This window comes from Streptomyces sp. NPDC046876 (assembly GCF_040645035.1).
Lineage (GTDB): Bacteria > Actinomycetota > Actinomycetes > Streptomycetales > Streptomycetaceae > Streptomyces.
Window position 1 is genome coordinate 1 of record NZ_JBEYXK010000062.1, and the last position, 42,904, is coordinate 42,904.

Annotated in this window: 41 protein-coding genes and 1 riboswitch; of the genes, 20 read left to right on the forward strand and 21 right to left on the reverse strand. The window is 72.4% G+C overall.

From position 1 onward, the window contains the following. Positions 1-192: 192 nt before the first annotated feature. The gene (locus ABZ924_RS26295; protein WP_361914543.1) at positions 193-609 is read right to left on the reverse strand and encodes a Fur family transcriptional regulator; all 417 of its coding nucleotides are present in this window, start codon (positions 607-609) and stop codon (positions 193-195) included. A gap of 160 nt (positions 610-769) precedes the next feature. Between ABZ924_RS26295 and ABZ924_RS26300 the strand changes: the two genes are divergently transcribed. Beyond that, entirely contained in the window at positions 770-2,221 is a 1,452-nt protein-coding gene (locus ABZ924_RS26300) for a catalase (RefSeq protein WP_361914546.1), read from the forward strand. Between the two features lie 57 nt (positions 2,222-2,278). Here ABZ924_RS26300 and ABZ924_RS26305 read toward each other — a convergent pair whose 3' ends face one another. Both ABZ924_RS26305 and hisN read right to left on the reverse strand, forming a co-directional pair. Next, on the reverse strand, positions 2,279-2,674 hold the full coding sequence (locus ABZ924_RS26305; protein ID WP_361914549.1) for a CBS domain-containing protein: 396 nt from the start codon (positions 2,672-2,674) through the stop codon (positions 2,279-2,281). Between the two features lie 206 nt (positions 2,675-2,880). Continuing rightward, positions 2,881-3,684, reverse strand: a complete 804-nt coding sequence (gene hisN / locus ABZ924_RS26310; RefSeq protein WP_361914552.1) for a histidinol-phosphatase — start codon at positions 3,682-3,684, stop codon at positions 2,881-2,883. Between the two features lie 124 nt (positions 3,685-3,808). Between hisN and ABZ924_RS26315 the strand changes: the two genes are divergently transcribed. Continuing rightward, positions 3,809-4,381 (forward strand): TetR/AcrR family transcriptional regulator, encoded by a 573-nt coding sequence (locus tag ABZ924_RS26315; RefSeq protein WP_361914555.1) that lies wholly within the window; start codon positions 3,809-3,811, stop codon positions 4,379-4,381. Here the strand turns inward: ABZ924_RS26315 and ABZ924_RS26320 are convergent. The 4 genes from ABZ924_RS26320 to ABZ924_RS26335 form a co-directional block, all read right to left on the reverse strand. Continuing rightward, the gene (locus ABZ924_RS26320) at positions 4,347-4,670 is read right to left on the reverse strand and encodes a multidrug efflux SMR transporter (RefSeq protein ID WP_361914558.1); all 324 of its coding nucleotides are present in this window, start codon (positions 4,668-4,670) and stop codon (positions 4,347-4,349) included. The two genes, ABZ924_RS26315 and ABZ924_RS26320, sit on opposite strands and share 35 nt — an antisense overlap. Positions 4,671-4,773: 103 nt before the next feature. Then, a complete protein-coding gene (rsgA, locus tag ABZ924_RS26325; protein ID WP_361914561.1) occupies positions 4,774-5,784 on the reverse strand; it encodes a ribosome small subunit-dependent GTPase A in 1,011 nt (336 codons plus the stop codon). A 9-nt stretch (positions 5,785-5,793) separates the two neighbouring features. Further along, positions 5,794-7,131 carry a 3-phosphoshikimate 1-carboxyvinyltransferase gene (gene aroA, locus ABZ924_RS26330; RefSeq protein WP_361914564.1) on the reverse strand — a complete coding sequence of 446 codons (1,338 nt, stop codon included), beginning with the start codon at positions 7,129-7,131 and terminating at the stop codon, positions 5,794-5,796. A gap of 64 nt (positions 7,132-7,195) precedes the next feature. Next, positions 7,196-7,909 (reverse strand): M50 family metallopeptidase, encoded by a 714-nt coding sequence (locus tag ABZ924_RS26335; protein ID WP_361914566.1) that lies wholly within the window; start codon positions 7,907-7,909, stop codon positions 7,196-7,198. A 53-nt stretch (positions 7,910-7,962) separates the two neighbouring features. Between ABZ924_RS26335 and ABZ924_RS26340 the strand changes: the two genes are divergently transcribed. From ABZ924_RS26340 to def, 8 genes are all read left to right on the forward strand, one after another. Continuing rightward, the gene (locus ABZ924_RS26340) at positions 7,963-8,781 is read left to right on the forward strand and encodes an SOS response-associated peptidase (RefSeq protein ID WP_361914568.1); all 819 of its coding nucleotides are present in this window, start codon (positions 7,963-7,965) and stop codon (positions 8,779-8,781) included. A gap of 56 nt (positions 8,782-8,837) precedes the next feature. Beyond that, a complete protein-coding gene (locus ABZ924_RS26345) occupies positions 8,838-9,488 on the forward strand; it encodes an alpha/beta family hydrolase (protein WP_361914571.1) in 651 nt (216 codons plus the stop codon). Between the two features lie 298 nt (positions 9,489-9,786). Next, the gene (locus ABZ924_RS26350; protein WP_361914643.1) at positions 9,787-10,431 is read left to right on the forward strand and encodes a sigma-70 family RNA polymerase sigma factor; all 645 of its coding nucleotides are present in this window, start codon (positions 9,787-9,789) and stop codon (positions 10,429-10,431) included. Then, a complete protein-coding gene (gene rsrA, locus ABZ924_RS26355; RefSeq protein WP_179172862.1) occupies positions 10,428-10,730 on the forward strand; it encodes a mycothiol system anti-sigma-R factor in 303 nt (100 codons plus the stop codon). The genes ABZ924_RS26350 and rsrA overlap by 4 nt, the downstream gene beginning before the upstream one ends. 186 nt (positions 10,731-10,916) lie before the next feature. Further along, on the forward strand, positions 10,917-12,422 hold the full coding sequence (locus ABZ924_RS26360; RefSeq protein WP_361914574.1) for an HD-GYP domain-containing protein: 1,506 nt from the start codon (positions 10,917-10,919) through the stop codon (positions 12,420-12,422). Continuing rightward, positions 12,419-13,723, forward strand: a complete 1,305-nt coding sequence (locus ABZ924_RS26365) for an HD domain-containing protein (protein WP_361914577.1) — start codon at positions 12,419-12,421, stop codon at positions 13,721-13,723. The genes ABZ924_RS26360 and ABZ924_RS26365 overlap by 4 nt, the downstream gene beginning before the upstream one ends. 105 nt (positions 13,724-13,828) lie before the next feature. Beyond that, positions 13,829-14,818, forward strand: a complete 990-nt coding sequence (locus ABZ924_RS26370) for a hypothetical protein (RefSeq protein ID WP_361914580.1) — start codon at positions 13,829-13,831, stop codon at positions 14,816-14,818. Between the two features lie 66 nt (positions 14,819-14,884). Continuing rightward, positions 14,885-15,520, forward strand: a complete 636-nt coding sequence (def, locus tag ABZ924_RS26375; RefSeq protein WP_361914582.1) for a peptide deformylase — start codon at positions 14,885-14,887, stop codon at positions 15,518-15,520. Positions 15,521-15,634: 114 nt separating this feature from the next. On the opposite strand, the gene ABZ924_RS26380 is transcribed toward def, so the two are convergent. The 3 genes from ABZ924_RS26380 to ABZ924_RS26390 all read right to left on the reverse strand — a co-directional run bounded on the left by ABZ924_RS26380 (position 15,635) and on the right by ABZ924_RS26390 (position 19,897). Next, on the reverse strand, positions 15,635-16,648 hold the full coding sequence (locus tag ABZ924_RS26380; RefSeq protein ID WP_361914585.1) for a ribonucleotide-diphosphate reductase subunit beta: 1,014 nt from the start codon (positions 16,646-16,648) through the stop codon (positions 15,635-15,637). After that, positions 16,648-19,062, reverse strand: a complete 2,415-nt coding sequence (locus ABZ924_RS26385) for a ribonucleoside-diphosphate reductase subunit alpha (protein ID WP_361914588.1) — start codon at positions 19,060-19,062, stop codon at positions 16,648-16,650. The genes ABZ924_RS26380 and ABZ924_RS26385 overlap by 1 nt, the downstream gene beginning before the upstream one ends. Positions 19,063-19,230: 168 nt before the next feature. Continuing rightward, a riboswitch (cobalamin riboswitch) is annotated at positions 19,231-19,309 on the reverse strand. Positions 19,310-19,399: 90 nt separating this feature from the next. Further along, the gene (locus ABZ924_RS26390; protein WP_361914591.1) at positions 19,400-19,897 is read right to left on the reverse strand and encodes a GNAT family N-acetyltransferase; all 498 of its coding nucleotides are present in this window, start codon (positions 19,895-19,897) and stop codon (positions 19,400-19,402) included. A gap of 78 nt (positions 19,898-19,975) precedes the next feature. Here ABZ924_RS26390 and ABZ924_RS26395 point away from each other — a divergent pair, with 78 nt between their 5' ends. Further along, positions 19,976-20,563, forward strand: coding sequence for a Uma2 family endonuclease (locus tag ABZ924_RS26395; RefSeq protein WP_361914594.1), 588 nt, complete (start codon positions 19,976-19,978; stop codon positions 20,561-20,563). 60 nt (positions 20,564-20,623) lie between these two features. On the opposite strand, the gene ABZ924_RS26400 is transcribed toward ABZ924_RS26395, so the two are convergent. The 3 genes from ABZ924_RS26400 to ABZ924_RS26410 all read right to left on the reverse strand — a co-directional run bounded on the left by ABZ924_RS26400 (position 20,624) and on the right by ABZ924_RS26410 (position 23,937). Then, entirely contained in the window at positions 20,624-20,830 is a 207-nt protein-coding gene (locus ABZ924_RS26400; RefSeq protein WP_361914597.1) for a YbdD/YjiX family protein, read from the reverse strand. Then, positions 20,827-22,980, reverse strand: a complete 2,154-nt coding sequence (locus tag ABZ924_RS26405; RefSeq protein ID WP_361914600.1) for a carbon starvation CstA family protein — start codon at positions 22,978-22,980, stop codon at positions 20,827-20,829. The genes ABZ924_RS26400 and ABZ924_RS26405 overlap by 4 nt, the downstream gene beginning before the upstream one ends. A 192-nt stretch (positions 22,981-23,172) precedes the next feature. Further along, a complete protein-coding gene (locus ABZ924_RS26410) occupies positions 23,173-23,937 on the reverse strand; it encodes a GntR family transcriptional regulator (protein WP_179172853.1) in 765 nt (254 codons plus the stop codon). Between the two features lie 294 nt (positions 23,938-24,231). Here ABZ924_RS26410 and ABZ924_RS26415 point away from each other — a divergent pair, with 294 nt between their 5' ends. From ABZ924_RS26415 to ABZ924_RS26430, 4 genes are all read left to right on the forward strand, one after another. Then, positions 24,232-25,515 carry an extracellular solute-binding protein gene (locus tag ABZ924_RS26415; protein ID WP_361914603.1) on the forward strand — a complete coding sequence of 428 codons (1,284 nt, stop codon included), beginning with the start codon at positions 24,232-24,234 and terminating at the stop codon, positions 25,513-25,515. Between the two features lie 169 nt (positions 25,516-25,684). Continuing rightward, on the forward strand, positions 25,685-26,638 hold the full coding sequence (locus ABZ924_RS26420) for a sugar ABC transporter permease (protein ID WP_361914606.1): 954 nt from the start codon (positions 25,685-25,687) through the stop codon (positions 26,636-26,638). Positions 26,639-26,721: 83 nt separating this feature from the next. Then, positions 26,722-27,558, forward strand: a complete 837-nt coding sequence (locus tag ABZ924_RS26425) for a carbohydrate ABC transporter permease (protein ID WP_361914646.1) — start codon at positions 26,722-26,724, stop codon at positions 27,556-27,558. Positions 27,559-27,564: 6 nt separating this feature from the next. Then, entirely contained in the window at positions 27,565-29,055 is a 1,491-nt protein-coding gene (locus ABZ924_RS26430; protein ID WP_361914609.1) for a glycoside hydrolase family 3 protein, read from the forward strand. A gap of 64 nt (positions 29,056-29,119) precedes the next feature. Here the strand turns inward: ABZ924_RS26430 and ABZ924_RS26435 are convergent, their stop codons facing one another. Next, on the reverse strand, positions 29,120-31,072 hold the full coding sequence (locus ABZ924_RS26435; RefSeq protein WP_361914612.1) for a serine/threonine-protein kinase: 1,953 nt from the start codon (positions 31,070-31,072) through the stop codon (positions 29,120-29,122). 79 nt (positions 31,073-31,151) lie between these two features. Between ABZ924_RS26435 and ABZ924_RS26440 the strand changes: the two genes are divergently transcribed. Then, a complete protein-coding gene (locus tag ABZ924_RS26440) occupies positions 31,152-32,381 on the forward strand; it encodes an FHA domain-containing protein (protein WP_361914615.1) in 1,230 nt (409 codons plus the stop codon). Positions 32,382-32,429: 48 nt separating this feature from the next. Here the strand turns inward: ABZ924_RS26440 and nagB are convergent, their stop codons facing one another. Then, positions 32,430-33,215, reverse strand: a complete 786-nt coding sequence (nagB, locus tag ABZ924_RS26445) for a glucosamine-6-phosphate deaminase (RefSeq protein ID WP_361914618.1) — start codon at positions 33,213-33,215, stop codon at positions 32,430-32,432. A gap of 179 nt (positions 33,216-33,394) precedes the next feature. Continuing rightward, entirely contained in the window at positions 33,395-34,156 is a 762-nt protein-coding gene (locus tag ABZ924_RS26450; RefSeq protein ID WP_361914621.1) for an SDR family oxidoreductase, read from the reverse strand. Between the two features lie 94 nt (positions 34,157-34,250). Between ABZ924_RS26450 and ABZ924_RS26455 the strand changes: the two genes are divergently transcribed. Further along, a complete protein-coding gene (locus ABZ924_RS26455; RefSeq protein WP_361914624.1) occupies positions 34,251-34,844 on the forward strand; it encodes a TetR/AcrR family transcriptional regulator in 594 nt (197 codons plus the stop codon). Positions 34,845-35,255: 411 nt separating this feature from the next. After that, complete coding sequence (locus ABZ924_RS26460) at positions 35,256-36,725, forward strand: PAS domain-containing sensor histidine kinase (protein ID WP_361914649.1); 1,470 nt, start codon at positions 35,256-35,258, stop codon at positions 36,723-36,725. Between the two features lie 207 nt (positions 36,726-36,932). On the opposite strand, the gene ABZ924_RS26465 is transcribed toward ABZ924_RS26460, so the two are convergent. Together ABZ924_RS26465 and ABZ924_RS26470 are read right to left on the reverse strand one after the other, a co-directional pair. Beyond that, positions 36,933-37,190, reverse strand: coding sequence for a WhiB family transcriptional regulator (locus tag ABZ924_RS26465; protein ID WP_003953983.1), 258 nt, complete (start codon positions 37,188-37,190; stop codon positions 36,933-36,935). A gap of 320 nt (positions 37,191-37,510) precedes the next feature. Then, on the reverse strand, positions 37,511-38,476 hold the full coding sequence (locus ABZ924_RS26470) for a diacylglycerol kinase family protein (RefSeq protein WP_361914626.1): 966 nt from the start codon (positions 38,474-38,476) through the stop codon (positions 37,511-37,513). An 84-nt stretch (positions 38,477-38,560) separates the two neighbouring features. On the opposite strand from ABZ924_RS26470, the gene ABZ924_RS26475 reads away from it, so the two are divergent. Continuing rightward, positions 38,561-38,995, forward strand: a complete 435-nt coding sequence (locus ABZ924_RS26475) for a hypothetical protein (RefSeq protein WP_361914629.1) — start codon at positions 38,561-38,563, stop codon at positions 38,993-38,995. A gap of 80 nt (positions 38,996-39,075) precedes the next feature. On the opposite strand, the gene ABZ924_RS26480 is transcribed toward ABZ924_RS26475, so the two are convergent. The 3 genes from ABZ924_RS26480 to ABZ924_RS26490 all read right to left on the reverse strand — a co-directional run bounded on the left by ABZ924_RS26480 (position 39,076) and on the right by ABZ924_RS26490 (position 41,036). Next, on the reverse strand, positions 39,076-40,161 hold the full coding sequence (locus ABZ924_RS26480) for an RNA polymerase sigma factor SigF (RefSeq protein WP_361914632.1): 1,086 nt from the start codon (positions 40,159-40,161) through the stop codon (positions 39,076-39,078). Next, positions 40,158-40,571 (reverse strand): anti-sigma regulatory factor, encoded by a 414-nt coding sequence (locus ABZ924_RS26485; RefSeq protein WP_361914635.1) that lies wholly within the window; start codon positions 40,569-40,571, stop codon positions 40,158-40,160. The genes ABZ924_RS26480 and ABZ924_RS26485 overlap by 4 nt, the downstream gene beginning before the upstream one ends. Positions 40,572-40,775: 204 nt before the next feature. After that, positions 40,776-41,036: a UBP-type zinc finger domain-containing protein gene (locus ABZ924_RS26490; RefSeq protein WP_361914637.1), complete on the reverse strand. Its 261-nt coding sequence runs from the start codon at positions 41,034-41,036 to the stop codon at positions 40,776-40,778. A 75-nt stretch (positions 41,037-41,111) separates the two neighbouring features. Here ABZ924_RS26490 and ABZ924_RS26495 point away from each other — a divergent pair, with 75 nt between their 5' ends. After that, positions 41,112-42,692, forward strand: a complete 1,581-nt coding sequence (locus ABZ924_RS26495) for a Na+/H+ antiporter (protein ID WP_361914640.1) — start codon at positions 41,112-41,114, stop codon at positions 42,690-42,692. Positions 42,693-42,904: the final 212 nt, after the last annotated feature.

The following is a 42,904-nucleotide window of genomic DNA, read 5'->3' on the forward strand; positions in this document are numbered from 1 at the left end:
GCTGGGCTCATAACCCAGAGGTCGCAGGTTCAAATCCTGTCCCCGCTACTGAAGACCGAAGGCCCGGATCCTCTGGATCCGGGCCTTCGGCGTTTCCCCGGGACCGGGGCCGGTGGCGACCGGCCGGCCGGGCCCGCGCATGCGGCAAGGGCCGGATCCAGCGGATCCGGCCCTTGCCGTTCGTTTTCGTTCCTACGCGCCCGCGCACTCCGGGCACACGCCGCGGTAGGTGACCTCGACCGCCGAGACCACGAAGCCGAACCGTTCGCCGTCCGGCAGGTCGGCCAGCGGGTTGCCCGCCGGGTGCACGTCGCGGATCGCGCCGCACTGGGCGCACACCAGGTGCTGGTGGGGCCGGTGGGCGTTCGGGTCGTACCGCTTGGCCCGTCGGTCCGTGGAGACCTCCAGGACCTCGCCGAGGGACACGAGCTCGCCCAGGGTGTTGTAGACGGTCGCCCGGGAGATCTCGGGCAGCTTGTCCACCGCGCGCGCGTGGACCTCGTCCGCCGTCAGGTGCACGTGGTCACCGTCGAGCACCTCCGCCACCACGCGCCGCTGTGCGGTCATGCGCCATCCGCGTTCGCGAAGTCGTTCCAGCAGGTCACTCATGGCACCAGCCTAACAGTGAGGGACCGGGTGTAACTCCCGATCACGTGTGGACTTGGATGCTTGCTTGACTTAGACAAAGTCCATCGTAGGATCGAGTACGGCAAAGGCCAAGGACAGGACAGACATGCACGGCATGGCACCAAAGACGCAGGAGGCGCACGTGACGCAGGGACCGCTCACCACGGAGGCCGGGGCTCCGGTCGCCGACAACCAGAACAGCGAGACCGCCGGCGTCGGAGGCCCCGTCCTCGTCCAGGACCAGCTGCTGCTCGAGAAGCTCGCCCACTTCAACCGCGAGCGCATCCCGGAGCGCGTCGTGCACGCCCGCGGCGCCGGCGCGTACGGCACCTTCACGGTGACCGCGGACGTCACGCAGTACACCCGCGCCGCGTTCCTCTCCGAGGTCGGCAAGCAGACCGAAACGTTCCTGCGCTTCTCCACCGTCGCGGGCAACCTCGGTGCCGCCGACGCCGTGCGCGACCCCCGCGGCTGGGCGCTGAAGTTCTACACCGAAGAGGGCAACTACGACCTCGTCGGCAACAACACCCCGGTGTTCTTCATCAAGGACGCCATCAAGTTCCCCGACTTCATCCACACCCAGAAGCGCGACCCGTACACCGGCTCGACCGAGGCGGACAACGTCTGGGACTTCTGGAGCCTGTCGCCCGAGTCCACCCACCAGGTGACCTGGCTGTTCGGCGACCGCGGCATCCCCGCCTCGTACCGCCACATGAACGGCTACGGCTCGCACACGTTCCAGTGGAACAACGAGGCCGGCGAGGTCTTCTGGGTCAAGTACCACTTCAAGACCGACCAGGGCATCAAGAACCTCACCCAGGCCGAGGCCAACCGGCTCGCCGGCGAGGACCCCGACAGCCACCAGCGCGACCTGCGCGAGGCCATCGAGCGCGGCGAGTTCCCGACCTGGACCGTCCAGGTCCAGATCATGCCGGCGGCCGACGCGGCGACCTACCGCTTCAACCCGTTCGACCTCACCAAGGTGTGGCCGCACGAGGACTACCCGCCGATCGAGATCGGCAAGCTGGAGCTCAACCGCAACCCGGAGAACATATTCGCCGAGGTCGAGCAGTCGATCTTCAGCCCGGCGCACTTCGTGCCCGGCATCGGCCCGTCCCCGGACAAGATGCTCCAGGGCCGCCTCTTCGCCTACGGCGACGCCCACCGCTACCGCGTCGGCATCAACGCCGACCACCTGCCGGTGAACCGCCCGCACGCCACCGAGGCGCGCACCAACTCCCGCGACGGCTTCCTCTACGACGGCCGCCACAAGGGCGCGAAGAACTACGAGCCGAACAGCTTCGGCGGCCCGCACCAGATCGACCGCCCGCTGTGGCAGCCGACCCCGGTCTCCGGCGCCACCGGCGACCACGCGGCGCCCGTCCACTCCGAGGACGACGACTTCGTCCAGGCGGGCAACCTCTACCGCCTGATGTCCGAGGACGAGAAGGGCCGTCTGATCGAGAACCTGGCCGGGTTCATCGCCCAGGTCTCCCGTGAGGACATCGCCGAGCGCGCCATCGACAACTTCCGCCAGGCGGACGGCGACTTCGGCAAGCGGCTCCAGGTCGCGGTCCAGGCCCTCCGCGGCTGACCGCTGCTCGCCGAGAGCTGAAGGGCCGGACCCCCGTCGGGGGTCCGGCCCTTCCGGCTATGCCGCCACGGTGCTGCGCCGGGCCGGCACCCAGCAGCGGATGATGTCGCGGACGGACACGATGCCCACGGGTCCGCCGTGCTCCAGCACGATCAGATGCCGGAAGCCGCCGTGGGCCATGGCCTCGGCGGCCTCCTGGAGGGTGGCCTGCGGGGTGCAGAACACGACGTTGTTGGTGGTGTGCGCGCCCACGGACTCCCGGTCGGGGTCGTGTCCCGCGCCGAGGGAGTTGAGGATGTCCCGTTCGGTCAGGATGCCGATGCCGCTGTGGTCGGGGTCGAGGACGACGGCTGCGCCGACCCGGCGGCCGGACATCAGGCAGGCCGCCTGGCGGAGGGTGTGTGCGGGGCCGAGGGTGAGGATCACGGTGCTCATGGCGTCACGGACGATCATGAAGAGAGCCACCTCCTGGGGTGTCCCTCCGCCCGGGTGGGGTGCACGGCGTGCAGGCCGTCCCGGCAGGTCCGGAAGGACCGGAGGGCCGGGACTTAGAGAAGGCCTTCACAAGCGCACAAGCGGAGGATTCTCAGATTCCCACGGCCACGGAGGGTCATCAAGAGGGCGCACCCGGTTGTCCGGGCGCAGGCCCGGCGGCCGTCTCAGGCGCGGGGGCGCAGGTAGCCCAGCATCTCGTCGTGCAGCAATCCGTTCGAGGCCGCCGCGTTCCCGCCGTGGACGCCGTCCACCCCGTCCAGGCTGGTGAACCGGCCGCCCGCCTCCTGCACCACGGCCGCGATCGCCGCCATGTCCCACAGGTTCAACTCCGGCTCCGCACACAGGTCGAGCGAGCCCTCCGCGACCATCATGTACGGCCAGAAGTCCCCGTAGCCGCGCGTGCGCCAGCACTGCCGCGTCAGGTCCAGGAAGCCCTCCAGCCGGCCCTGCTCCTCCCAGCCGCTCAGCGAGGAGTACGCGAACGAGGCGTCCCCCAGCGAACCCACCTGCGACACGCCGATCCGCGTCGGCTCGCCCAGCGCACCCCCGGCGTACGCGCCGGAGCCCTGCGCCGCCCACCAGCGGCGGCCCAGCGCCGGAGCCGAGACCACGCCCACCACCGGCCGGAAGACCCCGTCCGTGCCCTCCTCCATCAGGGAGATCAGCGTCGCCCAGACCGGGACGCCGCGCACGTAGTTCTTCGTGCCGTCGATCGGGTCCACCACCCAGCGGCGCGGGCCGCTGCCCTTCAGGCCGTACTCCTCGCCGAGGATGGCGTCGGCCGGCCGCGCGGCCTCGATCCCCGCCCGCACGGCCTCCTCGGCCGCCCGGTCCGCCTCGCTCACCGGGGTCATGTCCGGCTTCGTCTCGACCTTCAGGTCCAGGGCGCGGAAGCGCTGCATGGTGACGTCGTCCGCCGCGTCGGCGAGTTCGAGGGCGAGGCGCAGGTCATCGTCATAGTCGGGCATGGCCGAACAGTATCGGGACGGCGCAGGGCGGGCGAACGCCGTCCACAGTGCGACCCCGAGGCGCCCTTGACAGGATCTGGCGGTCCGTCAAATCCTGGCGGGGGAGTCGAGCGGGGAGGCACAGATGCCGGCAGCCCGGGAGTCCTTGCTGGAAGCGGCGGGAGTGGCGCTCTTGGCGCGCCCCTGGCCGTCCGTGCGGATGGTCGACGTCGCGGCCGCCGCCGGCGTGTCCCGGCAGACCCTCTACAACGAGTTCGGCGGCAAGGCGGGGCTGGGCCGCGCCCTGGTGCGCCGCGAGGCCGACTGGTACCTCGACGGCGTGGACCGGGTCCTGCGCTCCCCGGCCGGCAGCGGCGAGCGCCTCGCCTCGGTCGCGGAGTGGACCGTGCGGGCCGCCCGCGCCCGTCCGCTCGTACGGGCCCTGCTGACGGGCAGCTGGGACGGGAACCTGCCCGTGCCGCCCGGCCGGGGTGCCCGGCCCGGGGTGCCCGCGCCGGGGCCCGGGGACCTGGCCCGGGCCGTGCGCGACCGGGCCGCGGCCGCGCTCGCCGCGGCGGAGGGGGCGCAGCGCTGCGAGCTCGCCGTGCGCCTCGCGCTGTCGTACGTGATAGCCCCGGCCGAGGAGCAGGGGCTCGCGGAGCTGATGGGGCTGCTGCGGCTGGTCAGTGAGCCGAGCCGGACAGCTGGAGGCCGATGACGCCCAGGATGACCAGCGAGATCGAGACGAGCTTGAGGGTGGAGACCAGGTCGCCGAGGAAGACCATGCCGTAGATGGCCGTGCCGGCGGCCCCGATGCCCGTCCACACCGCGTACGCCGGCCCGACGTCCAGCTTCTTCAGGGCCAGGGTCAGCAGGCCGAAGCTGCCGAGGGCGAAGGCGGCGAAGGCGATCGTCGGCCACAGGCGGGTGAACCCGTGGGACAGCTTGAGGCAGACCGCGAAACCGGTCTCCAGCAGTCCGGCGGCGACGACCAGCAGCCACGCCATGGCGAATGCCTCCCCGCGTCAGGTGACATCGCGTCACACGGTGCGATTAAGCATTTAGCCCGACGATGCGCTCGGCAAACCCGCTCGAACCGGTGCCGGAGGGTCAGTCCCCCTCGCGGCGCTCCCGCGTCCCCAGCAGCCGCCGCAGCGAGAACAGCCGGGCGGGATCCGCATGGCCGTCCGCCACCCACGCGTCGAGCGCGCAGTCCGGCTCGTCGTGGCTGCACGCGCGCGGACAGTCCTCCGTACCGGGGACCAGGTCCGGGAAGGCCAGGATCACCCGGGAGGGGTCCACGTGGTGCAGGCCGAACGAGCGCACGCCCGGGGTGTCGATGACCCAGCCGTCCCCGGAGGGCAGCGGCAGCGCCAGCGCCGAGGTCGTGGTGTGCCGGCCGCGGCCCGTCACCGCGTTGACGTGGCCGGTGGCGCGCTGGCGGCCCTCGCCGACCAGCGAGTTCACCAACGTGGTCTTGCCGACGCCCGAATGGCCGACGAACGCGGTGATCCGGCCGGTCAGCCGCTCGCGCACCCGCTCCGCCGCGTCCCCGGCGGCGAGCTCCTCGCGGTTGGTCACCACGTAGTTCACGCCCAGCGTCGCGTAGATCTCCAGGATCTTGTCCGGGGAGGTCAGGTCCGACTTGGTCAGCACCAGCAGCGGCTCCAGCCCCGCGTCGTACGCGGCCACCAGACAGCGGTCGATCATCCGGGGCCGCGGCTCCGGGTCGGCCAGCGCCGTGACGATCGCCAGCTGGTCGGCGTTGGCGACGACCACCCGCTCGTACGGGTCGTCGTCGTCGGCGGTGCGCCGCAGGACCGACTTGCGCTCCTCGATCCGCACGATCCGCGCCAGGGTGTCCTTGTTGCCGGACAGGTCGCCGACGAGCCAGACCCGGTCGCCGACCACGGCCGCCTTGCGGCCCAGCTCGCGGGCCTTCATGGCGACGACCGTGCGGTCCTCCACCAGACAGGTCAGCCGACCCCGGTCGACCGTCAGGACGAACCCCTCTGCGGCGTCCTCGTGCTTGGGCCGCTTGCTGGTCCGCGGCCGGTTGCCCTTGGGGTTGGGGCGGGAGCGGATGTCGTCCTCGTCGGTGTGCTTGCCGTACCTGCGCATGACGCTGCCCTACGCTCCCGAGCCCGCGAGCATGTCCGTCCACATCCTCGGGAAGTCCGGCAGGGTCTTCGCGGTGGTCGCCACGTTCTCGATCTGCACGCCCTCCACGGCCAAGCCGATCACCGCGCCCGCGGTGGCCATCCGGTGGTCGTCGTAGGTGTGGAAGACGCCGCCGTGCAGCGGGCGCGGCCGGATGTGCAGGCCGTCCTCGGTCTCGGTGACGTCGCCGCCGAGCCCGTTGATCTCCGCGGTCAGCGCCGCCAGCCGGTCCGTCTCGTGCAGGCGCAGGTGCGCCACGCCGCGCAGGGTGGACGGGGAGTCGGCCAGCGCCGCGACGGCCGCGATGCCGGGGGTCAGCTCGCCGACCTCGCGCAGGTCCACGTCGATGCCGTGGATCTTGCCGCTGCCGGTGAAAACCAGCCCCGAGTCCGTCAACTCGCAGGAGCCGCCCATCTCCGTGAAGATCCGCCGCAGCTCGTCGCCGGGCTGCGTGGTGCGGCGCGGCCAGTCCGGAACGGTGACCGTGCCGCCGGTGATCAGGGCCGCGGCCATGAACGGCTGCGCGTTGGACAGGTCCGGCTCGACCACCATGTCGCGGCCCAGCAGCGCGCTCGGCGCGACCCGCCACACGTTCGGCTCGCCGCCCGCCTCGGGGGTGTCGACCTGGGCGCCCGCCGCCCGCAGCATCTCCACCGTCATCCGGATGTGCGGCATCGACGGCAGGGTCGCGCCCACGTGGCGGACCTCCACGCCCTGGTTGAAGCGCGGGGCCGAGAGCAGCAGCGCCGAGACGAACTGCGAGGAGTTGCTCGCGTCGAGCTCCACCGAGCCGCCCTCCAGCGCCCCGCCGCCCTGGACGGTCAGGGGCAGCGCGCCCCGGCCCTCGTCGTCGATGCGGGCGCCCAGGCCCCGCAGGGCCTGGATGACCTGGCCGAGCGGGCGCTCGTAGGAGCGCGGGTCGCCGTCGAAGCGGATGTCGCCGGAGGCGAGGGTGGCGACCGGGGGCAGGAAGCGCATGACCGTGCCGGCGTTGCCGACGTCCACGGTGGCCGGGCCGTGCAGGGCCGCCGGGATGATCCGCCAGGCCTCGCCGCCGTCGCCGCCGCGCGAGCTGGAGGACGCGGTCTCCTCGATGCCGACGCCCATCGCGCGCAGCGCGTCCGACATCAGCTGGGAGTCGCGCGAGCGCAGCGGGCGGCGCACCCAGCCCGGCTCGGCGGCCAGCGCGGCGAGCACGAGGGCGCGGTTGGTGACCGACTTCGACCCGGGCACGGTGACGGTGGCGTGGACGGTTCCGTCGGCGTGCGGGGCAGGCCAGAGGGAAGGGAGCGCGGGGGTCTCGGTCATGGCCACCACTTTAGTGGCTCCGTTGCAGCCCCCATCGTGTTCGAGCCGCGCCCGCGGCACGGTCTCAGAGGGTGAGAAGCCAGCGCCCGCCGCCGATGAGCGAGCACAGCGAGACCACGTGGAACAGCAGCAGCCACACCACCGGGTGGGTGTGGGTCAGCCGCCCCAGCTGATCCGCGTCCGACTCCGGGGCCGCGCCGTGCCGGCGCTGCGCGCCCAGCTCGAAGACCGGCCGGACCCCGCCCAGCAGCAGGAACCACACCACCGCGTACGCGAAGACCGCCTGGACCTCGGCGGAGGCGAGCCAGGACGCCGCCACGAAGGTGCCGCCCGTCAGCACCACCGTCAGCAGGCCCCACGCGTTGCGGACCATCACCAGCAGCGCGAGCAGCAGCGCGGTCGCCGCCCACAGCAGCACCGTGATCCGGTGCGCCGACAGCAGCGCGGCCCCGCCGAGCCCGAGCAGCGGCGGCGCCATGTAGCCGGCGGCGAGCATCAGCACCATCCCCGGGCCGGTCGCCCTGCCGTGGGTGAGGGTGACGCCGCTGGTGTCCGAGTGCAGCCGGATCCCCTGCAGGCGCCGGCCAGTGAGCAGGGCCAGCAGACCGTGGCCGCCCTCGTGGGCGATGGTGATCGCGTTGCGGGAGACCCGCCAGACCGGGTGCGGCGCGACGACGGCCAGCGCGGCCAGGCCCGTCGCGACCACGAGCCACAGGGCCGGCGGGGTCTGTATGCCGGTGAGCCGGTCCCACAGGCCGGCCGGGGTGGTGCTGTCCATAGGGTGGCGGACTCCTTGCGGTGGAGACGGGGGGACATGGCAGTGTGGCAGCCATGTGCGGACGGTATGCAGCCAGTCGCGGCCCCGAGGACCTGGCCGAGGCCTTCGGCGTCGAGCGGTGGGAGCCGGAGGAGTGCCTGGCCCCCGATTTCAACGTGGCGCCGACCAAGCAGGTCCACGTCGTCCTGGACCGCCCCCTCAAAGACGCCGCGAGCCCGCGTCCGGTTCGCCAGCTGCGCGTCCTGAGGTGGGGCCTGGTGCCTTCCTGGGCCCAGAACCCCGACGGTGCAGCCCGGATGATCAACGCCCGGTCCGAGACCCTGGCCGAGAAGCCGTCCTTCCGCCGCCCCTTCGCGCAGCGCCGCTGCATCATCCCCGCCGACGGCTACTACGAGTGGGTCACCGCACACGACGAGCGGCGCCTGGAGGTCGAGGGCAGGAAGAAGCGGGCGCGCAAACAGCCCTACTTCGTCCTGCCCGCCGACGGGTCCGTCTTCGCCATGGCCGGCATATACGAGTTCTGGCGCGACCGGACCCTGCCGGACCAGCACCCGCAGGCCTGGTGGGCGACCTGCTCGGTGATCACCGCCGAGGCCGAGACCGGACCGCTCGCCGCCGCCCCCGCCGACGGGCCGCGCTCCCTGTCCGAGATCCACCCCCGGATGCCGCTCATGCTCACCCCGGACCGCTGGGACGCCTGGCTGGACCCGGCGAACACCGACACCGAGGGCTCCCTGCAGCAGCTGCTCGCGCCCCCGCCGGGCGGGCTGATGCGCGCCTTCCCGGTCTCCACCGCCGTGAGCAACGTACGCAACAACGGCCCCGAGCTGCTCCAGGAACTGGCCGCGCCGGAAGAGGGCACCCTCTTCTAGCTCCTTCCGGCTTCCGGCTTCCGGCTTCCGACTTCCGGCCCCGGCAGGATGGGGCCATGACCACGCGCACCCAGAGCCTCGACACCCCCGCGGGCCCGGCCCGCATCACCTGGCACACCGCCCGCGGCGCCCGGCTCGTCCTCGCCCTCGGCCACGGCGCAGGCGGCGGCATCGAGGCCCGCGACCTGCAGGCGCTGGCCGCCGCCCTGCCGCCCCGCGGCATCACGGTGGCCCTGGTCGAGCAGCCGTGGCGGGTCGCCGGCAAGAAGGTGGCCGCCGCGCCCAAGGTGCTGGACGACGGCTGGCGGGGCCTGTGGCCCGCGCTGGCGAAGCCGGGCCTGCCGGTCGTGGCCGGCGGGCGCAGCGCCGGGGCCCGGGTGGCCTGCCGGACCGCCGCCGAGCTCGACGCGGCCGCCGTGCTCGCGCTCTCCTTCCCGCTGCACCCGCCGGGCAAGCCCGAGAAGTCCCGGGCCGAGGAGCTCACCGGGGCCGGGCGGCCCGCTCTCGTCGTCCAGGGCGGGCGCGACCCCTTCGGCCGGCCCGCGGAGTTCCCGCCGCCGACCGCGCAGACCCCGTACGAGCTCGTCGAGGTGCCGGAGGCCGACCACGGCTTCGCGGTCCCGAAGAAGGCCGGGGTGACCCCGGAGCAGACCCTCACCGTGATCACGGACGCGGTCGCCGCCTGGCTGGACCGGCTGTCCCCGTGATCCGGCCGGCCCGGTCCCGCCCGATGTGACGGACTGCGCACCGCCCCGGCCCCGCCCGGGAATGCCGGGGCCGACTCCCGGTGTTGTGCCGGATGTCGGAACGCAGGGATCGCGTCGGAGGAGTGGGAAGCGCATGACCCAGGTCATCAGCCAGAACCGTCCGCAGGCCGAGGGGCTGGAGTGGACGGTCCTGCCCGGGCCGCGGCGCAGCACGCTCCGGGCGGCGGAGGGCCGGGAAGGTCGACTATTCTCCGATTCGAGCGGGTCCGCTTTCGGAGCCGTCACGCAGTCGGAGGAGGTGGGTCCTGTCGCTGGGACCGACGAAGGCCACGCGGAGGAGACGTCCGCCGAGCGCAACGCGCGCTTCGAGCGGGACGCCCTCGGCTACCTCGACCAGATGTACTCGGCCGCGCTGCGCATGACGCGCAATCCGGCCGACGCCGAGGACCTGGTCCAGGAGACGTATGCCAAGGCGTACGCGTCCTTCCACCAGTTCCGCGAGGGCACCAACCTCAAGGCGTGGCTGTACCGCATTCTGACCAACACGTTCATCAACTCCTACCGCAAGAAGCAGCGCGAGCCGCAGCGCAGCGCCGCGGAGGAGATCGAGGACTGGCAGCTGGCGCGCGCCGAGTCGCACATGTCGACGGGACTGCGTTCCGCCGAGTCGCAGGCGCTCGACCACCTGCCCGATTCGGATGTGAAGGAAGCGCTGCAGGCCATTCCGGAGGAGTTCCGCATCGCGGTCTATCTTGCCGACGTAGAAGGGTTTGCGTACAAGGAGATCGCGGACATCATGGGTACACCCATCGGTACGGTCATGTCGCGACTGCACCGTGGCCGCCGTCAACTCCGCGGAATGCTGGAGGACTATGCCCGCGAGCGCGGGCTGGTCCCCGCCGGCGCGGGAGAGTCGAACGACCTGAAAGGCTCGGGCTCATGAGCTGCGGAGAGCCGCACGAGACGGAGTGCTCGGAGGTACTTGACCACCTCTACGAGTTCCTGGACCACGAGATGCCGGACAGCGACTGCACGAAGTTCGAGACGCACTTCGGCGAGTGCAACCCCTGTCTGGAGAAGTACGGCCTGGAGCAGGCCGTGAAGAAGCTGGTGAAGCGTTGCTGCGGCTCGGACGACGTGCCGAGCGATCTTCGCTCCAAGGTGATGGGGCGGATCGAGCTGATCCGTTCCGGGCAGGCCGTGCCCGACCACGACGTCACCGCGGACCCCGCAGCGGGCTGATCCCGGCCGATCGAACAACCACCCCCGGAAGTGCCCTTCGTTCACCCGAAGGTGCTAATCCGGGGGTGCCCGTATGGCCCCGTACGAAAATGTGCCCCACTTCACGGGAGGGGCCCACCTATTCTCCCCCTTCGGTACCGGTGCGTTGCCGGTAGCGGCTTCCACCGCCCAGGGGAGGAGAGCGCCATGCGGGAACTGCCCCCGGCAGCGCGCGGCCTCGTGCTGTGCACCGTCCTCGCGGCCCTCGCCTGCGCCGCCCCGGTCCTCCTCGACCCCGCCACGGCCGCCGCCACCGCTGCCACCTCCGCCCCCGCCGCCTTCCGGCCGTCCGCCGCGGTGCTCGCGCTGCTCTGCCTCGGCTGCGAGCTGGCCCGTGCCCGCCCCCTGCCGGGCCGCCGCGCCGGGGGTGCCCCCGAGGGCACCGGCCCCTTCTTCCCCGTGCTGCTCGCCGCCGTCTTCCTGCTGCCCCCGGCCGCCGCCGCGCTCACCGCACTGCCCGGCGGGCTCGCGGGGCCGGCGGGCCGGCCCGCCGCCGCGGTGCGCCGGATCTGGCACGCAGCCCAGCAGGCCGTCGCCGCCTGGGCGGCGGGATGGACCTTCGCGCTGCTCGGCGGACCGGCCGCGCTGCCCGGCGGCACGGATCCGGCCGCCCCGGTGACCGCCGACTTCCCGTACGCCCTGCTTCCGGCGGCGGCCGCGGCCGCCGCCTTCTGCCTCGTCCTGACCGCCCTCGACGGGGCCGTCCTCGCCGCCGCGGAGCGCCGGCCCGCGCGGAGCGCCTGGCGCGGGCTGCTCTCCCGGTCCCTGGGCCCGTACTGCGTGCAGGGCGTCGCCGGGCTGATGATGGCCGTCCTGTGGCGCAGCCCCTACGGGCTCCCCGCCGCTCTGCTCGTCCTGCTGCCCCTGTACGTCTCCGCCCGGGTCCTCGGCCGGTACCACCGCGAGCGGGCGGCCCACCAGGCCACGGTCCGGGCACTGGTCCAGGCCGTCGACATCAAGGACCGCTACACGCGCGGCCACGGCGAGCGCGTCGGCCAGGCCTCCGCGATGATCGCCCGCGAACTGGGCATGACGGGGGACCGGCTGGAGACCGTCCGCATCGCCGGGATCCTGCACGACATCGGCAAACTCGGCGTCCCCACCCGGCTGCTGCGCAAGGCCGGGCCGCTGACGCCGCAGGAGCGCCGCGTCATCGAACTGCACCCCGAGTACGGGCACGAGATGGTCCGCGGCATCGGCTTCCTCGGCGAGGCCCGCGCGGCGATCCTGCACCACCACGAGCGGGTCGACGGATCCGGCTACCCCTACGGGCTGACCGGCGAGCAGATCCCGGTGGCGGCCCGGGTGGTGGCGGTCGCCGACGCCTTCGACGCGATGACCTCGACCCGCTCCTACAGCCGGGCCCGGCCGGTGCCGGCCGCGCTGGCCGAGCTGGAGCGGTGTGCGGGGGCCCAGTTCGACCCGGCCATGGTGCGGGCGCTGGTCGACGCAGTGGGCCGGTACGGCTGGCATCCGGTGGTCACCGCCGACGCCGACCTCCCGCCGGCCGCGCCCGGCACCTCCGCCCTGCCCGGGATACCCGCGCAGCCCCGGGAGGCCGCGCAGCCCCGGGAGGCCGCGCAGCCCCGGGAGGCCGCGCAGGGCCGGAAGGCCGCCCCGGCCGCCGCGGCCGAGGGCGGCGACGGCCCGTGAGCGGCGCGGGCGCCACGGGCGCCGCCCCCCGGGCCGTGCGCGCGGCCGCCGCGGTGCTGGCCGCGGCGGGGCTCGGGCACACCCTGTGGCACGGCCTGGTCGAGCCCGGCACCGCGACGGCCTTCGGCGCCCTGATCGCCCTCGGCGAGCTCGCCCGCCGTGACACCCCGGCCGTCCGCGGCCCCGGACCCGGGCAGCCGGCGGCCGAGGACCGCCGGCCCGCGCCGCTCGGCGCCGCCGCGGCCCTCGCGTACGCCCTGCTCGGCCGGGACGCGGCGCAGCCCGCCCACCACGGGGTGCTCCAGACCGTGGCGGTCGTCGTGGCCGCCGCGCTGGTCGGGATCGTCCCGCACATCGCCCGGGGCCGCGGGCCCGCCGCCGACCACCTGGCCCGCCACGTCCTCACCGTCGCCTTCGCCGCCGCCTGCTGCCGGCCGCTGCACAACGCCGGACGCCTCGAGCAGTGGCTCGGCCCAGGCCCCGGGGTGGTCCTCCACCTCGTCCTGGTGCTGCTCCTGACCGCCCTGTGCGACGCCGTGCTCGCCGCCGCCACGGCCCGGGCCCGCCCGGGCCGGCCGTACGGGCCGCTGCTGCGCGACGAGCTGCGCGCCCGGCCGGGCATCGGCTCGGCGATCGGCGCCACCGCCGCCGTGACGGCCCTCGGCGCGGCCGCCGCGGGGCTGTGGGCGCTGCCCGTCTTCTGCGTGCCGCTGCTGCTGGCCCAGCTGTCCTTCCACCGGATCGCCGAGGTCCGCACCGCCTACCGCCAGACCATCACCTCCCTGGCCCGCGCCACCGAGATCGCCGGCTGCACCCGCCCCGGCCACGCCCGCCGGGTCGCCGAGCTGAGCTGCGCCGTCGGCCGGGAGCTGGGGCTGTCGCAGCGGGAGCTCAGGGTGCTGGAGTACGCCGCGCTCATGCACGACATCGGCCAGCTGTCCCTCGTCGACCCGGTCCCGGGCGGCGCCACCGCCCATCTGCCCGCGGCCGAGGCCCGCCGGATCGCCGGGCTCGGCGCGGAGGTGGCCCGGCAGACCGGGGTGCCCGCCGAGGTCGCCGTCGTGGTGGAGCGGCAGGCGGACCCCTACCGGGAGCAGCCCGTCGCCGCACGCATCGTGCGCGCGGTCAACGCGTACGACGACCTGGCCGGCGGGTCCCGTCACCCGGGCGGCTCACTGGCCGCCCTGGAACAGCTCCGGCTCGGTACCGGGCGCGACTACCAACCGGAGGTCGTGGAATGCCTCGCAAGGGTTCTGGCCAGGGGGGGACGTGACAGAGTTGTTCCCGTTCCACCTGGGTAACCCATGGGTAATGAGCGGCCGTCCGAGCGGGCATGGTTGGATGCCAGTAGGAGCGTCCGTGGGTGTCCGCAAGGCTGCACCGTTGTCCCCAAGCAGGCGGGAATCGTGAGGATCTTCGGGAAGGTACGGCATCGGCCCTCCGCCTCGTGGCGGCAGGCCACCGACCGCGCGTTCACGCTGATCGGCGACGGTCGGTACGAGGACGCGGGCGCCCTGCTGACCAGAGCCGCCGACCTGGAGCCCTGGCTGTCGGAGTCCTGGTTCAACCTGGCGCTGCTGCACAAGTTCCGCCACGACTGGGAACAGGCGCGGGCCGCCGGACTGCGCGCCGTGGCCCTGCTCGACCGCGAGGCCGGCGCCCCGGACTGGTGGAACGTCGGCATCGCCGCCACCGCGCTGCAGGACTGGCCGCTGGCCCGGCGCGCCTGGCAGGCGTACGGGCTGAAGGTCCCCGGCGACCCGCACGGCAAGGGCGGCGAACCGGTCGGCATGGAGCTCGGCAGCGCCGCCGTCCGGCTGTCGCCCGAGGGCGAGGCCGAGGTGGTCTGGGGCCGCCGGCTGGACCCGGCCCGCATCGAGGTGCTGTCGATCCCGCTGCCGTCCTCCGGGCGGCGCTGGGGCGAGGTCGTCCTGCACGACGGGGTCCCGCACGGCGAGCGGGTCACCGCGGCCGGGCCCTCGTACCCCGTCTTCGACGAGATCGAGCTGTGGGCGCCGTCCCCGGTACCGACCTGGGTGGTGCTGCTGGAGGCGGCCTCCGAGGCGGACCGCGACGCCCTGGAGCAGCTGGCCTCCGACGCGGGCTTCGCCGCCGAGGACTGGTCCTCCTCCGTGCGGCTGCTGTGCCGGACCTGCTCGGAGAGCGTCATGCCGAGCGGCGAGGGCGACGGCGAGCACCTGGATCCGCACGACCACAGCGAACCGGGCCACCCCGGCCCGCTGGGGCACCGTACGGCCGGCTCCGGTCTGCTGTGGGTCCCGGAGCGCGAATGCGGCATCGCCGCGCCCGCCGGGCTGGTGCGCGGCCTGCTCGACGGCTGGGTCGCCGACAGCCCGGACACCCGGGAGTGGCGGGATCTCGAAGAAGTCTGCTGACGCGGCACCGTAGGCTGTACCGGCACATTGGTGAACGGGTGGATTTACGGAAGGCGTACGTCGGACATGGCGCAGCAGGAGAACGAGGTCGTCGAGGTCGTGAACGACGGGTACGTCGTGGACACCGAGAACTGTGCGGAGCGCGAGCTCGCCCACCGCGAGCGCGGCACCGCCCGCCCGATCACGGTGGTCGGCAACCCGGTGCTGCACCGCGAGTGCAAGGACGTCACCGAGTTCGGCGACGAACTGGCGCAGCTGATCGACGACATGTTCGCCAGCCAGAAGGCCGCCGAGGGCGTGGGCCTGGCCGCCAACCAGATCGGCGTGGACGCCAAGGTCTTCGTCTACGACTGCCCGGACGACGAGGGCGTGCGCCACACCGGTGTCGTGGTCAACCCGAAGCTCGTGGAGCTGCCGGCCGGCTCCCGCGTCCTGGACGACTCCAACGAGGGCTGCCTGTCGGTCCCGACCGCGTACGCCTCCCTGGCCCGTCCGGACTACGCCGAGGTGACCGGCCAGGACGCGCAGGGCAACCCCATCAAGGTCCGCGGCACCGGCTACTTCGCGCGCTGCCTCCAGCACGAGACCGACCACCTGTACGGCTACCTGTACATCGACCGGCTCTCCAAGCGGGACCGCAAGGACGCCCTGCGCCAGATGGCCGAGGGCACCCCGCGCTACGAGACCGTCCCGAACGAGTAGCAGGGAAGTCCACCAAGCGACAGCGGACCGGCCGGGAGCCCGCAGGGCCCCGGCCGGTCCGGTGGTGCGCCGGCGGTCCGCGTGGAAGGACCGCCCGGTCCGGCAGTCCTCGTCCTAGAAGTCCTCGTCCAGGTCGACCGTGCCCTCGACGGCGACCTGGTACGCCGACGGGCGGCGCTCGAAGAAGTTCGTCAGCTCCTGGACACCCTGCAGCTCCATGAAGGAGAACGGGTTCTGCGAGCCGTACACCGGTGCGAAGCCGAGGCGGACCAGGCGCTGGTCGGCGACGCACTCCAGGTACTCGCGCATCGACTCGGTGTTCATGCCCGGCAGGCCGTCACCGCACAGGTCGCGCCCGAACTGCAGCTCCGCCTCGACGGCCTCCTTCAGCATGTCGGTGACCTGCTGGCGGAGCTCGTCGTCGAAGAGGTCCGGCTCCTCCTTGCGGACGGTGTCCACGACCTCGAACGCGAAGTTCATGTGCATGGTCTCGTCGCGGAACACCCAGTTGGTGCCCGTCGCCAGGCCGTGCAGCAGACCGCGCGACCGGAACCAGTACACGTACGCGAAGGCGCCGTAGAAGAAGAGGCCCTCGATGCACGCCGCGAAGCAGATCAGGTTCAGCAGGAAGCGGCGGCGGTCGGCCTTCGTCTCCAGCCGCTCGATCTTCTCTACCGAGTCCATCCACTTGAAGCAGAACTGGGCCTTCTCGCGGATGGAGGGGATGTTCTCCACCGCCGCGAACGCGGCCGCGCGGTCGTCCGGGTCGGGCAGGTAGGTGTCCAGCAGCGTCAGGTAGAACTGGACGTGCACGGCCTCCTCGAACAGCTGGCGCGACAGGTACAGGCGCGCCTCCGGGGAGTTGATGTGCTTGTACAGCGTCAGGACCAGGTTGTTCGCGACGATCGAGTCGCCGGTCGCGAAGAACGCCACGAGGCGGCCGATCATGTGCTGCTCGGCCGGCGTCAGCTTCGCCAGGTCGGCCACGTCCGAGTGGAGGTCGACCTCCTCCACCGTCCACGTGTTCTTGATCGCGTCCCGGTAGCGCTCGTAGAAGTCCGGGTAGCGCATCGGGCGGAGCGTCAGCTCGAAGCCCGGGTCCAGGAGGTTCTTGTCGGTGGAGCTCATTACTGGCAGGCCTCGCAGGACTCGGGGTTCTCAAGGGAGCAGGCCAGCGCCTCGGCGTCGAGGGCCTGCGGCAGCTGGGTGGGGGTGGCCGGGACGGCAGCCGGGACGGCGGTGCCGGAGGCGGCGCGGGCGATCTTCGTCGCCGGGCGCGAGCGCAGGTAGTACGTGGTCTTCAGACCCTGCTTCCAGGCGTACGCGTACATCGACGACAGCTTGCCGATCGTCGGCGTCTCCATGAACAGGTTCAGCGACTGCGACTGGTCCAGGTACGGGGTGCGCGCCGCGGCCATGTCGATCAGGCCGCGCTGCGGGATCTCCCACGCCGTGCGGTACAGCTCGCGGATCTCGGCCGGGATCCAGCCGAAGCCCTGGACCGAGCCGGAGGAGTCGCGCAGCGCCTCGCGGGTCTGCGCGTCCCACACGCCGAGCTTCTTCAGGTCCTCCACCAGGTAGCCGTTGACCTGGAGGAACTCGCCCGACAGCGTCTCGCGCTTGAACAGGTTGGACACCTGCGGCTCGATGCACTCGTACACGCCGGCGATCGAGGCGATCGTCGCGGTCGGCGCGATGGCCAGCAGCAGCGAGTTGCGCATGCCGGTGGCGGCGATCCGGGCGCGCAGCGCGTCCCAGCGCTCCGGCCAGGCGAGCTCGACGTCGTAGTGGTCGGGGTGCAGCACCCCCTGGGCGGTACGGGTCTGCTCCCAGGCCGGGAGGGTGCCGTGCTTCTCGGCGAGGTCGGCGGAGGCTTCGTAGGCCGCCAGCATGATCCGCTCGGCGATCTTCGTGGACAGGGCCTTGGCCTCGGCCGAGTCGAAGGGCAGGCGCAGCTTGAAGAAGACGTCCTGCAGACCCATCGCGCCCAGGCCCACCGGACGCCACTTGGCGTTGGAGCGGCCGGCCTGCTCGGTCGGGTAGAAGTTGATGTCCACGACCCGGTCGAGGAAGGTCACGGCGGTGCGGACCGTCTCGTCCAGGCGCTCCCAGTCCATGCCGCCCGTCTCGGCCAGCACGAAGGCGCCGAGGTTGACCGAGCCGAGGTTGCAGACGGCCGTCTCGCCGTCGTTGGTGACCTCGATGATCTCGGTGCACAGGTTCGAGGAGTGGACGACCGTGCCGGGCAGCGCGGTCTGGTTCGCGGTCCGGTTGGAGGCGTCCTTGAACGTCATCCAGCCCTGGCCGGTCTGCGCGAGGGTGCGCATCATGCGGCCGTACAGGTCGCGGGCCGGCATGGTCTTCTTCGCCAGGCCCGCCGCCTCGGCCTTGACGTACGCGGCGTCGAACTCGGCGCCGTACAGGTCGACCAGCTCGGGCACGTCGGCCGGGGAGAACAGCGACCACTCGCCGTCGGCGTTCACGCGGCGCATGAACTCGTCCGGGATCCAGTGGGCCAGGTTCAGGTTGTGCGTGCGCCGGGCGTCCTCACCGGTGTTGTCGCGCAGCTCCAGGAACTCCTCGATGTCCGCGTGCCAGGTCTCGAGGTAGACGGCGGCGGCGCCCTTGCGGCGGCCGCCCTGGTTCACGGCGGCGACCGAGGCGTCGAGGGTCTTCAGGAACGGGACGATGCCGTTGGAGTGGCCGTTGGTGCCGCGGATCAGCGAGCCGCGGGCGCGGATGCGCGAGTACGACAGGCCGATGCCGCCGGCGTGCTTCGACAGGCGCGCGACCTGGTGGTAGCGGTCGTAGATCGAGTCGAGCTCGTCCAGCGGGGAGTCCAGCAGGTAGCAGGAGGACATCTGCGGGTGCCGGGTACCGGAGTTGAACAGCGTCGGGGAGGACGGCAGGTAGTCCAGGCGGCTCATCAGCCGGTACAGCGAGGCGACTTCCTCGACCGCCTCGACGCTGTCGTTCTCGGCGAGGCCGCACGCCACGCGCAGCATGAAGTGCTGCGGGGTCTCGATGACCTGGCGGGTGATCGGGTGGCGCAGCAGGTAGCGGCTGTGCAGGGTGCGCAGGCCGAAGAAGCCGAAGCGGTCGTCGGCGCCCTCGGCGAGGGTGTGCTCGACCAGCGCGTCGAGGCGGGCCGCGTGCAGGCGGACGAACTCGGCGGTGCGGTCGGCGATCAGGCCCTCGCGGTGGCCGACCTCGACGGAGGCGGAGAAGGAGGTGGCCCCCTGGCCCGCGGCCTCCTCGGCGACGGCGAGCGTCAGCAGCCGGGCGGCCAGACGGGAGTACGCCGGGTCCTCGGAGATCAGGCCCGCGGCGGCCTCCGTGGCCAGCCCGCGCAGCTCCGCCTCGTCGGCGTCGGCGCTGCGGCCGCGCAGCGCGGCGGCTGCGACCCGGCCGGGGTCGGTGTCGGGGAGGTCGGCGGTCAGCTCGGTGAGGGTCCGCAGAAGCGCGGCCCCAGGGCCCCCGCCCTCGGTTCCGTTGTCGGACGGGTCGGACTCGGCGCGCGGTGCGGAAGGCGCGATGGTCACGGGGGGAGCTCTCCCTCGCTCGGCTCCGGGACACCGGCGGCGGGGGAGCGAGCGGGCGCACGCGGGCAGGGGCCCGCCAGGGCAGCACCGCGCGGCGTCCACCGGCCCAACCGCGGGGCCCGGACGTGGTCGGCACCCGGGTCGGTCGATCCGGGCGCACCGTCGGCAGGTCCTCGGACTTCGGTGACACCGATGGAGGCGTACTTCATACCGTTGCGGGACAGTTCCGGATTCGCACCGGATTCCCCTGCGTCGACAGCGAGGATGAGCATACATGTGGGGGGGCCTGTCTGTGCGACCCCCTAGATGTTGTGTCGGGCCCTTGCTGAGCGTGGTGTTACAGCTCCAGTCGGTAGGTGAGCAGCGTGAGCGCGGGGATCGGCGACCAGTCCAGTTCCGGGGTGCGCACGAAGCCCAGGCGGGAGTAGATCCGCTGGGCGCCGCGCATCGCCGGCTGGGTCGACAGGACGATGGCGGTGACCCCTTCGAGGGCCCGCGCCCGCTCGATGCAGGCCCGGACGAGGGCCTCCCCGACGCCCTTCCCGCGGGCCTCGGGGGCCACGGCGAGCATCCGGAACTCGGCCTCGTGCGGCCCGGCGACGTCGGCGAGCGGGCTGCCGGGCGCGGCGAAGGTCACCCCGCCGAGCACCTGCCCGTCCTGCACGGCGACCAGCACCTCCCCGACGCCGACCCGGCCCGCGACGTCGCGCAGCACGTTCAGGTAGGTGTCGTCCTCGTTCTGGTCGAGCAGCCCGTCCCCGGTGTAGGCCTGCCCGGTGATCTCGCCCAACCGCCCGTACTCCGCGGGCTCGGCGGCCCGGATGTCGATGTCCATGGCATCGAGTCTGCCGGACGGGTGTCGGCGCCCGGCGCTATCGTCGGAAGCAGCACCGTCGAGGAAGGCGAGCGAGGCATGAGCATCATGACCGACCGACGTCCCCACATGTTGACTGAGGAGTTCGAGACCCTCGCGCGTATAGCCGCCAGAGAGGTCGAGGGGCTGCGGCTGGAGTTCATCGACGGAAAGCTGGGGGTCAAAGCGGTGCCTGACGGAGATCACGACCGCATCGTTGTGTGGCTCTCGCGCATTTGCATGCAGCACCGGCCCGAGGTGTGGCTTCATGTGGAACGTGGCCTGAAGGTCGAGCAGTACCGCTCCGGTCGGGCACGCCCGGACGCGTCTCTTGCCCCGGACGGGGCATTCGAAGGGCAGGGGGAGTGGGCTGACCCCGCTCCCGTCCTGATGGTTGTCGAGGTCACCTCGTACGACTCCGACACCGACGAACGCGATCGCAAGGAGAAGCCCCGCGCGTACGCGGCGACAGGGATCCCCGTGTATCTCCTCATCGACCGGGACAACTGCCTGGTGCACGTCCACAGCGAGCCCGACGGGCAGCTGTATGAGACGGTCCGCACTGTCCCCTTCGGCAAGGACGTCGAACTGCCCGACCCTCTCGGCTTCACCTTCCCGACCGAGCCCCTCAAGGACTGGGTGCGCTGAGCCGGTGCGCGAGAAGGGCCCCGCCGATGCGGCGGGGCCCTTCGTCGTACGCGGGACGGCTCAGCAGCAGCGGAAGCCCTTGCGGGGGTCCGCCTCGCGAGCGTCGGTGCGGGCGCGTTCGAAGGCGCGGCGGGTCATGACCTCGGCGGCCGGGTCGTGGGAGCGGGCGTGCGCGACGTACCGGTCGTACGCCGCCTCGCCCGAGAACTCCCGTACGTAGTGCCGGGCCTTCGCCAGCGCCCCGCGGACGCCGCGGACCCCGCTCACGCCACCGGCTCCTTGGCGCGGCCACCGCCCGAGTCCAGCCCCGCGGCGGCGAGTTCCGCCCGCTCCTCCGGCGTCGCGATGAGCCCGGCCGGAGCGATGATCTTCGACTCGGTCCACGGGACCTCCGAAAGGCTGACCGCCTCCGGGCTGCGGACGGCCTTCAGGCAGGTCCGGGCCGCGTCCAGCAGCACGATGACGATCAGCGCCGCGAAGAGCGCCGACAGCACCCCGTCGACCGTGGCATTGGTGACGACGGTCTGCATCTCGTCCATGTTCTTCGCGGGCTTGAGCACCTGCCCGGCGTCGATGCCGGCCTGGTACTTGTCGCGCTGGGCGAAGAACCCGACCTTCACGTCGTCCGAGAAGACCTTCTGGTAGCTCGCGGTGAGGGTGACGGCCACGTCCCACGCGAGCGGAACCCCGGTCACCCAGGCCCACTTCAGCCGCCCGGACTTCACCAGCAGCGTCGTACAGACGGCCAGGGCCACGGCCGCGAGCAGCTGGTTCGCGATGCCGAACAGCGGGAAGAGCTGGTTGATGCCGCCCAGCGGGTCCTTCACGCCCACCCACAGGAAGTAGCCCCAGGCGCCCACGACGAGCGCGCTCGTCACCCACACGCCCGGCTTCCAGCTGACGTCCTTGAAGGACTTGTGCACGTTGCCGAGGGTGTCCTGGAGCATGAACCGGCCCACGCGGGTGCCCGCGTCGAGCGTGGTGAGGATGAACAGGGCCTCGAACATGATGGCGAAGTGGTACCAGAACGCCTTCATGCCGGAGCCGCCGAGCACGGAGGAGAAGATCTCCGACATCCCGAGTGCGAACGTCGGCGCGCCGCCCGTGCGGGAGAGCAGGGTGGCCTCCTCCACGTCTTTCGCGGCCTGCGCGAGGAACTCCGGCGAGATGGCGAAGCCGAAGTTGCCGACCGCCTGCGAGGCGGTCTGGACGGTCGCGCCGACGACGCCGGCGGGGGAGTTCACCGCGAAGAACAGCCCGGGCTCGATGATCGTGGCCGCGATCATCGCCATGACGGCGACGAAGGACTCCGTCAGCATGGCCCCGTAGCCGATGACCCGGACCTGGGTCTCCTTCTGGATCATCTTCGGGGTGGTGCCCGAGGAGACCAGGGAGTGGAAGCCCGAGAGCGCGCCGCAGGCGATGGTGATGAAGACGAAGGGGAACATCGACCCGGCGAAGACCGGTCCGTCGCCGCGGGCGGCGAAGTCGGTGATCGAGGGCATCTTCAGGGTGGGCATGGCGATGACCACGCCCAGGGCGAGCAGTGCGATGGTGCCGACCTTCATGAAGGTGGAGAGGTAGTCGCGCGGCGCGAGCAGCATCCAGACCGGCAGCACCGAGGCGACGAAGCCGTACGCCACCATCCAGATGATCAGCGTCTCCTTCTCCAGGGTGAAGGTGGACGCGAGGGAGGACTCCGCCACCCAGCCGCCGGCGACGATGGCGAGCAGCAGCAGGGCGACGCCGATGACCGAGACCTCGGTGACCCGGCCCGGCCGCAGCACGCGCAGGTAGAAGCCCATGAACAGGGCGATCGGGATGGTCATGCCGATGGAGAACACGCCCCACGGCGAGTGCGCCAGCGCATTGACGATGACCAGGGCGAGCACCGCCAGCAGGATGATCATGATGGCGAACACGGCGACCAGGGCGGCGGCTCCGCCCACGGGGCCGATCTCGTCCCGGGCCATCTGGCCGAGCGAGCGCCCGTCGCGCCGGGTGGAGAAGAACAGGGTCACCATGTCCTGGACGGCACCGGCGAAGATCACGCCGGCGACGATCCAGATGGTGCCCGGCAGGTAGCCCATCTGCGCGGCGAGGACGGGACCGACGAGCGGGCCCGCACCGGCGACCGCGGCGAAGTGGTGGCCGAAGAGCACGCGCCGGTCGGTGGGGTGGAAGTCGACACCGTTGTCAAGGCGTTCGGCGGGGGTGGCCCGCGTCTTGTCCACCCTCAGGACCCGGTGGGCGATGAAGCGCGCGTAGAAGCGGTAGCCGATGGCGTACGAGCCCAGCGCCGCGGCGAGCAGCCAGGCGGCGGAGATCTCCTCGCCGCGCGAGAGCGCCAGCACGCCCCAGCCGATGGCCCCGACGAGGGCGACGAGCACCCAGACGGCAACCGACTTCGGCGTCATGCGGCCCGATGCGGAAAGCGAGTCCGGGTCGGTGCCCGAACTCGCTGCGTTCCGTTCTGTACCTGTTGCTTCCGGTTCCGGCATGATCCTCGTCCCCTCGTTGATCATCTGCGAAAGTGCAGGGAATCTACGGGGGCGCGCCCGATGAACGTAAGCCCCCGTCCGTATAGCGGAACGAGAGTCAACTACGGATCAGACGGCGGGGCGCTGGAGACGGGCTACGAATTTGTATCGATCGCCGCGGTAGACCGAGCGGACCCATTCCACCGGCTCGCCGTCGGCGTCCAGGGAGTGGCGGGAGAGCATCAGCATCGGCAGGCCGACGTCCGTGCCGAGCAGGCCGGCCTCGCGCGGGGTGGCGAGCGAGGTCTCGATGGTCTCCTCGGCCTCGGCGAGGCGGACCCCGTACACCTCGGCCAGCGCGGTGTAGAGGGACGTGTACTTGGCCAGTGACCGGCGCAGCGCGGGGAAGCGCTTGGCGGACAGGTGGGTGGTCTCGATGGCCATCGGCTCGCCGCTGGCCAGGCGCAGGCGCTCGATGCGCAGCACCCGCCCGCCGGTGGCGATCTTGAGCAGCCCGGCCAGGGTGTCGTCGGCGGTCACGTAGCCGATGTCGAGGAGCTGGGAGGTGGGCTCCAGGCCCTGGGCCCGCATGTCCTCGGTGTAGGAGGACAGTTGCAGCGGCTGGGAGACCTTCGGCTTGGCCACGAAGGTGCCCTTGCCCTGGATGCGCTCCAGCCGGCCCTCGACGACGAGCTCCTGCAGGGCCTGGCGCACGGTGGTGCGGGAGGTGTCGAACTCGGCGGCGAGGGTGCGCTCGGGCGGTACGGGCGTGCCGGGGGGCAGCGTTTCCGTCATGTCGAGCAAGTGCCGCTTGAGTCGGTAGTACTTGGGTACGCGCGCGGTGCGAGTGGCCGCCCCGCCCTCCGGCTCGGTGGTCGCCCCTTCGGTGGCCATCGCCGCCCGCCTTCCCGACTCCAGTTTCGCTGCCGTCACCGGCTCCTCCGATATGTGCGGTCACATGGTGACACGGGTGGGAGGGCGGGCTTCCGCCCTCCCCCAGGTGTCGGTCCGGTAACGGACCCGGCACCCGATCATTAGACCCTTGACACCCCTAAAGGTCTAGGCCAAGCTCCCGGTTACTGGTCTACACCAATATGGATCAGATCCCGGCCCCACGGGCAGTACTTCGTACAGGTGTCACCGCGGCGGGCGAGGGAAGTTGCAGGCAGCATCCCTGAGGAGGGTGGCGTGAAGCGCAAGCTCATCGCGGCGGTCAGTGTCGCGGGCATCATGGCCGGTGTCGCAGCGTGTGACAACGGTGGCGACGACAAGGGCAAGACCGACGCGGGCGGCGCCAAGGAGATCACCGTCTGGGTGATGGACGGTTCCGCGCCCAAGACCTGGATCGACGAGGTCAACAAGGAGTTCTCGGCCAAGCACCCCGGTGTGACGGTCAAGGTCGAGGTCCAGGCCTGGAAGGGCATCCAGGAGAAGGTCACCACCGCCCTCTCCGAGAACACCCCGCCGGATGTCCTCGAGCTCGGCAACACCCAGACCGCCGGCTACGCGGTCACCGGCGGCCTGGCCGACCTGACCAAGGACAAGGGCAAGCTCGGCGCCGACGCCTGGCAGAAGAGCATGCTCGAGTCGGCCGAGTACGAGGGCAAGCTCTACTCCGCCCCCTGGTACGCGGCCAACCGCGTCGTCGTCTACGACAAGAAGGCCTTCGAGAAGGCCGGCGTCACCCCGCCGAAGACCCGCGACGAGTGGCTCGCCGGCCTGGACAAGCTGAAGGCCTCCGACCCGTCCACGCAGCCCCTCTACCTCCCCGGCCAGAGCTGGTACGTCCTCGCCGGCCTGATCTGGGACGAGGGCGGCGAGCTCGCCGTCAAGGACGGCGGCAAGTGGAAGGGCCGGCTCGGCACCCCGCAGGCAGCCTCCGCCATGGAGTTCTACAAGAAGCTGCAGTCCTACTCCACCGCCCCGAAGGACAAGGACGAGGCCACCCCGCAGCAGTCCACCGACGTGGTCCCCAAGGGCGGCGTGGCGTCCTGGATCGGTCTGGGCTGGGAGGCCGGCGGCGCGGAGAAGGCCCTGAAGGAGGCGGGCAAGGAGGCCGACTTCGGCTACTTCCCGATCCCGGGCAAGACCGCCGACAAGCCCGGCACCGTCTTCCTCGGCGGCTCCAACCTCGCCGTCGCCGAGCGCTCCAAGAACAAGGAGCTCGCCAAGGAGTGGCTGGCCCTGGCCGCCGGCAAGGACCAGATGACGAAGTTCGCCGCCGAGGGCAAGGGCGCGTCGCTGCCGAACCAGGCCGCCGCGAACTTCACCCCGGCCGCGGGCTCCTTCGCCGAGGCGATGGGCAAGGCCGGCGTCAACGGCCGGATCACCCCAGTGACCCCGGGCTGGGCGAACGTCGAGACCGAGCCCAACCCGATCAAGGAGTTCATGACGAAGGTCCTGAAGGGCGAGGACGCCGCCAAGGCGGGCGCGGACGCGGACAAGGAAATCGCGAGCCGCATCAACAAGTAAGCCCCCAGCACCAACCGCAGCATTGCGCGCAGCACCAACCGAAGCACCAACCGCAGCACCACCCGCAGTACCGGCAGTGAACGCACCGGGGGGTGCGGCAGGCGCCCTCGGCGTCCGCCGCGCCCCCGGTCGCGCACGGAGCCACAGTCAACCGCGAGGAAACCAAGACATGACCGTGCACTCCCAGGGGGCGGCGACCGCTCCACAGGACGCACCGCACCAGGCCGGAAAGTCGCTCCCCTCGGGCTGGCTGCCGTACCTGCTGGTCGCCCCGGCCGTGCTCAGCATGGCCGCACTGCTGCTGTACCCGCTGGCCAAGAACGTGATCCTGTCCTTCCAGAAGGTCGACAAGATCGAGTTCATCCAGCGCAAAGCGCCCTTCAACGGGGTGGCGAACTACACCCAGCTGCTGGGCGACTCCCACTTCTGGACCGTCGTCGTCCGCACCTTCGCCTTCACGGCCGCCAACGTCGCGCTGATCATGGTGATCGGCAGCCTGCTCGGCCTCCTGCTGAACCGCCTGGGCACGTGGATGCGCCTGGTGCTGTCCATGGCCCTGGTGATGGCCTGGGCGATGCCGATCGTCGCCTCCGTCACCGTCTTCCAGTGGCTGTTCGACGAGCAGTTCGGCGTCATGAACTGGGTCATGCGCACGCTCGGCTTCTCCGGCTACGAGCAGCACAACTGGTTCGAGACCGGCTGGTCCACCCTGGTGATCGTCACGGTCCTGGTGGTCTGGGGCTCCGTCCCCTTCGTCGCCCTCAACATGTACGCGGGCCTGACCACCGTCGGCGCCGAGCTGTACGAGGCGGCCCGGATGGACGGCGCGAACGGCTGGCAGACCTTCTGGCAGGTGGTCTTCCCGAACCTCAAGCCGTTCTTCCTCGTCACCACCTTCCTCGAGGTGATCTGGGTCTTCAAGGCCTTCACCCAGGTGTACGCGATGAACCGCGGCGGCCCTGACCGCGCCTCCGAGACCCTGCCCGTCTTCGCCTTCGTCGAGGGCCAGAGCCAGGGCCACTACGCCCTCGCGGCAGCGATCTCCGTCCTGACGATCGTGATGCTCGTGGTCGTCATGTCCTTCTACTTCCGCCTGATCCTGAAGCAGGAGGAGGAGCAGTGAGCACCACCACCGCGCCGAAGACCACCCCCGCCGCCTCCGCCGAGCCGACGCAGAAGGCGAAGTCGGGGGCGAAGGCCCGGAAGCTGCGCACCCGCCGGCCCGTCCGCCCCGGAGCCGTCGCGAAGAACCTGGGCGCCCTGGCCGTGGCCCTGGTCTTCGTCTTCCCCGTCTACTGGATGTTCTCCTCGGCCTTCAAGCCGTCGGGTCAGATCCTCGCCAAGGACCCGGTCTTCGTCTTCACCCCGACGCTGGACAACTTCACCAAGGCCACCGGCGTCGAGATGTTCTGGACGTACGTGCAGAACAGCCTGATCGTCACCGTCGGGGCCGTCGTACTGGCCCTGCTCGTGGCCCTCGCCGCGAGCTTCGCGATCGCCCGGATGAAGTTCAAGGGCCGCAAGGGCCTCGTCCTCGGCGTGATGATGGCGCAGATGGCCCCGTGGGAGGTCATGGTCATCGCCATGTACATGATCGCCCGGGACGCGGAGATGCTGAACAGCCTAGCCCTGCTGACCGCGATCTACTTCGTGATGGTCCTGCCCTTCACCATCTGGACCCTGCGCGGCTTCATCGCCGCCGTCCCGGTGACCCTGGAGGAGGCCGCCCAGATCGACGGCTGCACCCGCGGCCAGGCCTTCCGCAAGGTGATCTTCCCGCTGCTCGCCCCCGGCCTGATGTCCACCTCGCTCTTCGGCTTCATCACCGCCTGGAACGAGTTCGCGATGGTCCTGATCCTCAACAAGGACAAGTCCGCGCAGACCCTGCCCCTGTGGCTGACCCAGTTCCAGACCGCCTTCGGCAACGACTGGGGCGCCACCATGGCCGCCTCCTCGCTCTTCGCGGTGCCCGTCCTCGTCATCTTCGTCTTCCTCCAGCGCAAGGCCGTCGGCGGCATGACCGCCGGCGCGGTGAAGGGATAACGCCACATGACCGTCCTTGCGCAGCCCACCGACACCCTCACCCGGGACGCGCTCGCCGTCCTCCAGCCCGGCTTCGAGGGCACCACCGCCCCGGCCTGGCTGCTGCGCCGGGTCTCCGAAGGCCTCACGGCCGTCGGCCTCTTCGGCCGCAACATCGAAAGCCCCGGCCAGCTCGCCGCGCTCACCGCGCAGCTGCGCGCCGAGCGCGAGGACCTCCTGGTCGCCATCGACGAGGAGGGCGGCGACGTCACCCGCCTCGAGGTCCGCGGCGGCTCCTCCTTCCCCGGCAACCTGGCCCTCGGCACCGTCGACGACACCGCGCTGACCCGCGCCGTCGCCCGCGAGCTCGGCCGCCGCCTCGCCGAGTGCGGGGTCGACCTCAACTGGGCCCCGTCCGCGGACGTCAACTCCAATCCGGACAACCCGGTCATCGGCGTCCGCTCCTTCGGCGCCGACACCCGCCTCGCCGCCCGGCACACCGCCGCGTACGTGGAGGGCCTGCAGGCCGCCGGCGTCGCCGCCTGCACCAAGCACTTCCCCGGCCACGGCGACACCAACGTCGACTCCCACCACGCCCTGCCGCGCATCGACGCCGACCTGGAGACCCTCGCGGCCCGCGAACTCGTCCCGTTCGAGGCCGCCATCGCGGCCGGTTCCAAGGCCGTGATGAGCGCGCACATCCTGGTGCCCGCCCTCGACCCGGTCCGGCCGGCCACCCTCAGCCCGCAGATCCTGACCGGGCTGCTGCGCAAGGAGCTCGGCTACGAGGGCCTGATCGTCACCGACGGCATGGAGATGAACGCCATCGCCGGCACCTACGGCATCGAGTGCGGCTCGGTCCTGGCCATCGCCGCCGGGGCCGACGCGATCTGCGTCGGCGGCGGGCTCGCCGACGAGGCCACCGTCCTGCGGCTGCGCGACGCCCTGGTCGCGGCCGTACGGGAGGGCACGCTGCCCGAGGAGCGGCTCGCCGACGCCGCCGCCCGGGTCCGCGCGCTGGCCGAGTGGACCCGTACGGCACGGGCCGCCCACGCCGCGCCGGGCGCGCCGGAGGGGAGCGCGCCCGGCATCGGCCTGGAGGCCGCCCGCCGCGCGGTGGCCGTCCACGGCACGGCCGCGCCGGTCACCGGGCCGTACGTCGCCACGCTCGCGCCCGCCCCGAACATCGCGGTGGGCGACGAGACCCCGTGGGGCGTGGCCGCCGAGCTGGCCGCGCTGCTGCCGGGGACCGCGTCGGGCGTGTACGGCGAGGGCTCCGCGGCCGGGGAGATCCTGGCCGCGGCGGGCGGGCGCACGGTCGTCGCGGTGGTCCGCGACGCACACCGGCACCCGTGGATGGCCGAGGCCGTCGATGCGCTGGTCGCGGCCCGCCCGGATACCGTCGTCGTCGAGATGGGCCTGCCGCGGGCCGAGCCGCGCGGCGCGCTGTACATCGCGACGCACGGTGCCGCGCGGGCCTGCGGCCGGGCGGCGGCCGAGGTCATCGCGGGGGTCTGACCAGCCCCCGGTCCGCGCCCGTGCCCCCGGACGGCGTCCGGGGGCACGGGTGTTGCCACAGGCGTCAGGACATGCTCCACACGGTCAGCCGGGTGAAGAACTCGGGCTTGCCGTCGTTCGGTTCGACCCGGTCGATCTGCATCATCGCGAGCTTGCCCTCGAGGGTGACGGTGCACAGGATCCGGCCCGCGGTGAGCTCCTTGTCGATGGTCGCGGCGTCCAGCCGGCCGGAGAGCGCATTGGCGCCCACCGCCGTGCGGCAGGCGTCGGGGGCGGGGGAGTCGCTCAGGCCGGTGGGGGTGGCGAAGACGATCTCGTGGTTGTCGGGCGGCCCGCCGACGATGGCGTACGTCAGCTCGATCCGGCCGTTCTGCGCGCCCGACGGGAAGGCGCTGGGCGTGTCCAGGTCGAACTGCGTGTAGCCGGTGGACGGCCAGCGCAGGGCGAAGGACTGGTTCTCGAAGAGCACCTTGTACGTCTTGCCCTTCGGGGCGGCGGCGGACGCCGTGGCGGCCGCCGGGCTCGGCGAGGTGCCACCGGAGCCGGACGGGCTCGCGGCGGGGGACTGCGCGCCCGCGCCCGGGACGGCCGGCTGCCCGGCGGCGCCCCGGTCCGCGCCCTTGTCCGGTGTCTCGTCGCGCAGGTACACGTACCCGCCGGCCGACAGGGCGAGCAGGGCCAGCGCGGTGACGCCCAGCGTCAGCGGCCGCGCGCCGCGGTGCGCCGGCGGGGCGGCAGGTGCCGGCGGGGCCGGTGGGGCCGGCGGTGCGGCGCCCGCGCCGGTGCCGGACGGACCCCAGCCCCCGGTTCCGGAGCCCCCGCCCGGGCCGGGTGCGTACGGGGCGGCCTGCGGCGGCAGCGGCCGCCCGCCCGCGGTGCCCCCGGCCACCGGGCCGGCGGCCGAAGGCGCCGCGGCCGCGGTACCGGCGGTCGCGGGGCCGGCGGCGCCCGCCCCGGGGCCCGTCGCGCCGTACGGGCCCGACCCGGTGGCCGGCGCCGACGTGTACGGCGGCTGCGTGGTCCCGCCGCCGTACCCCGCCGGAGCCTGCGGCGCCGCGGTCTCCGCCCGCGCCAGCGCCTGCACCTCGCGCTCCCGCCGGGCGATGTCCTGGGCCACCGGCCCGGGCAGCCAGCCGGCGAAATCGCGCAGCGGCCGCCCGCTCAGGTCCTGGCACAGCCCGGCCAGTGCCGACGGCGTCGGCCGGGCCCCGGGATCGGCGGCCAGGCAGTCCCGCAGGATCCCGCGCAGCGGCTCCGGGTACCCGCTCAGATCGGGCGGCCGGGTCGCGGTGTTGGCGATCTGCGTGGCCACGGTGATGGCCCCGGCCTCGCCGTACGGATGGCGGCCGGTCGCGCACACCGCGGCGATCAGGCCGAGCGAGAAGACGTCCGTCGCGGGCGTCAGCGGCAGCCCGCCGGCGTGCTCCGGCGACATGAACTGCGGGGTGCCGATGAAGCCCCCGCTGCGCGTGAGCCGGGTGGCGTCGGCGGCGCGCGCGATCCCGAAGTCGATGACCCACGGCCCGTCCGAGCCGATCAGCACGTTGCCGGGTTTCAGGTCGCGGTGGATCACCCCGGCCTTGTGCACGGCCTGGAGCGCCTCGGCCGCGCACCCGACGAGCTGGAGCACCGTGGTCATCGGCAGCGGCCCGTGCAGGTCCAGCACCTCGTCCAGCGGCAGGCCGGGCACGTACGCGGTGGCGAGCCACGGCCGGGGCCCGCCCGTGTCGTGGTCGACGACCGGGACGATGTGGTAGCCGTGCACTTGCCGGGCCGCCAGGGCCTCCTGCTCGAAGCGGCGCCGGAACCCCGGGTCCTCCGCGTACTCGCGGCGGATCACCTTCAGGGCCACGGGCTGGTTGCCGCGGGTCCGGGACAGGTACACCGAGCCCATCCCGCCCTCGCCGATCCGTGCCAGGAGCCGGTAACCGGCCACCTCCCGGGGGTCCTCGGGGCCGAGCCCCGCCAACGGGCGTCCTCGACCTGTGGTGTTGATGCGATCACCCTCCGTCGTCACGTCGGCGATGCTATATCTGGCCACGACGACGCCGACGGGAAACCGCGGAATCCGCGGCAGCGCTGACGGAGGCACACCTGTGGAACGCCACCTGGCCGCCTCGGCCGAGACGGCCGACTACCTCATCGACCTCTCCAACATCGTGCGCCGCACGGACATCGGGCCCCGGGGGCCGCGGTCCCTGCTGCGGCTCGGGCTCGTCGTGCGCGCCCTGATGGAGGCCACCGGGGACCCGGACGTCTCGGCGTACGCGGTCGCCGACGCGAGCCTGCTGGGCGGGCACGCGGAGTTCACCGATCCGGAGGACGTCCGCCGCCTGCGCCGCTGGGTGGCCGAGGAACGGGTGGAGGAGGTCGGCGACGCCGACGAGCGGATCCTGGAGCTCGCCCGGATGACGGGCCTGCGCGTGGTGACCGGCGACCACTTCGTCGACCACCGCGCCGAACACGCCTGGATCCAGGGCAACACCTGGCAGTTCCTGCGCCCCGAGCCCCGCCCCGACGGAACGGTCGCCCTCGTCGCGATGGACATGGGGGTCCGCTCGGCGGCGGACATCTCCCGCCACATGGAGTTCGCGGCGCTGAAGAAGCAGGGCCTGCTCGGCCCGGCCCGCACCCCCCTGACCCAGGTGCTCACGCGGAACTGGCGCTGCCCGGAGCCCCGTTGCTCCCTCTACGACAGCCGCACGGGCGACCGGGTCCTGCTGCCCCGCATGCGCGGGGGCGCACCGACCTGCGAGCTGCACGGCGCCCCGCTCGCGGACGACGGCCCGCGCCGCGGCACGACCCAGCTGAAGGCGGTGGTGGACGGTTCCTGCGTCGCCCGGTACACGCTGGACGAGGGGGCGCGGGCGCAGGTGGGGCGCTTCCCGGGGCCGGAGGGCATCGCCCTGCACAGCCTGCTGACGCCCGAGGTGGCGGCCCGGGTCAGCCGCACCCACGTGACGGTCTCCGCGCAGGGCGGCGCGGTGCTGGTCCGCGACGTCAGCCGGTACGGGACGCGGATGCGCACCGCCGGCAAGGGCGCCGGCCTCGGGCCCTGGGCCCCGCTGCCGCCGGGCACGGACCGCCCGTTCCGCCCGGGCGACGAGGTGGAGCTCGCGCCCGGGGTCGTCCTGACCCGCAGCGGGCGGCGCTTTCCCGCGGAGCTCGCGGACGCCTGGCGCGCGGAGGCCGCGCGGGGCCCCGTACCGACCAGGGCGAGCGCCACGACCTGGCAGGCGGACCTCCCCCTGCGCCCGCCGGCGGACGCGGACGCCGGCGCAGAGCAGGGCGGGGACGACGCAGCAGGGCCGGGCCCGACGCGCTGACGGCGCCGCCCCGGCCCTACGGCGGCCGGCGCCCCCGACCCTCCCGGCCTACAGCCCCTGCCAGGCGGGCTTGTTGGCGTAGGTGTGGCGGAAGTAGTCCGCCAGCTTCAGCTTGGAGGCGGCGGCCTCGTCCACGACGACGGTCGCGTGCGGGTGCAGCTGCAGCGCGGAGGCCGGGACCAGCGCGGACAGCGGGCCCTCGACGGTCTGCGCGACGGCCTCGGCCTTGCCCTCGCCGGTGGCCAGCAGCACCAGGTGGCGGGCGTCGAGGATGGTGCCGATGCCCTGGGTGATGACGTGGTGCGGCACCTGCTCCAGGTCGTCGTCGAAGAAGCGCGCGTTGTCGACGCGGGTCTGCTCCGTCAGCGTCTTGATCCGGGTGCGGGAGGCGAGCGAGGAGCACGGCTCGTTGAAGCCGATGTGCCCGTCGGTGCCGATGCCCAGCAGCTGCAGGTCGACGCCGCCGGCCTCGGCGAGGGCGCGGTCGTACGCGGCGCAGGCGGCCGGGAGGTCCTCGGCGGTGCCGTCGGGGCCCATGAAGGAGGCCTCGGAGAGGCCGAGGGGCTCGACGACCTCGCGGAGGACCACGGCGCGGTAGGACTCGGGGTGCCCGGCCGGCAGGCCCACGTACTCGTCGAGCTGGCAGACGCGCGCCCGGGAGACGTCGACCTCGCCGGCCCTCACCTTGGCGGCCAGGGCCTCGTAGACGGGCAGCGGGGTGGAGCCGGTCGCCACACCGAGCAGGGCGTCGGGCGTGCGGCGGACCAGGGCGGCCATGGCCTCCGCGATGAGCTCGCCGCCTGCCTTGGCGTCCGGGACGATGACAACTTCCACGCGGGGCCTGCCGATCTGGAGGGTGGGTGCTGGTGTGGTATAGACCAATCTAGCAGAGCCGGGACGCCTGCGGCCCGGAAAATTCCGCCCCGTTCCATCGTCGTCCCGATCCCCGCACCCGGCCCCCCGTCGGGCGGGACGCGGGGGGCTCCACCCCTCGCGCCCCGCCCCGCGGCCGCCTACACCAGCGCGAGCTGCAGCCCCCCGGTTGCGTCCAGGTGCTGCCCCGTCACCCAGCGGGAGTCCGGCGAGGCCAGGAAGGCCACCACGTCCGCCACCTCCTCTGCCGTGCCCACCCGGCCGAAGACCGAGCGCGCGGAGACGTGCGCCCGCGCCGCGGGATCCGCCAGCCAGCCCGCGTTCAGGTCGGTCTCGATGACGCCGGGGCCCACCGAGTTCACGGTGATCCCGCGCGGGGCCAGCGCGGCCGCCAGCGAGCGGGTCAGGGTGTTCGTTGCCCCCTTTGCCGTGATGGTGGCCAGGATCGCGGGCAGGGCGATCTCCGGGGTGCCGGTCACGTTCACGATCCGGCCGCCGTCCGGCAGTCGCGCCAACCCGTGCTGGATCACGAAGAAGGGCGCCTTCGCGTTGAGCGCGTGCACCCGGTCGTAGGTCTCCTCGTCCGTGTCCGCGATGCCGGCGAAGGCGGCCGCGCCCGCGTTGTTCACCAGGATGTCGACCTGTTCGGTGTGCAGGGGGTGGGCCTCGTACGCCGCCCACAGCGCCTGCGCGTCGCCCGGGACGCCGAGCTGCGCCCCGATCGCGAAGGCCCGGCCGCCGGCCGCCTCGATCGAGGCCACCGTCTCCTTCGCCGCCTCCTCGTTGCTGCCGTAGTGCACGGCGACGAGCGCCCCGTCGCGGGCGAGCCGCTGGGCCACCGCCCGTCCGATGCCCCGGCTGCCGCCCGTGACCAGTGCCGTCCTGCCGTCGAGCACGCCCATGACGCGCCCCCCTTCGCATTTCCCTAGTGATCGCTACAGAACTACGGAACGGGACCGTACCAGATTCCGTAGCGGGCGCTATAGAATTGCGGGCATGGTGACCGGACAGCGGGGCAGGCCCCGCTCCTTCGACCGCGACGCAGCCCTGGACAAGGCGATGTTCGCCTTCTGGGAGAACGGCTACGAGGCCACGTCCATCTCCGACCTGACCGGCGCGCTGGGCATCAGCGCCCCCAGCCTGTACGCGGCCTTCGGTGACAAGCGCAAGCTCTTCGGGGAGGTCGTGGCGGTCTACGGCGGCCGGTACGGGGACTTCGCGTCCGTCGCCCTCGCCGAGGAGCCCACGACCCGCGCCGCGCTGGAGCGCATCCTGCACGAGGCGGCCGAGGTCTACACCGACCCGGCCCATCCGCCGGGCTGCATGGTGATCAGCGCGGCCGTGAACACCACCTCGCAGGAGGTGGCGCAGGCCCTGCGCGAGCGGCGCGCGGCCATCATCGAGCTGTTCGAGCGCCGGATCCGGGCGGACGTCGCCGCAGGCGTCCTGCCCGCAGACACCGACACGACGGCGCTGGCCCGGTACGCGGGGGCGGTCCTCCAGGGGATGTCCCAGCAGTCGCGCGACGGGGCGACGCGGGAGGAGCTCGAGGCGGTCGCGGAGCTGGCGATGCGCGCCTGGCCGCACTGAGACGCACGGAGAAGCACTGAGACGCACGGAGAGCCGCCGGACCGGCGGAGGCGAGGGAGTCTGCGGTTCCTCTGGGCCACGGTGCCGGGGCGGGACCCTCAACCCGCCCGGCACCGTAGCCCGGAGTACTAACGGCCGGCGGGTGTGCGGTTCCCGCGGCCGGTTGGGAGGCTGCCTGCGCGGTCAGGGCAGAGCGCGCGGCCGCCTCGATCCGTCCTCCTGTGCGGGGAGGGCGGAAGCTTACGCCAATTGTGGACTAGACCATTCTGTTCTGTCCATCCAAGGACGGGCCGGCGAAACCCGTCACTTCCTCCAACAGTACGCGGAGTCACCCCTTCCTGGATACTCCCCAGTAGTCGCCGTGGGGAAAGTCATGGCCCGAGCCCGAGGTACGCTCGCCCCGTGCCCTCCATGAACGACCTCGTACGCCAGCACACCGCTCTCGGTGAAACCGACCTGGAGTGGCTCCACCTGCTGGTCTCGGAGTGGCAGCTGCTCTCCGACCTGTCCTTCGCCGACCTCGTGCTGTGGGTGCCCACCCTCGACGGCACGCGGTACGTCTCGGTCGCGCAGATGCGCCCCAACACCGGCCCCACGTCCTACCAGGACGACATGGTCGGCCACCTGGTGCCGCGCGGCCGGCGTCCCCTGCTCGACGCCGCGCTCGACGAGGGCCGGATCGTGCGCGAGGGCGACCCGGAGTGGCGCGAGGAGGTGCCCGTGCGCGTCGAGTCCATCCCGGTGCGCCGCGAGGGCCGCGTCCTCGGGGTGATCGCGCGCAACACCAACCTGCTCACGGTGCGTACACCGAGCCGGCTGGAGCTGACCTACCTGCAGTCCGCCTCCGACCTCGCCCAGATGATCGCGGCGGGCGCCTTCCCGTTCCCCGGCCAGCAGGTCGACATGGACGCCTCCCCGCGCGTCGGGGACGGCCTGATGCGGCTCGACGCCGACGGGGTCGTCACGTACGCCTCCCCGAACGCGCTGTCGGCGTACCACCGGCTCGGGCTCGCCTCCGACCTCGTCGGGCAGCACCTGGGCACCACCACCGCCGAGCTCGCCCCCTCCCGCGGCCCCGTCGACGAGGCGCTGGTCAAGCTCGCCAGCGGCTGGGCCCCCAGGGAGACCGAGGTCGAGGGCAACGGCGGGGTGATCCAGCTGCGCGCCATCCCGCTCAAGCCCAAGGGCACCCGGATCGGCTCGCTCGTGCTGTGCCGCGACGTCACCGAGCTGCGCCGTCGCGAACGCGAACTGATCACCAAGGACGCGACCATCCGGGAGATCCACCACCGGGTGAAGAACAACCTCCAGACCGTGGCCGCACTGTTGCGGTTGCAGGCCCGGCGGATGGATTCCGAGGGCGGCCGCGAGGCGCTCAACGAGGCCGTGCGCCGCGTCGGTTCGATCGCGATCGTGCACGAGACCCTCTCGCAGAACCTGGACGAGCGCGTCGAGTTCGACGAGATCGCCGACCGCGTGATCGCGATGGTCGCGGAGATCTCGCCGGGCAAGGTGGACTGCCGGAGGGTCGGACGGTTCGGGATCCTGGACGCGGAGGTGGCCACTCCGCTGTCGATGGTGCTGACGGAGATCCTCCAGAACGCCCTGGAGCACGCCTTCACCCAAGGCGAGGGCGGCACCGTCGAGGTGACCGCGGCCCGCAGCGGCACCGGCCGCACCGACGGCCGGCTGCTGATCACGATCCTCGACGACGGCTCCGGCCTGCCCGAGGGCTTCGACCCGCAGCGCGCCGGGAACCTCGGCCTCCAGATCGTCCGGACCCTCGTCGAGGGCGAGCTCGGCGGTACGTTCGACATGGTCCGGGCGGAGCCGCGCGGCACGAAGGTCGTCCTCGACGTACCGGTCAGCCCGCAGAAGTAGCGCCGCAGCAGCCCGAAGGCCCGTCACGGAACGTGACGGGCCCTGGGGTGAGGTGCCGGTGCCGAGGCTGCGTCGGACAGCACTGAGCCCCGGACCGGAACCGCCATCGGCCAGTGGCCGGGGCGGTTCGATCCGGGGCTCGAGAGCACGTTGCTGAGCGCTATCAGGTGTTGCTACGCGCTGCGGCTCGAGGCTCGAAAGTCGATGTCAGGCGCTGGCGTTGCGCGCCCGGTTGCGAGCGGCGCGGCGCTTCATGGCGCGGCGCTCGTCCTCGCTGAGACCGCCCCAGACGCCGGAGTCCTGGCCGGACTCGAGCGCCCACTGCAGGCACTGCTCCATGACGGGGCAGCGGCGGCAGACGGCCTTGGCTTCCTCGATCTGCAGCAGCGCAGGACCGGTGTTGCCGATGGGGAAGAAGAGTTCCGGGTCTTCCTCGCGGCAAACGGCGTTGTGACGCCAGTCCATGGCTGCTCCATCTCCTTGTATTGCGGGCAGGTTGCTTGTGAATGTGAACGCTTTCACGAATCCCCCCGTGAGGGAAGGGCGACCGCCCGGCTAAGCGGAAGGTCAGTCGAGATTCGTGGAGGGGTTCTGGCGGTCTGTCCGGGAGCCGGTTCTGCGGGCTGCCCCGATCGCCATGAAGAGATTCGCAAACCTCGGACGGGGATACAACCCCTTCCGGAAAGTTTTTTTTGATTCGTCGGTGTCTACTAGGTCACAGCCCTACATCTTGAGGGTGGATCGGCGCGTAAACGTTCGACTGAAAGGACTTTGGCCCCTTCTACTCACACAATCACACGCAGTGCACGGCGAACGCCTGTGAACCGAACGCTGGTGCGCAGACCGAGGTGGTCTCCGTCCATCTGGAAAGGAAGCGGAACCTTCGAATGCAAGGTGAAGTCGGTCAGATCGTGCAGAGACACCGCATGCTTGCCGTGCGGACCGCGCTCAGGAGTCGAGGTCAGGAGCTGTGCGGCGTACCGCGCGACGGCCGGAGTTGACAAACGGCTGAGCGCCAGTACGTCAAGTGCAGTGTCGAACGACGCCTCCGGTGACGCGTACAGGGGCCGATTGCCCAGGTACGTCCAGGGCGAGGTGTTGCAGACTATCGACAGCACCAGGTCGGTCACGGGATCCGCGCCGGGACGCTCCAGCGTCACCGTGCCGTGTCGCCGGTTCGGCTCCTCCCAGAACTGGCGCATCAGCTGTCGTACATACAGAGCGTGCGTCGAACGCTTGCCGCGCTCGCGCTGCTGCTCGACCCGTCCCACGACACCCGCGTCGAAGCCGAAGCCGGCGCAGAAGGTGAACCAGCGGGCCGGGACCGACTCGTCCTCCGTGCCCGGGGCGCCGGCCGCCAGGCCCAGGCCCACCGTCCGCTCGCGGTGCTCGCGCAGCGCGTCCAGCAGGGCGCCCGTCGCCTCGACCGCATCGTTGGGCAGCCCGAGCGCCCGGGCGAACACATTGGTGGAGCCGCCGGGGACCACCGCCAGCCGCGGCAGCCGGTCCGGATCCGGGCCCTCGTGCAGCAGCCCGTTGACCACCTCGTTGACGGTGCCGTCGCCGCCCAGCGCCACGACGAGGTCGACACCGTTCTCCACGGCCCTGCGCCCCAGGTCCCGGGCGTGCCCCCGGTACTCGGTGGTCACCGCCTCCAGCTTCATCTCGCTGGCCAGCGCGTGGATCAGGACGTCGCGCGTGCGCGCACTGGTGGTCGTCGCTGCTGGGTTGGCCACGAGGAGTGCACGCATGAACGCCAGCCTACCGACCCGCCGGTACCGCTCGGATACTGCCCGTCCCCTCCGCCGCGGGGGCCGCGCGGCTACCCTGCTGGGGTGAGTACGAAGCCCACCCCCGCCCCGGACCGGCCGACCGCCCCCCTGCCCGGCCGGCTCACCGCAGCCGCCGCGCTCACCGCCCTCGAAGGCCTGGCGCTCGCCGGCCTCGGCATCTACATGCTGTTCGTGGGGCTGGCCGGCGACCCCGACTCCCCGCAGCAGGCCGAGACCGGCGGGATCACCCTGATCGCGCTGGCCGCCCTGCCTCTGGTCGCGGCCCGCGGGCTGCGGCTCGGCCGGCGCTGGAGCCGCGGCCCCGCGCTGATCACCCAGCTGATGGCGCTGCCCGTGGCCTGGACCCTCTACACCACCGGCGGTGCGATGATCGCCGCCGCCGCGGCGCTGGCCGCGGCCGCAGTCGCCGTCGTGGCCCTGCTGGTGAACCCGACGGCCACCGAGGCTCTGGGCATCGGGCCGTCGTCCTCCTCTTGAGCCTTCCCGCACGACGCCGACGGGGCGTGCCCGGGTCGTCGGACCCGGGCACGCCCCGTCGGCGTTGATGCGGGCGCCGCCTACTCCTCGACCAGCAGCTTCTCGCGCAGCTGGGCCAGGGTGCGGGCCAGCAGGCGGGAGACGTGCATCTGCGAGATGCCGACCTCCTGCGCGATCTGCGACTGGGTCATGTTGCCGAAGAACCGCAGCAGCAGGATCCGCTTCTCCCGCGGCGGCAGCCCCTCCAGCAGCGGCTTGAGCGACTCGCGGTACTCGACGCCCTCCAGCGCCTCGTCCTCCGCGCCCAGGGTGTCCGCCACCGCCGGCGACTCGTCGTCGGTGTCGGGGACGTCCAGCGAGAGCGTGCTGTAGGCATTGGCCGATTCCAGCCCCTCCAACACCTCCTCCTCGGAGATCCCCAGCCGCTCGGCCAGCTCGTGCACCGTGGGGGAGCGGCCGTGCTGCTGGGACAGCTCGGCCGTCGCCGTGGTCAGCGACAGCCGCAGCTCCTGCAGGCGCCGCGGGACCCGGACCGCCCAGCCCTTGTCGCGGAAGTGCCGTTTGATCTCCCCGACCACGGTCGGTGTCGCGTACGTCGAGAACTCGACCCCGCGGTCCGGGTCGAACCGGTCCACCGACTTGATCAGGCCGATCGTCGCGACCTGCGTCAGGTCGTCGAGCGGCTCGCCGCGGTTGCGGAACCGCCGCGCCAGGTGCTCCACCAGCGGCAGGTGCATCCGTACGAGCCGGTTGCGCAGCTCCGCCTTCTCCGGCGAGCCGTCGGGCAGCGCCCGCAGCTCGACGAACAGGGCCCGCGCGCCGCTGCGGTCGCGCGGATCGGGCAGCGGCGGGGGCACCGGGAACTCCGGCGCGAGGTCCGCGTCCGCGGCGTAGGCGTCCCGGGCCGTTTCCGCATCCGCGTCCCGGGTCCCGGCCCGGTCCGCCGCCGTGGCAGCGGCCGCGGGTGGCTGGGACGCCTGTGGTTCTTCGTGCTGGTTCTCGCTCATGGGGCCCGCCCGTCGCTCCGCCGAGTCCAAAAAGCCGTTGTCCGCATCCGCGTCAGCCGGGTGCGGCCGGGCCTGCTGCTGCTCCGGGATGCCGCCGTCGACCTCGTGCCGTACCCGGGGCCGATCCCCGCCCCGCACCGGGATCTCCCCGCTGCTCACGCCGGGCCTGGACCCGCGCCGCGCTGTTTGTAGAGGCTGATGCTCACCGTACGGTCGTCCCCGACCGTGGACTCGACCTTGCCGGCCAGCGCCGACAGGACGGTCCAGGCGAACGTGTCGCGCTCCGGTGCGCGGCCGTCGGTGGTCGGCGCCGAGACGGTCACCTCCAGCGAGTCGTCGACCAACCGGAACACGCAGCTGAGGACGGAGCCCGGCACGGCCTGCTGGAGCAGGATCGCGCAGGCCTCGTCCACCGCGATGCGGAGGTCCTCGATCTCGTCGAGGGTGAAGTCCAAACGTGCCGCGAGGCCGGCCGTGGCCGTTCGCAGCACCGACAGGTAGGCACCCGCAGCGGGCAGCCGGACTTCCACGAAGTCCTGAGTCCCGGGCTCGCCTGCGATCTGGGACACCCTCACCTCCAAGGTGGTACGAGCTCTGTTCGCCGGTGACGCTACCGCGATCCGGGCGATCGTGTCGCGGCACCCCTCATCACACCCGTCCCGGACGCCCTTGCCTACGGCCGGTGACCGATGGTATGCCCATCGGCACGCACAGTGGCTAGGGGTCTGCGGGCCCAAATCAGGGGAACCGGCGGAGGGTTGAACTACCCCGCCTCAGACGATCGAACCGTCCACATAGCACCACCGCCAGGTCTCGCCCGGTTCGAAGCTGCGCATCACCGGATGGCCCGTCGCATGGTAGTGCGCGGTGGCGTGCCGGTGCGGGGAGGAGTCGCAGCACGCCACGTACCCGCATCCCAGACACATCCGCAGCTGCACCGGGTGACTGCCGAGGACCAGACATTCGGCGCAGGTCTGGGCAGTCGGGACGGGCTCGGGGCGCGGCAGTTCGGGAACGTGGGTGCACTCGCTCATGATGGCCAGCGTACTGACGTGCGGGCGCCGCAGGACGAAGGCCGATCGGTCACGACGAGCGAGGGTGGATCTTCGATGGAGGTATTGCCGCTGGTGGCGCTGGTGGCGGCGAGCGCGGCCGTCGCGGGGTTCGCGCGGCGCACCCCGGTGCCCGCGCCCCTGCTGCTGGTCGCCGTGGGGCTCGCGGCGTCGTACGTCCCCGGAGTGCCCCCGTACACGCTCGACCCGCACATCGTGCTGCCGCTGCTGCTTCCGCCGCTGCTGTACACGGCCGCCGTGGACAGCTCCTACCTGGACCTGCGGGCGAACGTCCGGCCCGTCGCGCTGCTGTCGGTCGGGTACGTGCTGTTCGCGACGCTGGCCGTCGGGTACGCGGCGTACCTGGCGGTGCCGGGGCTGTCCCTGCCGGTGGCGCTGGTGCTGGGTGCGGTGGTCGCGCCGCCCGACGCGGTCGCCGCGACCGCGATCGCCCGCCGGCTCGGGCTGCCGAACCGGATCACGACCATCCTCCAGGGCGAGTCCCTGGTCAACGATGCCACCGCCATCACGGCGTACAACGTGGCGCTGGCCGCGGCGGTCGGCGCCGGCGTCGGCTGGGCGGGCGGGATCGCCGAGTTCCTGCTCGCGTCGGTGGGCGGCGTCGGCGTCGGCCTGCTGCTGATGGTGCCGATCCACCACCTGCGCAAGCGGCTGCGGGAGCCGCTGCTGCAGAACACGCTGTCGCTGCTGATCCCGTTCGTGGCGTACGCGGCGGCCGAGCGGGTGCACGCCTCGGGCGTCCTCGCGGTGGTCGTCGTCGCCCTGTACCTCGGGCACCGCAACTGGGAGGTGGACTTCGCGACCCGGCTCCAGGAGGAGGCGGTGTGGAAGATGGTCGCCTTCATCCTGGAGTCGGTGGTCTTCGCACTGATCGGTCTGCAGCTGCCGGTCGTGCTGAAGGGCCTCGACGAGTACGAGGGCGGCCGGGCCGCCTGGTACGCGGTGGCGGTCTTCGCGGTGGTGGTCGTCTCCCGGTTCGTGTGGGTCTTCCCCGCGACCTTCGTCCCCCGGTGGTTCTCCGAGCGGATCCGGCTGCGGGAGCCGGAGACCACCTGGAAGGCGCCGGTGGTGGTCGGCTGGGCGGGAATGCGGGGTGTGGTCTCGCTGGCGATCGCCTTCTCGGTGCCGATGGGCGTGCCGCACCGCAACCTCATCCTCTTCCTCACCTTCACCACCGTGATCGGCACGCTGGTCGTGCAGGGGCTGACGCTGCCGCCGCTGATCCGGCTGCTGCGGCTGCCGCCCCGGAACGCCAAGGAGCAGACCCTCGCCGAGGCCCAGGCCCAGAGCGAGGCCTCGCGGGCGGCGGAGGAGCGGCTCGCGGAGCTGCTCGCCGCCCCGGAGAACGCCCTCGCGCCGCCGCTCGCGGAACGGCTGCGGACCGTGCTGGAGCGGCGGCGCAACGCGGTGTGGGAGCGGCTCGGGGAGGTCAACGCGGTGACGGGGGAATCAGCCGATGACGTCTACCGGCGGCTGGCGCGGGAGATGATCGAGGCGGAGCGCGAGGTCTTCGTCTCCTTGCGGGACCGCCGCCGCATCGACGACGAGATGCTGCGGGGGCTGCTGCGCCGCCTGGACCTGGAGGAAGCCGCCGCCTACCGCGAGGACGCCCCCTGACCCTTCCCGGGCGCGGGGCCCCGGCCCGGGCCCGCGGTGCCGGCCCCGCACCTCGGGCCCGGCGGCCGGGCGTCGGGTGCCGCTACGCGGAGCGGGTCCCCTCCCCGCCCCTTCCCGAAACCGGGGCTCCGCCCCGGCCCCCGTTCCGGGCGCTTCGCGCCCGGTGCGCTCAAACGCCGCGCGGGCTGAATCAGCCTCGCCGGCGTTTGAGG

What these genes read in the sequence shown, in the direction of transcription:
- ABZ924_RS26360 (WP_361914574.1), top strand. Translation starts at nt 10,917, where the DNA reads ATGCGGGAACTGCCCCCGGCAGCGCGCGGCCTCGTGCTGTGCACCGTC.
- ABZ924_RS26320 (WP_361914558.1), bottom strand. Translation starts at nt 4,670, where the DNA reads ATGGCGTGGCTGCTGGTCGTCGCCGCCGGACTGCTGGAGACCGGTTTC.
- ABZ924_RS26335 (WP_361914566.1), bottom strand. Translation starts at nt 7,909, where the DNA reads ATGGACAGCACCACCCCGGCCGGCCTGTGGGACCGGCTCACCGGCATA.
- ABZ924_RS26390 (WP_361914591.1), bottom strand. Translation starts at nt 19,897, where the DNA reads ATGGACATCGACATCCGGGCCGCCGAGCCCGCGGAGTACGGGCGGTTG.
- ABZ924_RS26395 (WP_361914594.1), top strand. Translation starts at nt 19,976, where the DNA reads ATGAGCATCATGACCGACCGACGTCCCCACATGTTGACTGAGGAGTTC.
- ABZ924_RS26405 (WP_361914600.1), bottom strand. Translation starts at nt 22,980, where the DNA reads ATGACGCCGAAGTCGGTTGCCGTCTGGGTGCTCGTCGCCCTCGTCGGG.
- ABZ924_RS26295 (WP_361914543.1), bottom strand. Translation starts at nt 609, where the DNA reads ATGAGTGACCTGCTGGAACGACTTCGCGAACGCGGATGGCGCATGACC.
- ABZ924_RS26460 (WP_361914649.1), top strand. Translation starts at nt 35,256, where the DNA reads ATGAACGACCTCGTACGCCAGCACACCGCTCTCGGTGAAACCGACCTG.
- ABZ924_RS26340 (WP_361914568.1), top strand. Translation starts at nt 7,963, where the DNA reads ATGTGCGGACGGTATGCAGCCAGTCGCGGCCCCGAGGACCTGGCCGAG.
- ABZ924_RS26420 (WP_361914606.1), top strand. Translation starts at nt 25,685, where the DNA reads ATGACCGTGCACTCCCAGGGGGCGGCGACCGCTCCACAGGACGCACCG.
- rsgA (WP_361914561.1), bottom strand. Translation starts at nt 5,784, where the DNA reads ATGCGCAGGTACGGCAAGCACACCGACGAGGACGACATCCGCTCCCGC.
- ABZ924_RS26455 (WP_361914624.1), top strand. Translation starts at nt 34,251, where the DNA reads ATGGTGACCGGACAGCGGGGCAGGCCCCGCTCCTTCGACCGCGACGCA.
- def (WP_361914582.1), top strand. Translation starts at nt 14,885, where the DNA reads ATGGCGCAGCAGGAGAACGAGGTCGTCGAGGTCGTGAACGACGGGTAC.
- ABZ924_RS26305 (WP_361914549.1), bottom strand. Translation starts at nt 2,674, where the DNA reads ATGATCGTCCGTGACGCCATGAGCACCGTGATCCTCACCCTCGGCCCC.
- ABZ924_RS26345 (WP_361914571.1), top strand. Translation starts at nt 8,838, where the DNA reads ATGACCACGCGCACCCAGAGCCTCGACACCCCCGCGGGCCCGGCCCGC.
- ABZ924_RS26495 (WP_361914640.1), top strand. Translation starts at nt 41,112, where the DNA reads ATGGAGGTATTGCCGCTGGTGGCGCTGGTGGCGGCGAGCGCGGCCGTC.
- ABZ924_RS26490 (WP_361914637.1), bottom strand. Translation starts at nt 41,036, where the DNA reads ATGAGCGAGTGCACCCACGTTCCCGAACTGCCGCGCCCCGAGCCCGTC.
- ABZ924_RS26450 (WP_361914621.1), bottom strand. Translation starts at nt 34,156, where the DNA reads ATGGGCGTGCTCGACGGCAGGACGGCACTGGTCACGGGCGGCAGCCGG.
- ABZ924_RS26430 (WP_361914609.1), top strand. Translation starts at nt 27,565, where the DNA reads ATGACCGTCCTTGCGCAGCCCACCGACACCCTCACCCGGGACGCGCTC.
- aroA (WP_361914564.1), bottom strand. Translation starts at nt 7,131, where the DNA reads ATGACCGAGACCCCCGCGCTCCCTTCCCTCTGGCCTGCCCCGCACGCC.
- ABZ924_RS26410 (WP_179172853.1), bottom strand. Translation starts at nt 23,937, where the DNA reads ATGGCCACCGAAGGGGCGACCACCGAGCCGGAGGGCGGGGCGGCCACT.
- ABZ924_RS26380 (WP_361914585.1), bottom strand. Translation starts at nt 16,648, where the DNA reads ATGAGCTCCACCGACAAGAACCTCCTGGACCCGGGCTTCGAGCTGACG.
- hisN (WP_361914552.1), bottom strand. Translation starts at nt 3,684, where the DNA reads ATGCCCGACTATGACGATGACCTGCGCCTCGCCCTCGAACTCGCCGAC.
- ABZ924_RS26315 (WP_361914555.1), top strand. Translation starts at nt 3,809, where the DNA reads ATGCCGGCAGCCCGGGAGTCCTTGCTGGAAGCGGCGGGAGTGGCGCTC.
- rsrA (WP_179172862.1), top strand. Translation starts at nt 10,428, where the DNA reads ATGAGCTGCGGAGAGCCGCACGAGACGGAGTGCTCGGAGGTACTTGAC.
- ABZ924_RS26470 (WP_361914626.1), bottom strand. Translation starts at nt 38,476, where the DNA reads ATGCGTGCACTCCTCGTGGCCAACCCAGCAGCGACGACCACCAGTGCG.
- ABZ924_RS26465 (WP_003953983.1), bottom strand. Translation starts at nt 37,190, where the DNA reads ATGGACTGGCGTCACAACGCCGTTTGCCGCGAGGAAGACCCGGAACTC.